Origin of the sequence: Pseudomonas xantholysinigenes (assembly GCF_014268885.2) — a bacterium.
Lineage (GTDB): Bacteria > Pseudomonadota > Gammaproteobacteria > Pseudomonadales > Pseudomonadaceae > Aquipseudomonas > Aquipseudomonas xantholysinigenes.
On sequence record NZ_CP077095.1, the window covers coordinates 5196030 to 5253700 of the forward strand.

Annotated in this window: 43 protein-coding genes (2 of these 43 cut by a window edge); 23 read left to right on the forward strand and 20 right to left on the reverse strand. The window is 63.8% G+C overall.

Annotation, left to right across the window (positions count from 1 at the left end):
* Positions 1–686 carry the 3' portion of a divergent polysaccharide deacetylase family protein gene (locus HU772_RS23140; protein ID WP_186656575.1) on the forward strand. The gene continues 82 nt to the left of window position 1, outside the view, so the window shows 686 of its 768 coding nt (coding positions 83–768); the start codon falls outside the window, past its left edge; its stop codon occupies positions 684–686.
* Positions 687–765: 79 nt separating this feature from the next.
* Positions 766–2172, forward strand: coding sequence for a trypsin-like peptidase domain-containing protein (locus HU772_RS23145; RefSeq protein ID WP_186656579.1), 1407 nt, complete (start codon positions 766–768; stop codon positions 2170–2172).
* An 82-nt stretch (positions 2173–2254) separates the two neighbouring features.
* Here HU772_RS23145 and HU772_RS23150 read toward each other — a convergent pair whose 3' ends face one another.
* Together HU772_RS23150 and HU772_RS23155 are read right to left on the reverse strand one after the other, a co-directional pair.
* The gene (locus HU772_RS23150) at positions 2255–6898 is read right to left on the reverse strand and encodes a hypothetical protein (protein ID WP_186656582.1); all 4644 of its coding nucleotides are present in this window, start codon (positions 6896–6898) and stop codon (positions 2255–2257) included.
* Positions 6899–7036: 138 nt separating this feature from the next.
* Positions 7037–8983 (reverse strand): BCCT family transporter, encoded by a 1947-nt coding sequence (locus HU772_RS23155; RefSeq protein ID WP_437182458.1) that lies wholly within the window; start codon positions 8981–8983, stop codon positions 7037–7039.
* A 535-nt stretch (positions 8984–9518) separates the two neighbouring features.
* Here HU772_RS23155 and betI point away from each other — a divergent pair.
* The 7 genes from betI to trxC all read left to right on the forward strand — a co-directional run bounded on the left by betI (position 9519) and on the right by trxC (position 21047).
* Positions 9519–10175, forward strand: a complete 657-nt coding sequence (gene betI / locus HU772_RS23160; protein ID WP_186656587.1) for a transcriptional regulator BetI — start codon at positions 9519–9521, stop codon at positions 10173–10175.
* A gap of 38 nt (positions 10176–10213) precedes the next feature.
* Positions 10214–11686 carry a betaine-aldehyde dehydrogenase gene (gene betB / locus HU772_RS23165; RefSeq protein ID WP_046853877.1) on the forward strand — a complete coding sequence of 491 codons (1473 nt, stop codon included), beginning with the start codon at positions 10214–10216 and terminating at the stop codon, positions 11684–11686.
* Positions 11687–11844: 158 nt separating this feature from the next.
* Entirely contained in the window at positions 11845–13536 is a 1692-nt protein-coding gene (betA, locus tag HU772_RS23170; protein WP_186656596.1) for a choline dehydrogenase, read from the forward strand.
* A gap of 244 nt (positions 13537–13780) precedes the next feature.
* The gene (locus HU772_RS23175; RefSeq protein ID WP_186656598.1) at positions 13781–15523 is read left to right on the forward strand and encodes a potassium/proton antiporter; all 1743 of its coding nucleotides are present in this window, start codon (positions 13781–13783) and stop codon (positions 15521–15523) included.
* A gap of 35 nt (positions 15524–15558) precedes the next feature.
* Positions 15559–18861, forward strand: coding sequence for a mechanosensitive channel MscK (gene mscK / locus HU772_RS23180; RefSeq protein WP_186656601.1), 3303 nt, complete (start codon positions 15559–15561; stop codon positions 18859–18861).
* A gap of 162 nt (positions 18862–19023) precedes the next feature.
* On the forward strand, positions 19024–20484 hold the full coding sequence (gene selO / locus HU772_RS23185; RefSeq protein ID WP_186656604.1) for a protein adenylyltransferase SelO: 1461 nt from the start codon (positions 19024–19026) through the stop codon (positions 20482–20484).
* A gap of 128 nt (positions 20485–20612) precedes the next feature.
* Entirely contained in the window at positions 20613–21047 is a 435-nt protein-coding gene (trxC, locus tag HU772_RS23190; RefSeq protein ID WP_186656608.1) for a thioredoxin TrxC, read from the forward strand.
* A gap of 346 nt (positions 21048–21393) precedes the next feature.
* Here the strand turns inward: trxC and HU772_RS23195 are convergent, their stop codons facing one another.
* Together HU772_RS23195 and HU772_RS23200 are read right to left on the reverse strand one after the other, a co-directional pair.
* Positions 21394–22167 carry a ParA family protein gene (locus HU772_RS23195; RefSeq protein WP_186656612.1) on the reverse strand — a complete coding sequence of 258 codons (774 nt, stop codon included), beginning with the start codon at positions 22165–22167 and terminating at the stop codon, positions 21394–21396.
* A 52-nt stretch (positions 22168–22219) separates the two neighbouring features.
* A complete protein-coding gene (locus HU772_RS23200) occupies positions 22220–23125 on the reverse strand; it encodes a LysR family transcriptional regulator (protein WP_186656615.1) in 906 nt (301 codons plus the stop codon).
* A 124-nt stretch (positions 23126–23249) separates the two neighbouring features.
* Between HU772_RS23200 and HU772_RS23205 the strand changes: the two genes are divergently transcribed.
* Positions 23250–24491 (forward strand): MFS transporter, encoded by a 1242-nt coding sequence (locus tag HU772_RS23205; protein WP_186656618.1) that lies wholly within the window; start codon positions 23250–23252, stop codon positions 24489–24491.
* A gap of 119 nt (positions 24492–24610) precedes the next feature.
* Here the strand turns inward: HU772_RS23205 and HU772_RS23210 are convergent, their stop codons facing one another.
* From HU772_RS23210 to pilM, 11 genes are all read right to left on the reverse strand, one after another.
* Positions 24611–24958 (reverse strand): YgiW/YdeI family stress tolerance OB fold protein, encoded by a 348-nt coding sequence (locus HU772_RS23210; RefSeq protein ID WP_186656622.1) that lies wholly within the window; start codon positions 24956–24958, stop codon positions 24611–24613.
* 115 nt (positions 24959–25073) lie between these two features.
* Positions 25074–26138, reverse strand: a complete 1065-nt coding sequence (gene hemE, locus HU772_RS23215) for a uroporphyrinogen decarboxylase (RefSeq protein ID WP_186656623.1) — start codon at positions 26136–26138, stop codon at positions 25074–25076.
* A gap of 251 nt (positions 26139–26389) precedes the next feature.
* On the reverse strand, positions 26390–27808 hold the full coding sequence (locus HU772_RS23220) for an FAD-dependent oxidoreductase (RefSeq protein WP_186656626.1): 1419 nt from the start codon (positions 27806–27808) through the stop codon (positions 26390–26392).
* Positions 27809–27931: 123 nt separating this feature from the next.
* Complete coding sequence (gene gltB / locus HU772_RS23225) at positions 27932–32377, reverse strand: glutamate synthase large subunit (RefSeq protein WP_186656628.1); 4446 nt, start codon at positions 32375–32377, stop codon at positions 27932–27934.
* Positions 32378–32751: 374 nt separating this feature from the next.
* Positions 32752–34374 (reverse strand): AAA family ATPase, encoded by a 1623-nt coding sequence (locus tag HU772_RS23230; protein ID WP_186656630.1) that lies wholly within the window; start codon positions 34372–34374, stop codon positions 32752–32754.
* A gap of 15 nt (positions 34375–34389) precedes the next feature.
* Complete coding sequence (gene aroB, locus HU772_RS23235; protein ID WP_186656632.1) at positions 34390–35487, reverse strand: 3-dehydroquinate synthase; 1098 nt, start codon at positions 35485–35487, stop codon at positions 34390–34392.
* A gap of 98 nt (positions 35488–35585) precedes the next feature.
* Positions 35586–36104 (reverse strand): shikimate kinase AroK, encoded by a 519-nt coding sequence (gene aroK, locus HU772_RS23240; protein ID WP_186656639.1) that lies wholly within the window; start codon positions 36102–36104, stop codon positions 35586–35588.
* Between the two features lie 4 nt (positions 36105–36108).
* Positions 36109–37341, reverse strand: a complete 1233-nt coding sequence (locus HU772_RS23245) for a type IV pilus secretin PilQ (protein WP_186656737.1) — start codon at positions 37339–37341, stop codon at positions 36109–36111.
* Entirely contained in the window at positions 37301–38248 is a 948-nt protein-coding gene (locus HU772_RS23250; RefSeq protein ID WP_186656643.1) for a pilus assembly protein PilP, read from the reverse strand. Before HU772_RS23250 ends, HU772_RS23245 begins: the two co-directional genes overlap by 41 nt.
* A 59-nt stretch (positions 38249–38307) precedes the next feature.
* Positions 38308–38847: a PilN domain-containing protein gene (locus HU772_RS23255; protein WP_186656645.1), complete on the reverse strand. Its 540-nt coding sequence runs from the start codon at positions 38845–38847 to the stop codon at positions 38308–38310.
* Positions 38844–39692, reverse strand: coding sequence for a type IV pilus biogenesis protein PilM (gene pilM, locus HU772_RS23260; RefSeq protein WP_186656647.1), 849 nt, complete (start codon positions 39690–39692; stop codon positions 38844–38846). The genes HU772_RS23255 and pilM overlap by 4 nt, the downstream gene beginning before the upstream one ends.
* 172 nt (positions 39693–39864) lie before the next feature.
* On the opposite strand from pilM, the gene HU772_RS23265 reads away from it, so the two are divergent.
* Positions 39865–42315: a penicillin-binding protein 1A gene (locus HU772_RS23265; protein ID WP_437182459.1), complete on the forward strand. Its 2451-nt coding sequence runs from the start codon at positions 39865–39867 to the stop codon at positions 42313–42315.
* Between the two features lie 206 nt (positions 42316–42521).
* Here HU772_RS23265 and HU772_RS23270 read toward each other — a convergent pair whose 3' ends face one another.
* The 3 genes from HU772_RS23270 to rpmE all read right to left on the reverse strand — a co-directional run bounded on the left by HU772_RS23270 (position 42522) and on the right by rpmE (position 44999).
* Positions 42522–43790, reverse strand: coding sequence for a malic enzyme-like NAD(P)-binding protein (locus tag HU772_RS23270; RefSeq protein ID WP_186656651.1), 1269 nt, complete (start codon positions 43788–43790; stop codon positions 42522–42524).
* Between the two features lie 175 nt (positions 43791–43965).
* Complete coding sequence (locus tag HU772_RS23275) at positions 43966–44781, reverse strand: thermonuclease family protein (protein ID WP_186656653.1); 816 nt, start codon at positions 44779–44781, stop codon at positions 43966–43968.
* Positions 44782–44783: 2 nt separating this feature from the next.
* Positions 44784–44999 (reverse strand): 50S ribosomal protein L31, encoded by a 216-nt coding sequence (gene rpmE, locus HU772_RS23280; protein ID WP_011531746.1) that lies wholly within the window; start codon positions 44997–44999, stop codon positions 44784–44786.
* A gap of 168 nt (positions 45000–45167) precedes the next feature.
* Between rpmE and HU772_RS23285 the strand changes: the two genes are divergently transcribed.
* The 3 genes from HU772_RS23285 to HU772_RS23295 all read left to right on the forward strand — a co-directional run bounded on the left by HU772_RS23285 (position 45168) and on the right by HU772_RS23295 (position 50018).
* On the forward strand, positions 45168–47387 hold the full coding sequence (locus HU772_RS23285; RefSeq protein WP_186656656.1) for a primosomal protein N': 2220 nt from the start codon (positions 45168–45170) through the stop codon (positions 47385–47387).
* Between the two features lie 191 nt (positions 47388–47578).
* On the forward strand, positions 47579–49315 hold the full coding sequence (gene argS / locus HU772_RS23290) for an arginine--tRNA ligase (RefSeq protein WP_186656658.1): 1737 nt from the start codon (positions 47579–47581) through the stop codon (positions 49313–49315).
* Between the two features lies 1 nt (position 49316).
* Positions 49317–50018, forward strand: coding sequence for an SPOR domain-containing protein (locus HU772_RS23295; RefSeq protein WP_186656660.1), 702 nt, complete (start codon positions 49317–49319; stop codon positions 50016–50018).
* 86 nt (positions 50019–50104) lie between these two features.
* Here HU772_RS23295 and HU772_RS23300 read toward each other — a convergent pair whose 3' ends face one another.
* Complete coding sequence (locus HU772_RS23300) at positions 50105–50530, reverse strand: NINE protein (RefSeq protein WP_186656663.1); 426 nt, start codon at positions 50528–50530, stop codon at positions 50105–50107.
* A gap of 157 nt (positions 50531–50687) precedes the next feature.
* On the opposite strand from HU772_RS23300, the gene HU772_RS23305 reads away from it, so the two are divergent.
* A complete protein-coding gene (locus tag HU772_RS23305) occupies positions 50688–51338 on the forward strand; it encodes a C40 family peptidase (protein ID WP_186656665.1) in 651 nt (216 codons plus the stop codon).
* A 175-nt stretch (positions 51339–51513) separates the two neighbouring features.
* On the opposite strand, the gene HU772_RS23310 is transcribed toward HU772_RS23305, so the two are convergent.
* A complete protein-coding gene (locus HU772_RS23310) occupies positions 51514–52509 on the reverse strand; it encodes a type IV pilus twitching motility protein PilT (RefSeq protein ID WP_186656667.1) in 996 nt (331 codons plus the stop codon).
* Positions 52510–52573: 64 nt separating this feature from the next.
* Here HU772_RS23310 and HU772_RS23315 point away from each other — a divergent pair, with 64 nt between their 5' ends.
* The 8 genes from HU772_RS23315 to hemW all read left to right on the forward strand — a co-directional run.
* Entirely contained in the window at positions 52574–53260 is a 687-nt protein-coding gene (locus HU772_RS23315; protein WP_186656669.1) for a YggS family pyridoxal phosphate-dependent enzyme, read from the forward strand.
* A 38-nt stretch (positions 53261–53298) separates the two neighbouring features.
* Complete coding sequence (gene proC / locus HU772_RS23320) at positions 53299–54117, forward strand: pyrroline-5-carboxylate reductase (RefSeq protein WP_186656671.1); 819 nt, start codon at positions 53299–53301, stop codon at positions 54115–54117.
* Between the two features lie 10 nt (positions 54118–54127).
* On the forward strand, positions 54128–54718 hold the full coding sequence (locus HU772_RS23325) for a YggT family protein (protein ID WP_138220469.1): 591 nt from the start codon (positions 54128–54130) through the stop codon (positions 54716–54718).
* An 88-nt stretch (positions 54719–54806) separates the two neighbouring features.
* A complete protein-coding gene (metX, locus tag HU772_RS23330; RefSeq protein WP_186656678.1) occupies positions 54807–55946 on the forward strand; it encodes a homoserine O-succinyltransferase MetX in 1140 nt (379 codons plus the stop codon).
* Positions 55947–55953: 7 nt separating this feature from the next.
* Positions 55954–56574: a methionine biosynthesis protein MetW gene (metW, locus tag HU772_RS23335; protein WP_134691337.1), complete on the forward strand. Its 621-nt coding sequence runs from the start codon at positions 55954–55956 to the stop codon at positions 56572–56574.
* A 25-nt stretch (positions 56575–56599) separates the two neighbouring features.
* Positions 56600–57034: a DUF4426 domain-containing protein gene (locus HU772_RS23340; protein ID WP_186656680.1), complete on the forward strand. Its 435-nt coding sequence runs from the start codon at positions 56600–56602 to the stop codon at positions 57032–57034.
* Complete coding sequence (gene rdgB, locus HU772_RS23345) at positions 57031–57627, forward strand: RdgB/HAM1 family non-canonical purine NTP pyrophosphatase (RefSeq protein ID WP_186656686.1); 597 nt, start codon at positions 57031–57033, stop codon at positions 57625–57627. The genes HU772_RS23340 and rdgB overlap by 4 nt, the downstream gene beginning before the upstream one ends.
* Positions 57624–57671 carry the 5' end (the start) of a radical SAM family heme chaperone HemW gene (hemW, locus tag HU772_RS23350; RefSeq protein ID WP_186656688.1) on the forward strand. It continues 1131 nt past the right edge of the window, so the window shows 48 of its 1179 coding nt (coding positions 1–48); it begins with the start codon at positions 57624–57626; its stop codon lies off the right edge, out of view. Before rdgB ends, hemW begins: the two co-directional genes overlap by 4 nt.

Genomic DNA, 57671 nt, shown 5'->3' on the forward strand with positions numbered 1-57671 from the left:
TCATCATCGACGACCTCGGGCAAAGCAGCGAGCGCGACAGCCGCACGCTCGCCCTGCCCGGCCCGGTCACCATGGCGATCATGCCCGACACCCCGCATGCCAGCGAATTCGCCCGCCAGGCCCACAAGGCCGGCAAGACGGTGATCCTGCACATGCCGATGGACCCGGCCAGCGGCCCCTTCGCCTGGCACCCCGACCTGCCCATCGAAGAGCTGGCGCGGCGTCTGGATGCCGCCCTGGGCAAAGTCCCTTACGCCGCCGGCATCAACAACCACATGGGCAGCCGCATGACTGCCCAGCGCGAGCCCATGACCTGGCTGATGGGGGAGCTGCAGCGCCGCCATCTGTTCTTCGTCGACAGCCGCACCAGCGCCGCCACGGTGGCGGCGGCGCAAGCCCAGGCGCAAGGGCTGGCACATGTCTCGCGCGATGTGTTCCTCGATGACGTGCGCACCCCCGAGGCGATTGCCGGCCAGTTGCAACAAGGCGTCGCCCTGGCCCGCAAGCAAGGCTCGGCGGTGCTGATCGGCCACCCCTACCCGCAGACCCTCGAGGTACTGGCCCGTGAACTGCCACGCTTGAGCAGCCAGGGCATCCAGCTCGTCAGCCTGCGGCAGATGATCGCCGAACGAAGCAACCAGGCCATGCCCGCGCATGGCAAGCAGGGCCGCTACTTCAACCGCTGAACGGCCCTTGCACTATGTACCGCAAGGCCGGCAGGCAACAGCCGCAACCTGCGCCCTCCATTTTCTGGAGGAACCACTCATGCAAAAAGTACTGACACTGGCCTTTCTGGGCATGACCCTGCCAAGCTTCACTGCCCTGGCAGCGAGCGATGAAACGCCCCCCTTTGCGCCCCCCATCGTCCTGCACAACAGTAACGGCGAAAACGCGCAATGGACGGGGATCGGCCGCCTGACCTGGCAGAACCGGCGCTGCATCGCCACGTTGCTGGACAGCCGCGACGAGCCGTCCAACAGCAGCGGCCCCGCCTACGTGCTGACTGCAGGTCACTGCGTCGGCGGCATCAACGGCAAGATCATCACCGACCAACCGATTCGCGGCAGCGTTACGTTCAACTACTTCGTCGACACGACGGAGCAACGCCACATCGCCCCGTTGAAGCAGGTCGTCTGGAGCAGCCTGCAAGGCGCCGACCTGGCGCTGCTCGAGCTGGACACGACCCTGAAACATCTCCTGGACCAAGGCATCACGCCCCGAAAACTCGGCCCATCCCCGGCCAGCGGCGCCCAGGTACAACTCATCGGCGAGCCCAGCTCGATCGATCAGGGCTTGCGCCTGTCCACCTGCGTGGAACGTTTCGCGAGCATCTCTCGCGTCGCCAGCTGGGTCTGGCGCAATACCCGACGCAACGATTGCCAAGGGTTCGATGAAGGCGCTTCCGGCAGCCCGATCTTCGACGCCGCAAGCCAGCGACTGGTCAGTGTCGTCAACAGCCTGCACGGCACCGAGATCGGCGCCATTCCGGTTGGTCGGGTCCAGGGGTGTTTTGCCAAGGGCCAGGTAGACCTGGACTCAAGCAACTGCCAACTGCTGCCGGGGTTTCAGTTGCAACCACAAGGGGGTACGTTCAAGTCCGTCGCCAAGGCACGCACCCTTGCCGATGGATCGCTCGAGCAAGCACGCTGGGGCTTCAGCTTCCTGATCGACACGCCACGCTATCGCTACAAGGTCACCCAGGATGCGCTCGCCTGTGAAGACCCCGCAGGTTACAGCGGCACCATCCCAGCCAGCGAAGCGCTGATCAATGACCCGATCGGGCCCGCCCCAGGCACCTACTACCTGTGCCTGGTGGGCGTGCAGAGCGAAGATCAATTGCCCTGGCCGGCACTCATGGCCAACAGCCTCAGCCTCGCCGTCGAACTGCTCCCCTCGGCCAAACCTAGCCCGCAGGTATCCACCGTACGCCTGGACAATGGCGGCATTCGTGTGACCTGGGCCAGGGATCCTGAAATCGTCTTCTACCGGGTGAAACGTGGCGATCCAGCGACTACCGACTGCGCCGATCCATCCGGCTATCGCCTGTTACCTGGTTATAGCCGCGATATCCCGGCCTCCGCACTGCCGCTCAAGCTTTGCACGGTAGCCATCGACCTGGCCAAGCAATCCTCGCCAGCGCGCAGTGATTTGTTGCAGGCAACAGCGTTTTAACCTGACCAAGCGAAAGGCCCTGCTCATTTGAGCAGGGCCTTTTCTGTTCGCCTTGATTGTCTCAACGATGCGGCATCAAGGATCAAGGGTTGAACGGAATGATACCCTGCGCCTGCTCCAGGCTGATCCGGCCGCGATGCAGGATCCGGCCCTGCTCACGCAACGCCTGTTCACTCTCACGACCAAACTTGCGTTCACTCCACAGCTTCAGGTGCCCGACGACGAAATCGGCGGCCAACGCATCATGGCTGGCAAGGTGGAAGTGAGCAGCCCATAGTGCCTGCCCGCGTCGGCCTTTACGCGATTGCGACAGGCTGATCTTGTACTCGTCGAACGCGCTACGATCCTTGGCAACCTCACGCCGCTCATAGGTGATCTCGAGAAGCCCTTGCCGATGCAGGTAGCTCAGGGCCTGCGCACTTGGCTTCTGTGTCTTGCTGAACAGCTCGGTCAACCAGGCATCCTTGCTTTTCGTCCATTCCTGCACCGCATCGCGCAAGCGAGGAAGCAGGTCATCGGTATCCTGAAGCGGTTCCTGCGCATCTTTCAGCGCCTGGATATGACGATCCACTCGCTCAGACAGATCACGATGATCGCCATCACTGGCAATAAGCTCCTGCACATCCTCCCGCACCCCTTCACCATCCTCAAGAACACGCTGGGCTTTCGCTACAGCCTGGCTCGGTGCTGGCTCAGGCAATGGCTTAGGTTCAGATTCTGAATCTGGAACAGGTGCTTGCGGCAGCGTTTCGACCCATGCGTCCCCCTCACGGTGAAACGTGTGAACGACCTCCCCGCCATCGACACTCATTACCTCCAGCACTGAAGTGCCATCCGCCAACAACCGCTCAGTCGCGACGACCAGATCGCCCCGTGCGGTCCGCACTGCCTTTTGCACCCCTTCTTTCACCGCATAGACCAACCGCCGGGATTGCCCCTTTGTATCATCCTCCAGTTCGAAAACGGCTTCGACCAGCAGCGAACGGGCAGACTGCTTGAGCAGTTCCAGTTGCTCCATGTATTTCTGCAGCATGGCCGCATCGACTCCCCCTCCACCGCCCCTGACCTGCTTCGACGCCTGGTAGAGCGCGTTCGAGTAGGCATACCAGGCATTCTGCAGGATCTCGATCCTGTCCGCGGGCGCCAGATTGCTGCTGAGCAAATCACCGTGGGCATGCGCGGCCGTGCGCAGCGACTCTCCTGCCAGCTTTCCGGTCACCTTGTGCCAGCGCGCCTGCTGCTTGGTTTTCGGCGGGGCCAGAGACAATTCGGTAAGCTGCCACACATACTCGATACGGGTATCAATGACATTGAAATAATGCGCGTCAATGAACTGCTCGACCGTCTTCAACTGATTCCCGTGAGGAAACTGCTCCGTCACAGGCAACAGCGCGGCCAACTCGTCGATCGAATCCATTGCCGCCAGCATCCTGGCTATCAATGGCACCGCACCGGTCAGCCGCCGCCTGTAGTCCTTGAGCCCAGTGGTAATTTCAGTGAGCAACCGGCCATTCAAGGTGCCGGCCGTCACACCCAGGCCCTGCCAATCGCACAGGCGCAACAGCATGTCTCGAATATACAGCCCATCGGACAGGCAGGACGCTCTCCACCTGACTTGCTCGGTCAGCAAGCCACTCCTGTCCGCCACAGGGGTGTACTTGAGCAAACGGCCGATCTCATCATCCAGCTGACGCGTTGCGTGCAGGCTTCGTTCGCGAGCCTGAACACCCTCCAGGCTCATTTTGTCTCGTTGAGCCTGCAACTCGACGAGCTTCGCCTGGCTGGCGCTGATGCGTGCCGTAATCATGTCCTCGGTCAACTGGCCATCGGCATTCAGCCGCGTCACTTCTTGCACTGAGCGCTCACGTGCGATGTCGGCGTCGATAGCAGCGATTCTCTTCAAGATTTCCATGAACGCATACTTGGCGGCGCGCACGGTGTCCCTGGACTTGTTCACGGCAACCTGCAGCTTCCCTCGGCTCGCCCCAAGGCCTCTGCCAGGCGCACGGCCCCCCATCCCGCCGAGCAACCCAGGCTTCACATGCCATTCGGTTCCACGCCACAACGCTGGCCCCAAGCGACCATCCCCCGCCAGAACCCTGAGTTCATGATCACGATTAGTGACGCGATAGGACAGCGTGTCGAGTTCGACGAGCGTGTCCTGCCCAATTCGGTAAAGACCACTGGCAACGTCTCTGTGCTCAGTGCTCAAGTCCACTCCGGCCGTATAGGATGCCAGTGCCCTCTGCCGGGCCATTGGTCCCGCCCCCCAGCCCGAAGCAATGTCGACTTGCTGCCCTGGCCGCCTGAGCAATTCACCGGGCAGATAGTCCACACCTTTGCTTACAGCCCGTGCCAGGCCAAAGCGCTGTTCGGGTTCAATGAGCACGCCATCGACGTCAACCCAGGCCGGCGTCTCGACAAGGTCCAACTGAACACGGGTATGGCGAAACAGAAAACCCCAGGCCAGATCCGTGAAAATACCCGACCAGGTCGAGGCCAGGGAGTGCTCGCCAGCATGGGCATGGTCGACCAGCACGGTTTCGATGTCCTTCAGGGCGAACAGGGCTTTCATCGCGTTGCCAATCGGGCCAGGCAACAGGCTCAGCAGACGAAAGAAGCGGATGAAGTACCCGGAAATAAACGACCAACGCGCCTCACTGTTGGATACCGTCGCGTTGTCCGCCACTTTCACGACCATCGCACGCATCGATTGGAACATCCTTGTATCGACATCTGCGAGCCAGGGTAGAAAGCTGATACGCGCCGGCGGCGGTACTTCCACTTCGTCCTGTTCAGCAGGCGACACGCCAACCCCCTGAGTAATGTGGGGTGTCTGGAAACCATTGTTATCATAGGTCGCCTTTGCACCATCCGACATCCAGTCAAGAATTCGCGCCACCAGGGTGGGCGACTGCTTGATCGTGTTCAGCAGTTTTTCGAGGTCATTTTCGACAACCAGACTGTCGTCATCGTAGAGCGGGCTGAACAGCAAGACGAACGCCGGTACCCTGAAACGAATGACGAACATGTAAGTGACTTCATCCCGGGTTCTCAGGTTCTGTACGCTGAATGCCAGCGGAGCTATGTCGACATTGCTTTTCATGTCAGCCGTGCTGTAACAGAACTCCGCGAGTGCCTGCCAGCGCGACTCGCTCAGCTGTCCATCACTCCACATTTTCAGACCGACGAGCAACAACTGCGTGCGCCACTCCTTGGCGAAACGACGAATACGCGCGCTGAGGGCGGCCGGATCGGCCAACTGTGCGGACACATACCCAGGGTAATAGCCCCCAACATCCACAGTTTCCACCAACTGCCGCAATGCCGCCACGCTGACCCACGACAGCAGCTGGATGCTTGCGTCGCGGTGTTGAACTGACAGCGGTGTCCTGCCGTTCAAGGCCAAATGCTGGTAGAGCGCCCACTCCGTCAGCGAGACAGGATCTGGCGAGTCATCGTCATCCTCAGGCTCAAGCGTGATCAGCAGGTCGTCGGGATGGTAGACAAGATAGGCCGGATAGCTCTTGGTCATTTGCTCTTCAAGGCGTTGCACGGCATAAGCCCGCGGGCTCTGGATACCGTCGAGCGATGAGCGCCCCGAAGACTCCGCCTGGCGCAAGGCAATATCGAGTAAAACCCGCCCCACCCTGAAACGCCGATTGTCGGGTAACTCCGCCAGCCAGCCTGGCAACGCCATGCGCATCGGGTCACCGGTGACGATGTCCAGGTCCAGGAGAAGCGACGCCGGGTCGGTTAGGCCATGCAGGCACGACTCGAGCAACGCCACGCTGTCAAACGCCTGGACACTCAAGCTGTCGATCTTGCCCAGGAGGAACTCCAGGATCAGCCCAGCTTGCTGCATGAACATGTCGCCCTCGAGCTCATAACGATTCCAGCGTAAGGCGTCGAAGTCATAGCGCTGGCGCATCATCCGCTCGAAGGCATGGGCGAACGATTCCTCATCGTCAAAGCCATCAGCAAGCCCGGCCGGAGGGCACCACAACCAGACGTTCGCTGTCTCGTCGCGGGTACTGATCAGTAGGTGGGGTTGCAATTCTCTGAACGACGCCTCGCCGCGCTGCATGACCGCTTCGACGGCATAGAGGCCAAACCCCTGGGTGTCACCTACCAGCAACGCTTGCAAACAGCCGCGCTGATTGTCATCCACAGTGTCCGAGTCCAGGCTGGCCGCGAGCCCGATGCGCAGCGTCTCGCACAGCCACTGCTGCCGACTTGTCGCCCCGAGTCGAGAGTCGCCCTCGTCGGCCGCGTTCCAATAGGCGATCTGAGCCCTCTTCAAGTATTCGAGCGCATTGGAGACCAGGTCATTCAGCGTGCTATTCAGGGTGTCGGCTTCGATCTTGAATATGCCCGTGACTTTACCTTCGGCATCGATCTCATCAACGACGAGCGTTCCGTCCTTCTGGCTCTTGAATGTATGTTCTGCCGTGAACAGAATCGACTCCCCGGAACGCACCGCCTCCAGGATGATCTCCATCAGCGGCTTGATGGCCCTGAAGTTGTTTTCATCCGCCGGATACATCACATAAACCTGAGCGGCCGAGTGCAATGAAGGCTGATGAACCGTCAGCGAGGGATATTGCTTCAGGAGCCGTAGGTAAGCCTCACTCTCAAGGGCTTGTCGTAGCGTGGGGCGGGACATGAAATAGCGGGCTACGGCCTGACGGATGGTCAGTACAGCCGTATTGGAGGGGGTCGTCATCGTGGAACCTCAAGGTAGAAATCTGAGGCGTAACAATGCGGCAGCTTCCGGGACGCAGAGGGGTACTTATTACTGCCAGTGCCCAAGCAAAAAGGGCCCTGACCTTGCGGTCAGAGCCCTTTCGACAACGGTGCCCTATCAGCTGTAGACACGTCCCAGCAACTGGCGGTGACTCTCGAACTGGTCGAGCACGTCACGCACCACTTGGTCGCGGGTAAAGCCCATCAGGTCGTATTCTTGGCTACCGTCGTGCAGGTAGACCTCGGCCCGGTAGAAGCGCTGGCGCACTTCCGGTTCACCTTCGACCGGCGCTTCGCTCGGCGCGGCCAGGTAGCCATCCAGGCTCACCTCGTAGACGAAGGGGTTGCCCTCTTCCATCATCACCCGCAGGCCCATCATGTTGCGCGACTGACCGACACGGGTCTCAACTTCGAAGCCCAAAGTGCGCAGTTGTTCGGCGGCTTCTTTCAGCGCCGGGCTGACCTGCTTGTCCATGAAGCGCTGGACCACGGCCTGGGTCGGCTGCAGCTCGAGCTGGCTCAGGCGCTCGCTGAAACCGCGACGGCCACGGGCGGCCAGTTCGGCGCGCTCGTTCTCCACCGCCACGTCCTGCTTCATCGACTTGTACAGGCCGAACATGAACAGCACCAGGACCACCGAGAACGGCAGGCCGGCCAGTACCACCATGGTCTGCATGGCTTCGAAGTTACCGGCGAACAGCAGGCCGATGGTGACCAGGGTGATGACCACCGACCAGAACACCACCATCCAGTGCGGGGCGTCTTCGTCGACATGACCGCCCTTGCACGACAGGTTGGCCATCATCACCGCGCCGGAGTCGGCCGGAGTGAGGAACAGCACGAAGCCGACGAACACCGCCACGCCGATGACGATCTTGGCCGCCGGGAAGTATTCCAGCAGCTGGTAGATCGACATCGACGGCTGCTCCAACGCCGTCTTGCCCAACTCCACCGCGCCGTGGTTGATCACCAGGTCCAGTGCGGTGTTGCCGAAGATCGACAGCCAGGCCAGGGTGAAGCCCAGCGGGATCAGCAGTACGCCGCTGACCAGTTGGCGCACGGTGCGGCCCTTGGAGATACGTGCAATGAACATGCCGACGAATGGGCCCCAGGAGATCCACCAGGCCCAGTAGAACACGGTCCACAGGCCCAGCCAGCGCTCGGACTTGTCGCCATCGCCTTCGTACACGTACAGGTCGAAGGTCTTCAGCACGATGCCGTTGAGGTAGTCGCCGACGTTCTGCACGAAGCCGTTGAACAGGTGCAGGGTGTTGCCGGCCAGCAGCACAAAGATCAGCAAGCCGCTGAACAGCATGATGTTCAGGTTGGACAAGCGACGGATGCCGTTTTCCACGCCCGATACCGCGGCCACGGTGGCCACGCCGGCCATGACCAGGATCACCACCAGCAGGTTGGTCTTGCTGTGGTCCATGCCGAACAGGTATTCCAGGCCCGAGGCCACCTGCATCGAGCCGATGCCCAGGTTGGTCACCAGGCCCAGCAAGGTGACGAACATGCCGAAGATGTCCACGGCATGGCCGGCACCGCCCTTGACCCAACGCTCGCCGACCAGCGGATACAGCGCCGAGCGCAGTGCCAGCGGCTGGTTATGGCGGTAGGCGAAGTAACCCACGGCAAGGCCGACCAGGGCATAGATCGCCCAGCCGTGCAGGCCCCAGTGCAGGAAGGTCAGCTGCAGGCCCTGGCGCGCGGCCTCGAGGCTGGCAGGCGTGCCTTCTGGCGGGTTGAAGTAGTGGTCCAGCGGCTCGGAAGCGCCGAAGTACAACAGCGAGATACCAATGCCGGAAGAGAACAGCATGCCGGCCCAGGCGCCGTAGCTGAAGTCGGGGGTGTCGTCCTTGCCGCCCAGCTTGAGCTTGCCGTAGTCGGAGAAGGCCAGGTAGACGACGAACAGCAGGTAACCGCAGATCACCAGCATGTAGTACCAGCCAAAGGTACGGGTCAGCCATTTCTGGGCGACACCAAGCACCTGGCCGGCGGTTTCAGGTACAGCGATCAGCAAGGCAGTCAGAACGAGGATCATCAACGCCGAGGTGAAGAACACCACGCGATTGACCCGTACCCGCTCGGCGGGAGGCTTTGTCAGGGAGGCAGAACTCATTGCACGAATGCTCCGGGCAGTGCGGCAGTGGAGGCTAAACAGTTATTTCCCACGCAATTGGTGCAATAGCCCTACTGCGACAGGTGTTATAAAAGCACCCTGGAAACCGTGATCCCGAATAGAAACGTTGCAAAAAAACCAGACCGGTCGCCTGTGAAAAACCACGCTCTCCATGTGGAGGTGCGCGCATTCGCCACAGACACCTGGCCCGCTCCAAGGGCCGACCGCGCAGCCTGTGACCGCTCGGCAGAATCTGTATTTTGCATCGCCCATGCCCGTCAACGCCTTGTATTCCGGGGGTTACGCGATTTCCTGGGGTGTCGATTCGTGCTTCTGTGACCGTCCGAAAAACTGTCAATGGCACAAATTGTCGCAGAGCTTATTCTTTATTGATTGAACGTTCAATCAAAACAAAATAGACTGGCCTTCGCCGAGGCAGCCGCTCGTCGTCTGCCCGCAGGCCTGAGGAGATAGCAAGATGCCCAAGGTCGGTATGCAACCCATCCGCCGCCAGCAGTTGATCGAAGCCACCTTGCAGGCGGTCGATCAGGTCGGTCTGGGAGATGCCAGCATTGCGCTGATTGCCCGTTTGGCCGGCGTGTCGAACGGCATCATCAGTCACTACTTTCAGGACAAGAACGGCCTGATCGCAGCGACGATGCGCTACATCATGAACATGCTCAACGAGGGCGTGATCGCGCGTCGCCAAGCCCTCACGGACGACAGCCCGCGTGCCCACCTGAAGGTGATCATCGAAGGCAACTTCGATGCGAGCCAGGTGAATGGCCCGGCAATGAAAACCTGGCTGGCCTTCTGGGCCTCCAGCATGCACCAGCCGTCTTTGCACAGGTTGCAGCGGATCAACGATCACCGCTTGTATTCCAACCTGTGCTGCCAGTTCCGCCGCGTCCTGCCGCTCTACCATGCGCGCAAGGCCGCCCGCGGGCTGGCGGCGTTGATCGACGGCTTGTGGCTGCGTGGCGCCTTGTCGGGAGACGCATTCGACACCGAGCAGGCAATACGCATCGCTTACGAATACATGGATCTACAACTGGCTAAACAGCAGACCCTGGGCACAACCGACCAGGCCGCTGAACAGCCGCGCGCAGCGACCAGCCAAGCGGCAGGAGCGTGACGCGGTAGCCAACCACACACTGCACTTGCGAGGACACTATGGCCCGTTTCGGAACGCAAAAACTCTACATCGATGGCGCTTACGTCGACGCTGGCAGCGATGCCACCTTCGAAGCCATCAACCCAGCCACCGGCGAAGTCCTGGCCCACGTGCAGCGCGCCACCCAGGCTGACGTCGAGAAGGCCGTCGAGAGCGCCGAGCGTGGCCAGAAAGTCTGGGCCGCGATGACCGCCATGCAGCGTTCGCGCATCCTGCGCCGCGCCGTCGACATCCTGCGCGAGCGCAACGACGAGCTGGCCATGCTGGAAACCCTGGACACCGGCAAGTCGTACTCCGAAACCCGTTACGTCGACATCGTCACCGGCGCCGACGTGCTGGAATACTACGCAGGCCTGGTGCCGGCCATCGAAGGCGAGCAGATCCCGCTGCGCGAATCGTCCTTCGTCTACACCCGCCGCGAGCCGCTGGGCGTGACCGTCGGTATCGGCGCCTGGAACTACCCGATCCAGATCGCCCTGTGGAAATCCGCCCCGGCCCTGGCCGCCGGCAACGCGATGATCTTCAAGCCGTCGGAAGTCACCTCGCTGACCACCCTGAAGCTGGCCGAGATCTTCACCGAAGCTGGCCTGCCGAACGGCGTGTTCAACGTCCTGACCGGCAGCGGCCGCGAAGTCGGCACCTGGCTGACCGAGCACCCGCGCATCGAGAAAGTCTCGTTCACCGGCGGCACCACCACCGGCAAGAAAGTCATGGCCAGCGCCTCCAGCTCCTCGCTCAAGGAAGTGACCATGGAACTGGGCGGCAAGTCGCCGCTGATCATCTGCGACGACGCCGACCTGGACAAGGCCGCCGACATCGCCATGATGGCCAACTTCTACAGCTCCGGCCAGGTCTGCACCAACGGCACCCGCGTGTTCATCCCTGCCGCGATGAAAGCCGCCTTCGAAGCCAAGATCGCCGAGCGCGTCGCCCGCATCCGTGCCGGCAACCCGGAAGACGAGAACACCAACTTCGGCCCGCTGGTCAGCTTCCAGCACATGGAAAGCGTGCTGTCGTACATCGCCAAGGGTAAAGAAGAAGGTGCCCGCGTCCTGTGCGGCGGTGAGCGTCTGCTGGATGGCGACTTCGCCAAGGGCGCGTTCGTCGCCCCGACCGTGTTCACCGACTGCACCGACGACATGACCATCGTCAAGGAAGAGATCTTCGGCCCAGTGATGAGCATCCTCAGCTACGAGACCGAGGAAGAAGTCATCCGTCGTGCCAACGATACCGAATACGGCCTGGCCGCCGGCGTCTGCACCAACGACATCAGCCGCGCCCACCGCATCATCCACAAGCTCGAAGCCGGTATCTGCTGGATCAATGCCTGGGGCGAATCGCCGGCCGAAATGCCGGTCGGTGGCTACAAGCAGTCGGGCGTCGGCCGTGAGAACGGTGTCAGCTCGCTGGCTCAATACACCCGCATCAAATCGGTTCAGGTCGAGCTGGGCGGCTACAACTCGGTCTTCTAAGACCGAGAGCTGCAAGCTTCAAGCCTCAAGCTGCAAGAAAGAGCCGGTCGGCGTCATGCCACCGGCCCTTGCAGGCCTAATCCATTCGCAAGCTTCGCACGACTGCTTTCCTTGCAGCTTGTAGCTAGAAGCTTGCCGCTGCATTTCGGAGAAATGCCATGGAATATGACTACATCATCGTCGGTGCCGGTTCGGCCGGTAACACCCTGGCCACTCGCCTGACCGAAGACGCCAGCGTCACCGTCCTGCTGCTGGAAGCCGGCGGCCCCGACTACCGCTTCGACTTCCGCACCCAGATGCCAGCCGCCCTGGCCTTCCCGCTGCAGGGTCGCCGCTACAACTGGGCTTACGAGACCGACCCGGAGCCGTTCATGGACGGCCGCCGTATGGAATGCGGTCGCGGCAAGGGCCTGGGTGGTTCCTCGCTGATCAACGGCATGTGCTACATCCGCGGCAACGCCATGGACTTCGACGGCTGGGCTGAACTGCCAGGCCTGGACGACTGGACCTACCTGGACTGCCTGCCGTACTTCCGCAAGGCCGAAACCCGCGACATCGGCCCGAACGACTACCACGGCGGCGAAGGCCCGGTCAGCGTGGCCACGCCAAAAGCCGGCAACAACCCGCTGTTCCACGCCATGGTCGAAGCCGGCGTGCAGGCCGGCTACCCGCGCACCGAAGACCTCAACGGCTACCAGCAGGAAGGCTTCGGCCCGATGGACCGTTCGGTGACCAAGAAAGGCCGTCGCTCGAGCACCGCTCGCGGCTACCTGGACCAGGCCAAGAAACGCCCGAACCTGACCATCGTCACCCACGCCCTGAGCGACCGCGTGCTGTTCGACGGCAAGCGCGCCATTGGCGTGACCTACCTGGTCGGTGACAGCGAAGAACGCGTCGAAGCCCGCGCGCGCAAGGAAGTCATCGTTTCCTCCGGCGCCATCGCCTCGCCGCAACTGCTGCAGCGCTCCGGCGTCGGCCCGCGCGCCCTGCTGGAAAGCCTCGACATCCCGGTGGTCCACGACCTGCCGGGCGTCGGCGAGAACCTGCAGGACCACCTCGAGTTGTACCTGCAGTACGCCTGCACCCAGCCGGTGTCGCTGTACCCATCGCTGCTGTGGTGGAACCAGCCGGCAATCGGCGCAGAATGGCTGTTCAACGGTACCGGCATCGGCGCCAGCAACCAGTTCGAGGCTGGCGGTTTCATCCGTACCCGCCCTGAATTCAAGTGGCCGAACATCCAGTACCACTTCCTGCCGGTGGCGATTAACTACAACGGTTCCAACGGTGTTAAAGAGCACGGTTTCCAGGCGCACATGGGTTCCATGCGCTCGCCGGCCCGTGGTCGCATCCAGGCCAAGTCGAAAGACCCGCGCCAGCACCCAAGCATCCTGTTCAACTACATGTCCACCGAGCAGGACTGGCAGGAATTCCGCGACGGCATCCGCCTGACCCGCGAAATCATGGCCCAGCCGGCGCTGGACCCGTACCGCGGCCGCGAGATCAGCCCGGGCGCCCACGTGCAAACCGACGAAGAGCTGGACAAGTTCATTCGCGAGCACGCCGAAACCGCCTTCCACCCATCCTGCTCGTGCAAGATGGGCACCGACGACATGGCGGTGGTCGACGGCGAAGGTCGCGTCCACGGCATGCAGGGCCTGCGCGTGGTCGACGCCTCGATCATGCCGCTGATCATCACCGGCAACCTCAACGCCACCACGATCATGATCGCCGAGAAAATCTCGGACAAGATCCGTGGCCGCAAGCCGCTGCCGCGCAGCACCGCCAAGTACTATGTGGCAGGTGATGCACCGGTGAAGGGTAAGCCGATGCGTGAAGTGAAGCAGGCGTAAACCTGCTCCGGCCCCTTCGCGGGTAAACCCGCTCCCACAGGTATTGCACCTCCCTGTAGGAGCGGGTTCACCCGCGAAAGGGCCATCACCGGCAACACCAGAAAAGGCACCCTTCGAGGTGCCTTTTCTACATCTGCAGAAACGCTTTACAGCCTGCCAATTCATCAGGTTAGAATCGATTGGCACGCGACCTGCTAGTTCATCGAACAGGTCCCTTTCTCTGCGATGTCCCGGAGTACCGCCTTTGGATGCGAGCACCATCAACAGCCTGTTCCTGATCGGCGCCCTGCTGGTCGGGGCCAGTATCCTGGTCAGCTCGCTGTCGTCGCGCCTGGGCATCCCTATCCTGGTCATCATCCTCGCCGTCGGCATGGTCGCGGGCGTGGACGGTGGCGGCATCATCTTCAACAACTACCCGACCGCTTATCTCGTGGGCAACCTGGCCCTTGCGGTAATCCTGCTCGACGGCGGCCTGCGCACACGGGTGGCGAGCTTTCGCGTGGCGCTGTGGCCGGCCCTGTCGCTGGCCACCGTCGGTGTGCTGATCACCACCGGCCTGACCGGCATGGTCGCCGCCTGGCTGTTCGACCTGAGCCTGATCCAGGGCCTGCTGATCGGCGCCATCGTCGGCTCCACCGACGCCGCGGCGGTGTTCTCGCTGCTCGGCGGCAAAGGCCTGAACGAACGGGTCACGGCGACCCTGGAAATCGAATCGGGCAGCAACGACCCCATGGCGGTGTTTCTCACCGTCACCCTGATCGACATGATCGCCAGCGGCCAGACCGGCCTGCACTGGAACCTGCTGACCCACCTGCTGCGCGAATTCGGCATCGGCAGCCTGCTCGGCCTGGGCGGCGGCTGGCTGATGCTGCAACTGGTCAACCGCATCAACCTGGCCGGCGGCCTATACCCGATCCTGGTGATTGCCGGCGGCCTGGCCGTGTTCTCGCTGACCAACGCCCTGCACGGCAGCGGCTTCCTCGCCGTCTACCTGTGCGGCCTGGTGCTGGGCAACCGGCCAATCCGCAGCCGCCACGGCATCCTGCATATGCTCGATGGCATGGCCTGGCTGGCGCAGATCGGCATGTTCCTGGTACTGGGGCTGCTGGTCACGCCCCACGACCTGCTGCCCATCGCCCTGCCGGCCCTGGGCCTGGCGCTGTGGATGATCCTGTTCGCCCGACCACTGTCGGTGCTCGCCGCGCTGCTGCCATTCAAGGCCTTCCACGGTCGCGAGAAAGGCTTCATCAGCTGGGTCGGCCTGCGCGGCGCGGTACCGATCATCCTCGCAGTGTTCCCGCTGATGGCCGGCCTACCGGATGCCCAGCTGTTCTTCAACCTGGCATTCTTCATCGTGCTGGTGTCGCTGCTGGTGCAGGGCACCAGCCTGCCGTGGATGGCCAAGCTGCTGAAAGTCACCGTGCCGCCGGATCCGGCGCCCATCTCCCGCTCGGCGCTGGAAGTGCACATCACCAGCGAATGGGAGCTGTTCGTCTACCGCCTGGGCGCGGAAAAATGGTGCATCGGCGCTGCCCTGCGCGAGTTGAAGATGCCCGAAGGCACCCGTATCGCCGCGCTGTTCCGCGGCGAGCAACTGCTGCACCCCTCGGGCAGCACGGTACTGGAAGTCGGCGACATGCTCTGCGTGATCGGCCATGAACACAACCTGCCGGCGCTGGGCAAGCTGTTCAGCCAGGCGCCGCAGCGGGGCCTGGACCTGCGTTTCTTCGGCGACTTCGTGCTCGAGGGCGATGCCGAGCTGGGCGCCGTGGCCGCGCTTTATGGCCTGAAACTCGATGGCCTGGACGCCAAAATGCCGCTGGCGCAGTTCATCCGACAGAAGGTCGGAGGCGCGCCAGTAGTAGGCGACCAGATCGAATGGCACAGCACGATCTGGACCGTCGCGGTCATGGACGGGAACAAGATCCAGAAAGTGGGCGTCAGATTCCCCGAAGGTACTCGACCCGGCCCTGGGTTGTTCCTCTAAACTCCGATTTGCCTCGTTATTCAAGAATGCTGCCTATGTCCCTGCGTGCGTACTGCCGCACCGCCCTGCTGGGGCTGTGCCTGACCCTCCCGTTCACCGCCATGGCGGAAGTCCCGACCACTCCGGGCATCCAGGGCAGCCTGAGCAAGATCACCGAGCGCAAGCTGCCCGAACCCGAGCAAAAAGCGGTGCAGCAGGTGCTGGAGCAGACCCTCGCCCTGCTGGCCGCCCGCGACGACAGCGAGAAGAAACTCGCCGCGCTCAAGCAGCAGCTGGCCACCGCGCCCCAGGAAACCCGCGACAACCAACGCGAACTGATCAAGCTCAAGGCCACCAGCCCGCTGCCGGTGGCCCAGCGCTACGCCAGCCTCACGGTCCCGCAGCTCGAACAGATGCTCAGCGAGCGCAGCACCCAGCAGGGCGATCTGCAAAAGGCGCTGTCCGAGGCCAACAGCCTGATCATCAACTCGCAGACCCGCCCCGAACGCGCCCAGGCCGAAATCAGCAACAACCAGGTCCGTGTCCAGCAGATCAACAACAGCCTCAAGAGCGGCAAGGACAACGGCAAACCGCTCAACGCCGACCAACGCAACCAGCTCAACGCCGAGCTCGCCTCGCTCAATGCCCTGACCCTGCTGCGTCGCCAGGAGCTGGCTGGCAACAGCCTGCTACAAGACCTGGGCAATGCCCGTCACGACCTGCTGCTCGAACGCGCCGCGCGCCTGGAGCAGGAGATCCAGGATTTGCAGACGCTGATCAACCAGAAACGCCTGGCCCAGTCGCAGCAGACCGTCACCCAGCAATCGATCGAGGCGCAGAAGGCCGGCGGCAGCAACCTGCTGGCCGCCGAGAGCGCCGAGAACCTGCAGCTCTCGGACTACCTGCTGCGCGGCACCGACCGCCTCAATGAGGTCACCCAGCAGAACCTGCGCACCAAGCAGCAGCTCGACAGCCTGACCCAGGCCGACCAGGCCCTGGACGAGCAGATCAGCGTGCTCAAGGGCAGCCTGCTGCTGTCGAAGATCCTCTACAAGCAGAAACAGGCCCTGCCACACCTGAAGGTCGACCGCGACCTGGCCGACCAGATCGCCGATATCCGTCTCTATCAGTTCGAGATCAACCAGGAACGCGAGCAGATGAGCAGCCCGTCCAGCTATGTGGACAAGCTGCTGGCCAACCAGCCCCAAGAAGACATCACCCCGCAGCTGCGCAAAGCCCTGTTGGAAGTGGCGATCACCCGCAGCGACCTGCTGGAACGCCTGAACCGCGAACTGTCGGCGCTGCTCAACGAAAGCATCACCCTGCAACTGAACCAGAAGCAGCTGCTGAGCACCGCGCAGAACCTGCGTACCACCCTCGAAGAACAGATGTTCTGGATCCCCAGCAACAAGCCACTGGACTGGCAGTGGCTGCGCGAAGTGCCCGAGCGCCTGGTCGCCCAGGTCGCCAGCCTGCCCTGGGGCGCCGGCGTCAAGGAGCTGGGCGACGGCCTGGTACAGCAGCCGCTGCTGTTCCTGCCACTGATCCTGGTGATCGGTGGCCTGCTGTGGCGGCGCAAGGCACTGTACCGGCGCCTGGGCAAGGTCCACCAGGACATCGGCCACTTCAAGCGCGACAGCCAGTGGCACACGCCCCAGGCGATCCTGATCAACATCCTTCTGGCACTGCCGGTGGCCCTGGCCCTGACCCTGGGCAGCTATGCCCTGCAGCTCGACGCCCGTGGGCAGAACGCCAACCTCGGCGCCGCGCTGTGGCAGATCGCCCAGGCCTGGCTGGTGTTCTACACCGCCTACCGCATCCTGGCGCCGGGCGGCGTGGCCGAGATCCACTTCCGCTGGCACAAGCCGCAGGTCGAGTTCCTGCGCGGCTGGGTGCGTCGCCTCGGTACCGTGGTACTGGCCCTGGTTGGCGTGGTGGCGGTGGCCGAACACCAACCCTCGGCGCTGGCCGACGACGTGCTGGGCATCGGCGTGGTGCTGGCCTGCTACGCGCTGATGGCCTGGCTGCTCAGCCGCCTGCTGCTGAGCAGCCCGGCGCACCGCAACACTTCGCTGTTCCGCAAGGCGGTCGGCGTCGCCTTCACCGCGCTGCCCATCGCCCTGTTCGTGGCGGTGTGCTTCGGTTACTACTACACCGCCCTCAAGCTCACCGACCGGCTGATCTACACCCTGTACCTGCTGCTGTTCTGGCTGGTGATCGAGGCCGCCTTCGTCCGTGGCCTGTCGGTGGCCGCGCGGCGCCTGGCCTACCAGCGCGCCCTGAGCAAGCGCCAAGCGGCCAAGGAAGGCCTGGATGGCGAGGTGGTGGTCGAGGAACCGACCCTGGACATCGAACAGGTCAACCAGCAGTCGCTGCGCCTGATCCGCCTGGCCCTGCTCGGTGGCTTCATCGGCGGCCTGTATTGGGTCTGGGCAGACCTGATCAGCGTCTTCGCCTACCTCAACAACATCACCCTGTACGAATACAGCAGCGGCACCGGCGCCGCGGCCAGCATGGTGCCGATCAGCCTCGGCGACCTGCTCGGCGCCATGGTCATCGCCGGTATCGCCGTGGCCCTGGCCAGCAACTTGCCCGGCCTGCTCGAAGTGCTGGTGCTGTCGCGCCTGAACCTCGCCCAGGGCAGCGCCTACGCGATCACCACGTTGCTGTCCTATGTGATCGCCGGCGTCGGCATCGTCAGCACCCTGGCCACCCTCGGGGTCAGTTGGGACAAGCTGCAATGGCTGGTAGCGGCCCTGTCCCTGGGGCTGGGCTTCGGCATGCAGGAGATCTTCGCCAACTTCATCTCCGGCATCATGATCCTGTTCGAGCGCCCAGTGCGCATCGGCGACACCATCACCATCGGCAACCTGTCAGGCACGGTGAGCCGCATCCGTATCCGCGCCACCACCATCACCGACTTCGACCGCAAGGACATCATCGTCCCCAACAAGACCTTCATCACCGGCCAACTGATCAACTGGTCGCTGACCGACACGGTCACCCGGGTGACGCTGAAGCTGGGCATCGACTACGGCTCGGACCTGGACCTGGTGCGCGACCTGCTGCTCAAGGGCGCCCACGAGAACCCGCGGGTGCTCAAGGATCCGGAACCGCTGGTGTACTTCCTCAATTTCGGTGAAAGCTCGCTGGACCACGAACTGCGCATGCACGTGCGCGACCTGGGCGACCGCAACCCGACCCTCGACGAAATGAACCGCTACATCAACCGCGAGTTCAAGGCGCACAACATCAAGATCTCGGTGCGCCAGGTGGAGGTGTTCCTGATGGACCCGAAGAACGGCAAACAGCAGTTGATCCCGATGGACAACAAAGCGGACAACGCACCGCCCACCTGAGTAGACGTCAAAGGGGTAACCGCCCAGAATGCCGGCGAGGGCTTCGCCCTCGTTCGCGGGCAAGCCCGCTCCCACAGCGCCAGCGCGCCCCCTGTGGGAGCGGGTTCACCCGCGAAGGGCCGCCCAGCGGCCGCAATGGCAGCGAATCCAGGAGCAGGCCCCGTGAAATCCCTCGACCAACTCACCTTCGACAACCGCTTCGCCCGCCTGGGCGACACTTTCTCCACCCAAGTGCTGCCCGAGCCGATCGCCGACCCGCGCCTGGTGGTGGCCAGCACCTCGGCCATGGCCCTGCTCGACCTCGACCCAACCGAGGCCGAGCAACCGGTGTTCGCCGAACTGTTCAGCGGCCACAAGCTCTGGGAAGAGGCCGACCCGCGGGCGATGGTCTACTCCGGGCACCAGTTCGGCTCCTACAACCCACGCCTGGGCGATGGCCGTGGCCTGCTGCTGGGCGAAGTGCGCAACGATGCTGGCGAGCACTGGGACCTGCACCTCAAGGGCGCCGGCCAGACGCCCTATTCGCGCATGGGCGATGGCCGCGCCGTGCTGCGCTCGTCGATCCGCGAATTCCTCGCCTCCGAGGCCCTGCATGCCCTGGGTATCCCCAGCAGCCGCGCGCTGTGCGTGATCGGATCGAGCACCCCGGTCTGGCGTGAAACCCGCGAAAGCGCGGCGATGCTGCTGCGCCTGGCCCAGAGCCATGTGCGCTTCGGCCACTTCGAATATTTCTATTACACCAAACAGCCGGAACAACAGCGCCTGCTGATCGACCATGTGCTGGAGCAGCACTACCCCGAGTGCCACGATGCCGAGCAACCCTATCTGGCCATGTTCCGCAGCATCGTCGAGCGCAACGCCGAGCTGATCGCCCGCTGGCAGGCCTATGGCTTCTGCCACGGGGTGATGAACACCGACAACATGTCGATCCTGGGCATCACCTTCGACTTCGGCCCCTATGCCTTCCTCGACGACTTCGACGCCAACTTCATCTGCAACCATTCCGATGACCGTGGCCGCTACAGCTACGCCAACCAGGTGCCCATCGCCCACTGGAACCTCAGCGCGCTGGCCCAGGCGCTGACCACGGTGATCGAGGTCGAAGCGCTGAAGGAGGCACTGGGGCTGTTCCTGCCGCTGTACCAGGCGCACTACCTGGACCTGATGCGCCGACGCCTGGGCCTGACCACCGCCGAGGATGACGACATGGCGCTGGTCGAGCGCCTGTTGCAGCGCATGCAGAGCGGTGGCGTGGACTACACCCTGTTCTTCCGTCGCCTGGGCGAGCAGCCGGTGGGCGAAGCACTGGAGGTGGTGCGCAATGACTTCGTCGACCTGGCCGGATTCGATGCCTGGGGCGCTGACTACCTGGCACGCTGCCAGCGCGAGCCTGGCAATGCCGAAGGCCGGCGTGCGCGGATGCATGCGGTGAACCCGCTGTACGTGCTGCGCAACTACCTGGCGCAGAAAGCCATCGAGGCCGCCGAGGCGGGCGACTACAGTGAAGTGCGGCGGCTGCATCAGGTGCTGGAAAAGCCGTTCGAGGAACAACCCGGGATGCAAGCCTATGCCGAACGGCCACCGGAGTGGGGCAAGCACCTGGAAATCAGTTGTTCGTCATGAACCCCGGGGCCGCTGCGCGGCCCTTTCGCGACACTAGGCCGCTCCTACAGGAAACGCATACCCATGTAGGAGCGGCCTAGTGTCGCGAAAGGGCTGCACAGCAGCCCCAGCAATATCAAGGAGATAAAATGTCCTCCCCCCTGGTAATCCCCTGCCCCCACTGCAACGGCCTCAACCGCCTGCCCGCCGAGCGCCTGGGCGACAGCCCCAAATGCGGCCGCTGCAAACAGGACGTGCTGCTCGCGCAGCCCTTCGAACTGAACGAAAGCAGCTACGCCGCCCAGATCAAGGGCGACCTGCCGCTGCTGCTGGATGTCTGGGCCGACTGGTGCGGCCCGTGCAAGAGTTTCGCCCCAGTGTTCGAGCAGGCCGCGCGGCAGCTCGCTGGCCGCTGCCGCCTGGCCAAGCTCGACAGCGAGGCCAATCGCAACCTGGCCGGGCAACTGGGCATTCGCTCGATCCCCAGCCTGATCCTGTTCAGGAACGGTCGCGAAGTGGCGCGCCAAGCCGGCGCGTTTCCGCTGCAGTCGTTGTTGGAATGGTTGCGCGGACACGGGGTTTGAGGGGATCGCATCAGGGCTGACAGGTGCTAGGCGAAAGTTTTGTAGCGCCTATCAGATCGAGCGCCGCCCGCGCGGCGCATCGCGACGCAAGGCCGCTCCTACATCTATTTCGGGCCAGTCAATCCTGTGCCATTACCTGATCCGCCTTGTGGGTACGACGGGGTTTCAGTGTGGGCACCACTGGCGCCTCACCTGTCTCAAGACATGCACCAAGGCGGGCAACCATGACCTGACAGGTTCGGCACGTTGCAACAAATGTAGGAGCGGCCTTGCGTCGCGATGCGCCGCGCGGGCGGCGCTCGATCTCACAGGCGCTGAAGAGCTTTCGGCGAACCCCTGCAAGCCCTCAGGCGCTGCGCTCCAGCAGATCATGCAACTCGACAAACTGTTGGGTCAGCTTGTGCCGGGGCTCCAGGTGGATCAGCGGCAGGCTGGCATGGTGCGATTCACGCATCTTCACCGAGCTGCCCAGGTACACCGGCAGCACCGGCAGGCCTTCGGCCAGCAACTCGTCGAGCATCTGCTGGGGCAGGCTGGCGCGGGACTGGAACTGGTTGACCACGATGCCCTCGACCATCAGGTCATCGTTGTGGTCTTCCTTGAGTTCATCGATCTCGGCCAGCAGGCCATACAGGGCCTGGCGCGAGAAACTGTCACAGTCGAAAGGGATCAGCACGCGATCGGCGGCGATCAGCGCGGAAACCGCATAAAAGTTCAAGGCTGGCGGGGTATCGATGTAGATCCGCTCGTAATCCTCGTCCAACTCGTCGAGCAGTTTGCGCAGCTTGTTGATCTTGTGCTTGGCCTCGAGCTTGGGCTGCAGGTCGGCCAGCTCGGCGGTGGCGGTGACCACATGCAGGTTGTCGAAGGGCGTTTCGTAGATATCGACCTGGTTCTTCTTGGCGAACGGCCCGCTGGACAACGACTGCTTGAAGAAATCGGCGATGCCCATGGGGATATCGTCGCCGGTCAACCCGGTCAGGTACTGGGTGGAGTTGGCCTGGGCATCCAGGTCGATCAGCAGGGTCCGGTAGCCCTCGTTGGCGCTGACCGCCGCCAGGTTGCAAGCGATGCTCGACTTGCCCACACCGCCTTTCTGATTGAACACCACGCGCCGCATGTCAGACCTCCGTGTATCAACGAATGCCCGAGTATGTGGCCAGCGCGACGGTTTAGCCAGCACCTTCGGGCTGCTCCAGCCCGGCCAGCAGGGCAACGAAAGCGTTGGCCATGGCCGAGCCGGCCAACGCGCGGCGTACCAGCCAGACCGCAGTCATTGCCTCCTCGTCCAATAAGGTCCGGTACACCACGCCCTCGATGCGCATGCGCTGGAACGACGCCGGCAGCACCGACACGCCAAGCCCCGCCGAGACCAGGCCGATGATAGTCATCGCCTCGCCGGCTTCCTGGGCGAAGTGCGGGGTGAAACCGGCCTTGCGCGCCAGGCTCAGCAACTGAGCATGCAAACCGCTGCCGTAGCTGCGCGGGAAGAACACGAACGGCTCCTGGGCCAACGCCTGCATGTACAGCCCGCGCTCGCTGCCGGCCACCAAGGGATGCGAGGCGTTGAGCACCGCCACCAGCGGCTCGCGGAACAGCTCGGTGCAAACGATACCGTCCGGCAACGGCATCGGGCGCATCAAGCCGACCTCGATGGATTCGTCGAACACCGCCTCCACTACTTCACGACTGCTCATTTCCTTCAGGTTCAGGTGCACCGAGGGGAAACGTTGGCGAAACGCATGGATCGCCTGGGGAATGCGCGACGTGAAGGGAGCCGACGAGGTGAAGCCGACCTTCATTTCGCCCAGCTCGCCCAACTGTGCACGCCGGGCCACATCGGCGGCCTTTTCCACCTGCGCCAGCACCTGCCGGGCTTCCTCCAGGAACAACCGGCCGGCTTCGCTGAGCGCCACCCGACGGTTGGTGCGCTCGAACAGGCGCGCGCCAAGCTCCTGCTCCAGGGCCTGGATCTGCTGGCTTAGCGGCGGTTGGGAAATCCCCAGTTGCTGGGCGGCCCGGCCAAAATGCAGCTCTTCGGCCACAGCAACGAAGTAACGCAGGTGACGCAGCTCCATGACCAAGCTCCAATCAAGTCGTAAAACATCTCAAACAGGTCGAACAATATATTGGATCTAATCATTAGCCAGCTATATGCTTTTTCCATCGCAACACCTGGCCCCGTGCCCGAGGTACCCGTCCGTGAGATCCGCCGTACTCCCCCAGCCCAACGAACCCGCCCCCGTCGTCAACGATATCTGGATCGAGAAAGGCACCCCCGCCTTCCTGCGTACCGTGCTGGCCCTGTTCAGCGGCGGTTTCGCCACCTTTGCCCTGCTGTATTGCGTGCAGCCGATGATGCCGCTGCTGTCGCAGGAGTTCGCCATCAACGCCGCGCAAAGCAGTCTGGTGCTGTCGGTGTCCACCGCCATGCTGGCCATCGGTTTGCTGGTCACCGGCCCCCTTTCCGACCGCATCGGGCGCAAACCGGTGATGGTTTTCGCCTTGCTCTGCGCGGCGTTGTCGACCCTGGCCAGCGCGGTGATGCCGAGCTGGGAGCTGGTGCTGCTCACCCGCGCCTTGGTGGGCCTGTCGCTGAGCGGCCTGGCGGCAGTGGCGATGACCTACCTGAGCGAGGAAATCCACCCGCAGCACATCGGCCTGGCCATGGGGCTGTACATCGGTGGCAATGCCATCGGCGGCATGAGCGGACGGCTGATCACCGGCGTGCTGATCGACTTCGTCAGCTGGCACACGGCAATGCTGGTGATTGGCGGCCTGGCCCTGGTAGCGGCTGTGGTGTTCTGGAAAGTCCTGCCCGAGTCGCGCAACTTCCGCTCGCAGTCGCTGAAACCGCGTCGCCTGCTGGACGGTTTCATCATGCACTTCAAGGACGCCGGGTTACCTTGGTTGTTCCTCGAGGCGTTCCTGCTGATGGGAGCCTTCGTCACCCTGTTCAACTACATCGGCTACCGCCTGCTGGCCGAGCCGTACCATATGAACCAGGCGCTGGTCGGCCTGCTGTCGGTGGTCTACCTGTCGGGGATCTACAGTTCGGCGCAGGTCGGCGCGCTGGCCGACAAGCTGGGGCGGCGCAAAGTGTTCTGGGCCAGCATCGTGGTCATGGCCGGCGGCCTGCTGATGACCCTGGCCAGCCCACTGGCGATGATCATCGTCGGCATGCTGGTGTTCACCTTTGGCTTCTTTGGCGCGCATTCGGTGGCCAGCAGCTGGATCGGGCGACGGGCACTGAAGGCCAAGGGGCAGGCGTCGTCGCTGTACCTGTTCAGCTATTACGCGGGATCGAGCGTCGCCGGGACGGCGGGCGGGGTGTTCTGGCACCAGTGGGGCTGGAACGGCATCGGGCTGTTCATCGGCAGCCTGCTGGCGGTGGCGTTGCTGGTGGCGCTGCACTTGAGCAAATTACCGCCGAAGACTTTCTGATCGCTGGGGCCGCTTTGCGGCCCTTTCGCGACACAAGGCCGCTCCTACAAGGGTACGTGTTTCCCTGTAGGAGCGGCCTTGTGTCGCGATGGGCTGCGCAGCAGCCCCAAAATCTCGGATCAGTTGATGATCTCGACGATATCCACATCCACTTCGCGGCTCATCAGGTGCTTCTCCACCTCGCCGGTCAGCTTGACCTTGGTCTTGTCATTGAACGGCGTCGGCGGCAGGTCTTCGTCGTCGATCTCGACGGTGATGCTGCCGGTGTTGTCCTTGAACTCGTACTTGTCGTCGTTGTTGATCTTCTTGGTCACGTAACCCTGCAGTACCACCGGGGTGTCATCGGCGGCCTCCTTGGCGGCGGCGACCGTGGTCACGGCTTGGGCACCAGGGCCGGTGTAGCCGGCGGCCAGGGCGGCGGTGCTGAACAGCGGGGCGAGGATCAGGGGCAGGTAACGGGCTTTCATGGTGATCGGGTCCTGTTTGCGTTTTGATGGTCCCAGATTACCGACGATCGCTGAATTGAAACTTAATACAACAAAAAGCCCGGCACTTGGCCGGGCTTCTCGTGTTGCACACCGATTACTGGTGGTACTGCGCCGACAACTCGTGCACGGCGTTGATGAACACGCCAGCGTGCTCCGGATCGACCTCGGGGGTGATGCCATGGCCCAGGTTGAACACATGGCCAGTGCCCTTGCCATAGCTGGCAAGGATGCGCGCCACTTCCTTGCGGATCGCCACGGGCTTGGCGTACAGCACGGTCGGGTCCATGTTGCCCTGCAGCGCAACCTTGTCGCCGACGCGGCGGCGGGCGTCGCCGATCTCGCAGGTCCAGTCCAGACCCAGGGCATCGGCACCGGCCTCGGCGATGCTTTCCAGCCACAGGCCGCCGTTCTTGGTGAACAGGATCACCGGAATCTTGCGCCCTTCGTGCTCGCGGATCAGGCCGCTGACGATCTTGCGCATGTAGGCCAGGGAGAACTCCTGATAAGCCGCCGCCGACAGGTTGCCGCCCCAGGTGTCGAAGATCTGCACCGCCTGGGCGCCGGCCAGGATCTGGCCGTTGAGGTAGCTGGTGACCGACTGGGCCAGCTTGTCCAGCAGCAGGTGCAGGGCCTGGGGGTTGTCGTAGGCCATGGCCTTGGTCTTGCGGAAGTCCTTGGACGAACCGCCCTCGACCATGTAGGTAGCCAGGGTCCAAGGGCTGCCGGAGAAACCGATCAACGGCACGCGGCCATTGAGTTCGCGACGGATGGTGCTGACTGCGTCCATCACGTAGCCCAGGTCCTTCTGCGGATCAGGTATCGGCAGCGCTTCGATGTCGGCCAGGGTGCTGATGACCTTCTTGAAGCGCGGGCCTTCGCCGGTTTCAAAGTACAGGCCCTGGCCCATGGCGTCGGGAATGGTGAGGATGTCCGAGAACAGGATCGCCGCGTCCAGCGGGTAGCGGTCCAGCGGCTGCAGGGTGACCTCGCAGGCGAACTGCGGGTTCATGCACAGGCTCATGAAGTCGCCGGCCTTGGCACGGCTGGCACGGTACTCCGGCAGGTAGCGGCCGGCCTGGCGCATCATCCACACCGGGGTGACGTCTACGGGTTGCTTGAGCAGAGCACGCAGGAAACGATCGTTCTTCAGGGCAGTCATGTCGGCATCCGGAAAAAAAGTGCGGGCATTTTCTCAGACGCGGGCGCAAAAGGCACGGCCATGGCCATTCGTTTTGTCTATTGGGTGCCTTGGATCAAACGTTTTTGTATACAAAAATATGTAACCTGCCAGAACTTGGGGCCGCTTTGCGGCCCTTTCGCGACACAAGGCCGCTCCTACAGAGGTAACGCGATTCCCTGTAGGAGCGGCCTTGTGTCGCGAAAGGGCTGCGAAGCAGCCCCAAAGGTTGATCAGACCTCGAGGTAGTCCAGGATTCCCTCGGCAGCCGTACGACCCTCGAAAATAGCCGTCACCACCAGATCCGACCCCCGCACCATGTCGCCACCGGCGAACACTTTCGGGTTGCTGGTCTGGTGCTTGAACTTGCCCTTCTCTGGGGCCACCACACGGCCCTGGCTGTCCAGCTGGATATCATGCTGTTCGAACCACGACGCCGGGCTCGGACGGAAGCCAAAAGCGATCACCACGGCATCGGCCGGCAGGATTTCCTCGGAGCCCGGGATCGGCTCGGGGCTGCGGCGACCACGGGCATCCGGCTCACCGAGACGGGTCTCGACCACCTTCACGCCCTCGACCTTGTCCTCGCCGACAATGGCAATGGGCTGGCGGTTGTAGAGGAATTTCACGCCCTCTTCCTTGGCGTTCTTCACCTCTTTGCGCGAGCCCGGCATGTTGGCTTCGTCACGGCGGTAGGCACAGGTCACCGACTTGGCGCCCTGGCGGATCGAGGTACGGTTGCAGTCCATCGCCGTATCGCCACCACCCAGCACCACGACCTTTTTGCCCTGCATGTCGACGAAGTCTTCCGGCGATTTTTCAAAGCCCAGGTTGCGGTTGACGTTGGCGATCAGGAAGTCCAGCGCGTCGTGCACGCCCGGCAGGTCCTCGCCCGGGAAGCCGCCCTTCATGTAGGTGTAGGTACCCATGCCCATGAACACTGCGTCGTACTCGGCGAGCAACTGCTCCATGCTGATGTCCTTGCCCACCTCGGTGTTCAGGCGGAACTCGATGCCCATGCCGGTGAAGACTTCGCGGCGGTTGCTCAGCACGGTCTTTTCCAGCTTGAACTCGGGGATGCCGAAGGTCAGCAGGCCACCGATTTCCGGATTCTTGTCGAATACCACCGGGGTCACGCCGGCACGCACCAGCACATCGGCGCAGCCAAGACCGGCAGGGCCGGCGCCGATGATGGCGACGCGCTTGCCGGTCGGCTTGACCTTGGACATGTCCGGGCGCCAGCCCATGGCGAAGGCGGTGTCGGTGATGTACTTCTCCACCGAGCCGATGGTCACCGCGCCGAAACCGTCGTTCAGGGTGCAGGCACCTTCGCACAGACGGTCCTGCGGGCACACGCGACCGCACACTTCCGGCAGGGTGTTGGTCTGGTGCGACAGTTCAGCCGCGGCCAGGATGTTGCCTTCGGAGACCAGCTTCAGCCAGTTGGGGATGAAGTTGTGCACCGGGCACTTCCACTCGCAATACGGGTTGCCGCAGCCCAGGCAGCGGTGCGCCTGCTCCACGGATTGCTGCGGTTTGAAGGGCTCGTAGATTTCCACGAACTCCTTCTTGCGCTGACGCAGCAGCTTTTTCTTCGGGTCCTTGCGGCCCACTTCGATGAACTGGAAGTCGTTGCTCAGACGTTCAGCCATTTTTCAAAACCTCTTAACAGCAGCTGCAAGCTACAAGCTGCAAGCCGCAAGACGATCACTTAAGCCGGGCAAACCTCGAACTGCTTCTACTTGCAGCTTGAGGCTTGCCACTTGCAGCTGCTTTTACTGCGGGTTGGCGCGGGTGCTGGACAGCAATTGCTTGAGGTTGGCCGCCTTCGGCTTGACCAGCCAGAAGCGCCGCACGTAGTCGTCCAGGTTCTCGGAGAGCTCACGCCCCCACTCGCTGCCGGTTTCTTCTACGTACTCGCCCAGGACCCGCGCCAGATGGCTGCGGTAAGCCTCCATCGCCTCACCACTGATGCGCTGGATTTCCACCAGCTCGTGGTTGAGCTTGTCGACGAAGCTGTTGTCCATGTCGAGCACGTAGGCAAAACCGCCCGTCATGCCGGAACCGAAGTTGTAACCGGTCTTGCCCAGGACGCAGACAAAGCCGCCGGTCATGTATTCACAGCAGTGATCGCCGGTGCCCTCGACCACAGCGTGGGCGCCGGAGTTACGCACAGCGAAGCGCTCGCCGGCGGTACCGGCGGCGAACAGCTTGCCGCCAGTGGCGCCGTACAGGCAGGTGTTGCCGACAATGGCGCTGTGCTGGGTTTCGAATGGGCTGCCGGCCGGTGGCACGATGGTCAGCTTGCCACCGGTCATGCCCTTGCCGACGTAGTCGTTGGCGTCGCCTTCCAGGTGCAGGTTCAAGCCACCGGCGTTCCAGACGCCGAAGCTCTGGCCAGCGGTGCCCTTGAAGCGGAAGGTGATCGGCTTGTCGGCCATGCCCTGGTTGCCGTGCAGCCTGGCGATTTCGCCAGAAATGCGGGCACCGATGGAGCGGTCGCAGTTGCAGATGTCGAGGCTGAACTCGCCACCGGCCTGGTCACGGATCGCCGGCAGGGCCATGGCGACCATCTTCTCGGCCAGCTCGCCCTTGTCGAACGGAGGGTTCTTGTCCACTTCGCAGAACTGCGGCTTGTCGGCCGGAATGTGTGGGCTACCCAGCAACGGCGAGAGGTCGAGGTACTGCTGACGCTCGGTGTCGCCCGGCAGCACGTCGAGCAGGTCGGTACGGCCGATCAACTCGCCCAGGCTGCGCACGCCCAGCTTGGCCAGCCATTCACGGGTCTCTTCGGCGACGAAGGTGAAGAAGTTGATCACCATGTCGACGGTGCCGATGTAGTGGTCCTTGCGCAGCTTGTCGTTCTGCGTGGCCACGCCGGTGGCGCAGTTGTTCAGGTGGCAGATGCGCAGGTACTTGCAACCCAGGGCGATCATCGGCGCGGTGCCGAAGCCGAAGCTCTCGGCGCCGAGGATGGCGGCCTTGATCACGTCCAGGCCGGTTTTCAGGCCGCCGTCGGTCTGCACCCGCACCTTGCCGCGCAGGTCGTTGCCGCGCAGGGTCTGGTGGGTTTCGGCCAGGCCGAGTTCCCATGGCGCGCCGGCGTACTTGATCGAGGTCAGCGGCGAAGCGCCGGTGCCGCCGTCGTAGCCGGAGATGGTAATCAGGTCGGCATAGGCCTTGGCCACGCCGGCGGCGATGGTGCCAACACCCGCTTCGGCCACCAGCTTGACCGACACCAGGGCCTGCGGGTTGACCTGCTTGAGGTCGTAGATCAGCTGGGCCAGGTCTTCGATCGAGTAGATGTCATGGTGCGGCGGTGGCGAGATCAGGGTCACGCCCGGCACCGCGTAGCGCAGCTTGGCGATCAGGCCGTTGACCTTGCCGCCCGGCAACTGGCCGCCCTCGCCGGGCTTGGCGCCCTGGGCCACCTTGATCTGCAGCACTTCGGCGTTGACCAGGTACTCTGGGGTCACGCCAAACCGGCCAGTGGCCACCTGCTTGATCTTCGAACTCTTGATGGTGCCGTAGCGGGCCGGGTCTTCGCCGCCCTCGCCAGAGTTGGAGCGCGCACCCAAGCGGTTCATGGCCTCGGCCAAGGCCTCATGGGCCTCCGGCGACAACGCGCCCAGGGAAATACCGGCGGAGTCGAAGCGCTTGAGGATCGCCTCCAGCGGCTCGACCTGCTCCAGCGGCAATGGCTGGTCGGCGACCTTGACCTTCAGCAGATCGCGGATCATCGATACCGGGCGCTGGTCGACCAGCGTGGTGTATTCCTTGAACTTGGCATAGTCGCCCTGCTGCACGGCAGCCTGCAGGGTGTTGACCACGTCCGGGTTGTAGGCATGGTACTCGCCACCGTGGACGAACTTGAGCAGGCCGCCTTGCTGGATCGGCTTGCGCGCGCTCCAGGCTTCGGCGGCCAGCAGCTTCTGATCGCCCTCAAGGTCAACGAAACGCGCACCCTTGATGCGGCTCGACACGCCCTTGAAGCTCAGGCCAACCACTTCCTCGGCCAGGCCCACGGCTTCGAACAGCTGGGCGCCACGGTAAGAGGCGATGGTGGAGATACCCATCTTCGACAGGATCTTCAGCAAGCCCTTGGAGATGCCTTTGCGGTAGTACTTGAAGACTTCGTCCAGATCGCCCAGCACTTCGCCGGTGCGAATCAGGTCGGCCAGTACTTCGTAGGCGAGGTATGGGTAGACAGCCGAGGCCCCGAAGCCCAGCAACACGGCAAAGTGATGCGGGTCCCGAGCAGTGGCGGTCTCGACCAGGATGTTGCTGTCGCAACGCAGGCCCTGCTCGGTCAGGCGGTGATGCACCGCACCGACAGCCAGCGAGGCATGCACCGGCAACTTGCCCGGGGCGATGTAGCGGTCGCTCAGCACCAGCTGGGTCTTGCCGCCGCGCACGGCTTCTTCTGCCTGATCGGCGATGTTGCGGATGGCCGCTTCGAGGCCGACGCTTTCTGCGTAGTTGAGGTCGATCAGCTGGCGGTCGAAGCCTTCGCGCTCCAGGTTCATCAGCGAACGCCACTTGGCGGGCGAGATGACCGGCGAGCTGAGGATCACCCGCGAGGCGTGCTCGGGGGACTCCTGGAAGATATTGCGCTCGGCGCCCAGGCAGATCTCCAGCGACATCACGATCGCTTCGCGCAGCGGGTCGATCGGCGGGTTGGTCACCTGGGCGAACTGCTGGCGGAAGAAGTCGTACGGCGAGCGCACGCGCTGGGACAGCACGGCCATCGGCGTGTCGTCGCCCATCGAGCCAACCGCTTCCTGGCCCTGCTCGCCGAGAGGGCGCAGCACCTGGTCACGCTCCTCGAAGGTGACCTGGAACATCTTCATGTATTGCTTGAGCTGGTCGGCGTCGTAGCTGGCCACGCCCTGGTCGTCGGTCAGCGTCGCCTGGATCCGCGTGGCGTGCTGACGCAGCCAGCGCTTGTAGGGGTGGCGCGACTTCAGGCGGTTGTCGATGGCATCGGTGTCGAGGATCTGCCCGGTCTCGGTGTCGACGGCGAAGATCTGGCCCGGGCCGACACGGCCCTTGGCAATGACGTCCTCGGGCTTGTAGTCCCAAACACCGATTTCCGACGCCAGGGTGATGTAGCCGTTGCGGGTGGTGACCCAGCGCGCCGGGCGCAGGCCGTTGCGGTCGAGCAGGCACACCGCGTGACGGCCTTCGGTCATGACGATGCCGGCCGGGCCGTCCCACGGCTCCATGTGCATGGAGTTGTATTCGTAGAAGGCGCGCAGGTCGGCGTCCATGGTCTCGACGTTCTGCCAGGCCGGCGGTACCAGCATGCGTACGCCGCGGAACAGGTCGATGCCGCCGGTGACCATCAGCTCGAGCATGTTGTCCATGCTCGAGGAGTCGGAACCAACACGGTTGACCAGCGGGCCAAGCTCCTCGAGGTCGGGAATCAGGTCATTGGCGAACTTGGTGCGCCGGGCCACGGCCCAGTTGCGGTTGCCAGTGATGGTATTGATCTCGCCGTTGTGGGCGAGGAAGCGGAAGGGCTGGGCCAGCGGCCACTTCGGCAGGGTGTTGGTGGAGAAGCGCTGGTGGAATACGCAGATCGCGGTCTGCAGGCGCTCGTCGCCGAGGTCCGGATAGAACGCCGCGAGATCGCGCGGCATCATCAGGCCTTTGTAGATGATGGTCTTGTGCGAGAAGCTGCAGATGTAGTGGTCGGCGTCGTGGGCGTTGGCCACGGACGAGCGACGACGGGCACTGAACAGCTTGATGGCGAATTCCTGATCGCTCAGGCCTTCGCCGCCGATGAACACCTGCTCGATCTGCGGCAGGCGCTCCAGGGCCAGGCGACCGAGCACGCTGGTGTCGATCGGCACCTTGCGCCAGCCAACCAGCTTCAGGCCGGCGTTGACGATCTCGCGGTCCATGTTGGCGCGGGCGGCCTGGGCTTTGACCGGGTCCTGGTTGAAGAACACCATGCCGACGGCGTACTGCTTGGGCAGCTCGACGGCAAAATGCTCCTGGGCCACGGCACGCAGGAATTGATCGGGCTTCTGCATGAGCAGACCGCAACCGTCACCGGTCTTGCCGTCGGCGTTGATGCCACCGCGGTGGGTCATGCAGGTCAGCGCCTGCATGGCGGTTTGCAGAAGGTGGTGGCTGGGCTCGCCCGACATATGGGCGATCAGGCCGAAACCACAGTTGTCCTTGAATTCTTCGGGATGGTACAGACCTGTTTTCATAGACACTTTCTCACCAGGTTCACCTCTCAACCGGAGGCAAATCTCTTTTTTAACAACCACTTACCATCCACGCCGATCAAACGCCAGCTTTTTTGCGGTGGTCATGGAAAACCATTGTTGCACAGCGACAGTGACGCCCACAAATTTTCATGTCTCACCATTGAAAATTTATGTCGCAATTTTGAATGTTTTTACGACTTGCGCCGTGATAGCGGCTTGACTCGAGTCTGAAGCGTTTCAGCCATGACTGCAAGAGAGGGCTTGTGGCCGGCAGCCTGGGACAGAAAAGCCTGCCGCGCTCGGGCGCAGCAGGCTAGTTGAAAGCTAGAAGTCGCTCAGCAACTGGGCGGCGGGGTGGTGCCGCCCGGAAGGTATCAGCGGGCCGTGGCCAGCTCTTGTTGGACGCTGCCCACGGTACGTGGCCAAGGTTTACCAGCCTGGACCTTGGCTGGCAAGTTCTTGATGGCGGCGGCGGCGGCGTCGCGGTTGGCGAAGTTGCCGTAGGTCACCACGTACAGCGGCTTGCCCTGCAGGTTTTTCTTGAAGTAGCGATAGTCGCCACCCTGGGCCTTGACGAACGACTGGGCCGACGCCTCGGAGCTGGTGCCGAAGATCTGCACCACATAGTTGCCGGGCTTTTGACCGGCATACCAACTGCTGTTGCCGGCGCCACCGGCAGCCGCTTTCTCGACGGGCTTGGGCGCAGGCTTGGCGCTGGCGACCTGGGTCGGAGCCGGCGCCGGCTTGGCTGGTGCAACCGGTTTTGCAGGCTGGGTTGCGACAGGCTTCGGCGCAAGCGCAACCTGCTGTGCCGGAGCGGTGGTCACCGGTTGGGCCGGCGCCGGCGCGGGGCTGGCAGTGGCACCTGGCGGTGGCGCAATGGTGGTCACGGTAGGCGGTACCGCCGCGGATGGCGCGGACGGCTGCAACGCGGTGTTGCCGGCCGGGCCACCTTCCTCGCCCTCGGCCATGCCGGCGGCCTGGGCCAGCGGTTCGCGCATGACCGGCTGCGACTGGCCGACCAGCGGCAGTGGCATCGGCTGCGACGAGCCGGAGAACTCGATGGCGGGAGCGCCGCCATTACCGCCCTGACCCAAAGGCAGCTGGGCCTGCGCGGTCGGTGCTTCGGTCGGGGCCTTGTCGCCTTTCTTGGGCATCAGGACCGCCGCGCCAACGGCGACCACGACCACAGCGGACAACGCGAGCACGTGTTTCTTAGGCATTTTGAACCCCATGGATGGTCGCTTGGCCGTGGTACGGCTGGCGATCATGGCTTCGATCAAGGTATCGCGGGCGACCTGGTTGATGTTGCCAGGCCAACCGTCGGAGTTTTCGTGGATGTCAACGATCTGTTCGCGGGTGAACACCTCGATGCCCCGGCCGGCGCCTTCCAGACGCTGCTCCAGGTACTCGCGGGTCTCTTCCTCGCTATACGGCTCAAGCTCGATGACATGGAAACGCTCGCCATCGGCATTGAGCTCTTCCAACCCGGCGATCAACGACGGCTCACCGAATAGGAACACATGCGGTCGCCCTTCGGCGACACCGGCCGCCAACTCCAGCAAGGCTTGGAGTGCCGACTCGTCGAGTTGTTCCGCGTCGTCCACCAACAGGTAGACTTCCTGGCCGGTCAGCGCCAGTTGCACCACCTGCTTGAGGATCGCCTGTACCTCGGCCTGGGCCACGCCCAAGGACTGAGCCACCTGGCCCAGCACGCTGGCCGCATCGTTGGCGCCACGGGCCGAGACCACCACGCTTTGCACCGACTGCTTGTTGGTGCTGGCCACCAGCGCCTGGCGCAGCAAGGTCTTGCCACTGCCCACGGGGCCGGTGACCGTCAGCATCAACTGGCTGTAGCGCGCCAGGTGATGCAGCTGGCCCAGCACCGGCTTGCGCTGGGCGGGGAAGAACTTGAACCCGGGCACCCGCGGGGCGAACGGATCGTGGGTCAGCTGGTAATGTTCGAGGAACGCCTCATCGGCATGCAGAGTGCTCATTGCGTTGTCACAACCTCAAAGCTGGGCCACGATCGCGCGGTAATCCGCCGCCAGCGTGGCCTGAAGAATCTCTTTCGGATAGTCGTCGGTGACGACGGCTTCACCCAGCTGGCGCAGCAGCACCAGGCGCAGGCGCCCGTCGAGCACTTTCTTGTCGACCGCCATGTGCTCCATGAAGTGCGCCGGGGTCATTTCCTGTGGTGGCACCACCGGCAATCCTGCGTCCTGCAGCAGGCGAATTCCGCGATCCCGCGCTGGCTGGTCGATCCAGCCCAGGCGCATGGACATTTCCAGGGCCATGACCGTGCCTGCCGCCACGGCCTCGCCGTGCAGCCACACACCGTAGCCCATGTGCGTCTCGATGGCATGGCCAAAGGTATGGCCGAGGTTGAGCGTGGCGCGCACGCCTGACTCGCGCTCGTCAGCACCCACCACCGCGGCCTTGGCCGCGCAGGAACGACGAATGGCCTCGGTCAGCGCAACGGGCTCCAGGGCCCGCAGTGCCTGCATATTGTCTTCAAGCCAGCCCAGGAAGGGCTGGTCGCAGATCAGGCCGTACTTGATGACCTCGGCAAGGCCTGCGGACAGCTCGCGTTCGGGCAGCGTTTTCAGGCTGGTGGTATCGATCAATACCGCGTTGGGCTGATAGAAAGCCCCGACCATGTTCTTGCCCAGCGGGTGATTGATGCCGGTCTTGCCGCCGACCGAGGAGTCGACCTGGGACAAGAGGGTGGTCGGCACCTGGATGAAATCGACACCACGCTGGTAGCAGGCGGCGGCGAAGCCGGCCATGTCGCCGATCACCCCGCCACCCAAGGCAACCACGGTGGTGCGGCGGTCATGCCGGGCCGTGAGCAAGGCGTCGAAGATCAGCTGCAGGGTTTCCCAGTTCTTGTGGGCCTCGCCGTCGGGCAACACCACCGGCAGCACCGAATAGGCACCCAGGGTCTTGCCCAGGCGTTCGAGATACAGGGGTGCAACAGTCTCGTTGGAAACGATGGCGACCTGTCGGCCGGCAATGTGTGGCGCCAGCAGCTCAGGCTGGTCCAACAGGCCCTCGCCAATGTAGATCGGGTAGCTACGTTCGCCCAGGTCGACCTTTAGTGTCTGCATGTATCCCCACAATGTGCTAGGGCGCGGCGGCGTCGGAGCGGCCCCGCGCGATGACGTTCAACCCCATCCCGGCGTTGGTCGCCGAGCATAGTCCCCGCTTACCGGGGCGGCAACTTGTGCAAGCGCTCCAGAATGTCCAGCACCACCATGCGCGGTGGCCGTTCGTCGGTTTCCACCACCAGGTCGGCGATCTCGCGGTAGAGCGGATCACGGGTTTCCAGCAGGGCGCGCAGGGTGGCCTCTGGATTGGCGGTGCGCAGCAACGGCCGGTTGCGATCCCGCGAGGTGCGGCCAACCTGCTGCTCCACCGAGGCGTGCAGGTAGATCACCCGCCCGCCGGCGTGCAACGCGGCGCGGTTGGCATCGCGCATCACCGCGCCACCACCGGTGGCCAGCACCACGCCGTCGAGGGCGCAGAGCTCGGCGATCATCGCCTGCTCGCGGTCACGAAAGCCCGGCTCGCCTTCCTTGTCGAAGATCCACGGGATATTGGCGCCGGTCCGCAGTTCGATTTCCTTGTCGGAATCCTTGAACAGCAGACGCAGCTCTTTGGCCAACAGGCGTCCGATGGTGCTTTTTCCAGCGCCCATGGGCCCCACAAGTATCAAATTTCGCACAGAATCAACGACTCACAGCAATCGCCTGGTCACTCATGATACGCGGAGTCAGGAAGACCAGCAGCTCGGATTTTTTCTCTTGTAATGCATCGCGTCGAAACAGCCGTCCAACATACGGCAGATCGCCAAAAAATGGCACCTTGTCGACCACTTTGTTCTGCGACGTCGAGTACACGCCACCAATCACAATGGTTTCGCCATCGGCCACACGCACCTTGGCATTGACCTCGTTCTTGCGAATCGGCGGCACATTGTTCAGGGCATTGACAAAATCCGGCTCGTCCTTGGTCACCCGCACCGCCATCACCACCTTGCCGTCGGGGGTGATCTGCGGGGTCACCTCCAGTGACAGCGAGGCTTCGCGAAAGGAAATCGACGTGGCGCCACTGCGGGTGGTCTCCTGGTACGGCACCTCGGTACCCTTGAGGATCCGCGCGGTCTCCTTGTCGGCAGTGACCACCTTGGGCTGGGAAATGATCTCGCCATTGCCGCTTTTTTCCATGGCGCTGAGCTCCAGGTCGAGCAAAATGTCGCTGCGCAATAGCCCCACGCCGACACCCGACGTCGCCCGCTCAACACCAAGATCGACAAACAGCTCGTTACCCAGGCGGCTGTCCTGGCCGTAAAGCGGCGCGCCCCAACGCACGCCCAGGGCCTTTTCATAATCGACGCCGGCCTCGACGATCCGCGCCTCGATCATGACCTGGCGCACCGGCAGATCCAGTTGTTCGACCAGCCTGCGCAGTTCCGCCAGCCTTTGGGCTGGCAGGGCAACCACCAAGGTATTGGTTCGCGCATCCACGCTCACACTGCCACGTCCGGCAGGGCCGCCCTCTTCGGCAAGACTGGCCGCCAGCAGCTCGGCGAGTTCCGCCGCCTGGGCATGAAACACAGGAATCAACGCGCGCTGCAAAGGCTCCAACTGCGCCTCCAGGGCCTGCTCCTGGCGAGCGCCCAGCGATCGCTCGGCCAGTTCCGCCAGCGGCGCGACCAGCAGCACGTTGCCCTCCTGGCGGCGCCCCAGGCCCCGGCTGCGCAACACCAGGTCAAGCGCCTGCTGCCAGGGCACCTGCTCCAACCGCAAGGTGATGCGCCCCTGCACGGTGTCGCTGGCCACCAGGTTGACACCGGCATAATCGGCCATGACCTGCAACACCGCGCGCACCTCGACGTCCTGGAAATTCAGCGACATCGGCTCACCCTCCACCGCCAGCGCCCCCCGCATCCCCGCCAGCATGACCAGCATCCCGCTCACCCACTGCCTCGGTTTCATCCTTGACCTCCTTTGACGCACGCTTGCCAAGCGCCAGATAGCGCTGACGCTCCTGCCAGACATCGCCGATGTAGATCCGCTCGCGCACGGTCATCTGATCCCTGGTGATGGCCATCACAACCCCATCATCGCGCCCCAGCGGCTCTCCTTCCTTGACCCGATAGATATGACCGCCTGAGCGCAAGAGCGCCTCATGACGCCCTTCTCGCGCCAGACTGCCGACCATTTCCAACTGATCCAGCGGGATACGGGCGAGCCCATTACCAGGCCTACCCAGCGACCAAGCCTGAAAAGGGTCGAACGCGGTCATCGCCCAGGCCTCCTGGGCCGGTTCGTGCGCCAGCGCCATCGGCAGCGGCAATGCTTCACCAGCGCTATAGGTATTGAGTAGCAATTGCCCCACTACCAAATCGGAACCCTCGCTCGCCGCTTCCAGACGAAGCCTGGACACATTCACCAGCCGCAACTGCCGATGCCCTTGTTCCAGCCATGCGCGCAAGGCGGGATAACGCCCTTTCACGCGGACCTCCAGCGGCGTCAGCTGATAGCCAGGTTGGCGGTGCTCCTCGAGCACATCCAGGCGTTCGAACAGAAGTCCGTGTTCGTGGCCTGATATCGCCAAGGCATCGAGCCATTCGCTCATGCCCTCACCAGCGGCCAGTCGCCAGCGCTCGATGCGCAGAAGCTGTTCGGCATCCTCAAGCGCCCGCTGCTCATCCCCCTGACCGGCGAGTTGCGACTCACGCCCCTCGCGCGCCTCTTGCGCCGCGAGCAACTGCGCGGCAGCCGCGACATAAGCAAGATGCGGTTCCCGCAGGCGAACGAAGTACCCGGCAACCAGCACTGCCAGCACGGCCAGGACGACCGCCACTACATTGAATGCCAGGGAGCGGCAAACCCATGCCTGCCAGTCAGGCCATCGTAGGCCATTCATGACGCACCCGGCGACAACCGGGCCGCCAGCTGGAACTCGTCGCCCTGCTCCCGATAACGCAGTTGAACAAGCTCGACCTCCTGCACCACCCCGGTCTGCTGCAAGTCGCGCATGAACCGCGCAACCACGGCCGCCGATGCGGCCAGCCCGGTGAGTTGCAAGCGATCATCCTGCCAATCCAGCGCGGTCAGTTGCGCTCCCTCGGGCATGGCTTGCTCCAACGCTTCCAGCACGCCAGGCAGCAGCGCCTGCCTGGCGCGCAGCGTGGTCAGGACGGTGTACTGCGCCTGCACAGCCAGGCGAGACTCGCGCAGCTGATTAAACTGCGCCAGCGCAGCGTCCAATCGCACCAGCTCCGCCTGGTGCCGGGCGATCCCTTCTGCCTGCCTCGCCAGCCGGGCCCGCACGGCCTGGTCGAGCAGCATCACGCCACACAGGGCCAGAATCAGGCTGCCGACCAACACTTGCTGGAATCGCCGCAGCACCCTGGCCCGGCGCTGCTCTCGCCAGGGCATGAGGTTCAGTCGCGTCATCATGCCCCACCGCCTTGTGCCAACCCATACGCCAGCACCAGCGAAGCACCAGCGTCCTTCAGCCCGCTCAATGCCGGCGGGCACGCCAGCCGGCAATGCACGCCCAATCGCTCAACGATCGCCGATACCCGCTCGGCATTCGCGGCGCCTCCAGTCAACAGGACCTCACCGTCCAGGCCCAGCCCCTGGAGCGCTTCGATCCATTGCCCTGGCGAAAACAGTGCAACCTGCTGGCGCTCGGGCACGCCATCGGTCGGCCAGCGGTGCGCCACCACGTGCGCCTCCTCCATCTGCAGGACGAGGCTGGCGCCAGGTGCAAGCACCCGCCACAACACGATGCTATCCACCTCCAGGGCCACCAGTTCGAGACCGACCTGTGCAAACAGCTGCTCGAAGGGCTCAAGCTGGCTCTGCCGACAAGCCGCGACCAGGACGTCGACCACGCCCGGCGACCGCGCACTCGGCCCCAGCACCTGAAAATCCATGGCCAGGTCGTCCAGCGGGAACGGAAAGAGCTGGTCAGCGAGGGCCAGCAACTGTGCTTCCATGTCCTGGCCGCAGGCGTCAGCCGTCACCTGGCAGACCTTGCAGATCACCTGCGAGGCGGGCAGTGCCAGCGCCACCTTGCGCTGACGCGTCGCACAGCGCTCATGGGCCCTGCGCAAGGCGGCGCGCAGAGGCTCGCCGAACGCGTGTCCATCGACCTGCATCGCCTGGAAAGGCTCAAGCGCCCAGCCCGTCACCTGGCAACGCCCCCGTCGACGACTCAACTGCAACATTCGAACGCAATCGGCGGTAATTTCCACCCCCAGCAGTGAACCGACACTCCTGCCAACCTCTCCAAGCATGGCTGTCACTTCCTTGTCGTGCGCCACCTGCGCCGTTGCGGCACAGGCGGTCGTCGCGCCACCCTGGGCGGTCACCCGGTGGGGCGAAAAATGCTTATAATGCCCAGCGAAATTTCCTGCCCGCTGGCCCCCTGCGCCCTCCACTCCCTAACCAGGACACCCCAAAGCCTTGATACGCCTGCTGAAGTTCTTCTGGTGGTCTTTCGTCGCAGTCATCTGCGCGCTCGTACTCGGTGTGAGCGGTGCGTTTCTGTATCTTAGTCCCAGCCTGCCCTCGGTCGACGCGCTCAGAAGCGTCCAGTTGCAAATCCCCCTGAGGGTCTACAGCAGCGACGGCAAGCTGATTGCCGAGTTCGGCGAAATGCGCCGCTCGCCGATCAAGTTCCAGGAAATTCCCCCACAGTTCATCCAGGCGCTTCTGTCCGCCGAGGACGACAATTTCCTCAATCACTACGGCGTCGACCCCAGCAGCCTGATGCGCGCGGCCTCGCAGCTGCTCAAGTCCGGGCATATCCAGACCGGCGGCAGCACCATCACCATGCAGGTGGCGAAAAACTTCTTCCTGACCAGCGAACGCAGCTTCTCGCGCAAGACCAACGAGATCCTCCTGGCCCTGCAGATCGAACGCGAACTGACCAAGGACGAGATCCTCGAGCTGTACGTCAACAAGATCTACCTGGGTAACCGCGCCTACGGCATCGATGCCGCGGCCCAGGTGTACTACGGCAAGTCGATACGCGACGTCAGCCTGGCGCAGATGGCCATGATTGCCGGCCTGCCGAAGGCACCATCACGCTTCAACCCCTTGGCCAACCCGGTGCGCGCCAAGGAGCGCCGCGACTGGATCCTCGGGCGCATGTACAAACTCGGCAAGATCGACGAGGCCAGCTACCAGGCGGCCCTGGCCGAACCGCTGAATGCCAGCTACCACGTGCCGACGCCGGAAGTCAGCGCCCCCTACGTGGCCGAGATGGCCCGCGCCGAGATGGTCGGCCGCTACGGCAGCGACGCCTATACCGAAGGTTTCCGCGTCACCACCACGGTGCCCAGCGACACCCAGCAGATGGCCAACAACGCCGTGCTCAACGGCCTCAGCGAATACGACGAGCGCCACGGCTATCGTGGCCCTGAATCGCGCTTCCCGGGCAAGACCCGCGCCGCCTGGCTGCAGGAGCTGGGCAAGCAACGCACGCTCGGAGGCCTGGAGCCTGCGATCGTTACCCAGGTCGACAAGACCGACCTGAAGGTGATGACCCGCGCCGGCCTTGAAGAGACCGTGGCCTGGGACACCATGAAGTGGGCCCGCCCCTACCTCAACAGCAACGCCCAGGGCCGCGCACCGCAGTCACCGGCCGACGTCGCCCAGGTCGGCGATTTGGTACGCCTGCAGCGCCTGGAAGACGGCAAGCTGAAGTTCAGCCAGGTGCCGGGAGCGCAGAGCGCGCTGGTCACCCTCGACCCTCGCGACGGCGCGATCCGCGCCTTGGTCGGTGGCTTCTCCTTCGAGCAGAGCAACTACAACCGCGCCATGCAGGCCAAGCGCCAGCCGGGCTCGAGTTTCAAGCCTTTCGTCTACAGCGCCGCTCTGGACAACGGCTACACCGCCGCCAGCCTGGTCAACGACGCGCCGATCGTGTTCGTCGACGAGTACCTGGACAAGGTCTGGCGTCCGAAGAACGACACCAACACCTTCCTCGGCCCGATCCGCATGCGCGAGGCGCTGTACAAGTCGCGCAACCTGGTGTCGATCCGTTTGCTGCAGGCCATGGGCGTGGACCGCACCATCGACTACATCGCCAAGTTCGGCTTCAACAAGCAGGACCTGCCGCGCAACCTGTCCCTGGCGCTGGGCACCGCGACCCTGACGCCGATGGAGATTGCCACCGGCTGGAGCGCCTTCGCCAACGGCGGCTACAAGATCAACCCGTACCTGATCGAGCGTATCGAAAGCCGCAACGGCGAGACCTTGTTCACCGCCAACCCGGCCCGCATCCCCCAGGGTAGCCAGGACCAGGCCGGCCTCGCCGCGCCCGAGCAACCGATCAGCATTGCCCCGGTACCCGGCGAGGCGCCATCGGCCTATGGCCAGGTAGCGGCTGTGGCGCAGACCCCGGTGATCGCAGAACAAATCATCGACGGGCGGACCGCGTACATTCTCACCAGCATGCTGCAGGACGTGATCAAGCGCGGCACCGGCCGCCGGGCACTGGCCCTGGGACGCACCGACCTGGCGGGCAAGACCGGTACCACCAACGAATCCAAGGACGCCTGGTTCTCTGGCTATAACGCTGACTACGTCACCACCGTGTGGGTTGGCTTCGACCAGCCGGAAACCCTGGGCCGCCGTGAATACGGTGGCACCGTGGCGCTGCCGATCTGGATGAGCTTCATGGGCGCGGCGCTCAAGGGCATGCCCGAGCACGCACCCGCCGAACCCGAGGGTATTCTCAGTCTGCGGGTGGACCCTGTCAGTGGTCGCGCTGCCACGCCGAGCACGCCGAATGCGTACTTCGAGCTGTTCAAGGCCGAGGACTCGCCGCCTTCGGTGGACGAACTGGGCAACGGCGCAGCGCCAGGCAGCCCGCTGCCGGCGGATGAAGCGGCACCGATGGATCTGTTCTGATCGGGCGCAATGCAGCTGGTTTATCGGGCGCCGCGGCGCCTGGCACCGGCTATGCCGGTGTTCGCGGGTAAACCCGCTGCCACAGGGATCGAACCAGATCTAGAAATCTCGGCAAGTCAGTTGCGCCCACGATGTCTTCGGGACACCCACAAACAAAAAGCCCCGGCTCTTGCGAGCCGGGGCTTTTTCATGTCGCTACAACGGCATCAGCCGTTGAATACGTCATCCACGCTTTTCAGCGGGTAGTGCTTCGGATACGGCAGGGTGGCCACGCCGGATTCGATGGCGGCCTTGGCCACGGCATCGGAAACCACGGTGATCAGGCGCGCGTCCAGCGGCTTCGGAATGATGTACTCACGGCCGAACTCCAGGGCCTGCACGCCATAAGCCTCGCAAACTTCCTTCGGCACCGGCTGCTTGGCCAGGTCCTTGAGGGCGATGGCGGCGGCGATCTTCATTTCTTCGTTGATGCGCTTGGCGCGGACGTCCAGGGCACCACGGAAGATGAACGGGAAGCCCAGTACGTTGTTGACCTGGTTCGGGTAGTCGGAACGACCGGTGGCCATGATCACGTCGCTACGGGTTTCGTGAGCCAGTTCCGGCTTGATTTCCGGATCTGGGTTCGAGCAGGCGAACACGATCGGGTTGGCAGCCATCGACTTCAGGCCTTCTGGGCTCAGCAGGTTCGGGCCGGACAGGCCAACGAACACGTCAGCGCCATCCAGGGCGTCGGCCAGGGTGCGCTTGTCGGTGGCGTGGGCGAACTGGGCCTTGTACTGGTTCAGGTCGTCACGGCCAGCGTGGATCACGCCGCTGCGGTCGATCATGAAGATGTTCTCGACCTTGGCGCCCATGCTCACCAGCAGCTTCATGCAGGAGATGGCCGCGGCGCCGGCGCCCAGGCAGACGATCTTCGCTTCGTCGAGCTTCTTGCCGGCGATTTCCAGGGCGTTGATCATGCCGGCCGCGGTAACGATCGCGGTGCCGTGCTGGTCATCGTGGAACACCGGGATGTCGCACTGTTCGATCAGGGTGCGCTCGATCTCGAAGCACTCTGGCGCCTTGATGTCTTCGAGGTTGATGCCACCGAAGGTGATGGAGATGCGGCGCACGGTGTCGATGAAGGCCTGCGGGCTCTCGGACTCGACCTCGATGTCGAATACATCGATACCGGCGAAACGCTTGAACAGAACACCCTTGCCTTCCATGACCGGCTTCGAGGCCAGCGGGCCCAGGTCGCCCAGGCCGAGGATCGCGGTACCGTCGGAAATCACCGCGACCAGGTTGCCCTTGCCGGTGTACTTGTAGGCCAGCTCCGGATCGCGGCCGATCTCGCGCACAGGCTCGGCGACACCCGGGCTGTAGGCCAGGGCGAGGTCGCGGGCGGTGGCGGTTGGCTTGGAGAGCTCTACGCTCAGTTTCCCCGGACGAGGCTGAGCGTGGTATTCGAGAGCGGCGGTTTTCAGGTCTGACATGATGGGCATTCCGCTATTTACTGTTCTGACGGACCGCCGAGGATACGCAAAGTGCCGGGGGGCGACAAGACTGCCCGGTCACTATGTGTCAAGGCCTCTGGCCTACGACTTTACGCTATAACCCACGGGGCTTACGGAGCCCAGTGTGTACAATCCAATAGCAAACTGTCTACAACTATTTAGGCTCCACCATGCTCGGATCGGTCAATGGCAACAGCCAGCGTCGCTGCCCCGGCTTGAGCCCGCCCTTGCGGGAACGATCCAGCACCCAGCCGCGCGCCTCGACCTGACGTCCCTTGAGGTTAGCGAAGAAGCTGGCAGGAAAGTCGCGCTGCAGACGAGCGGGTACCTGCAACACCACGCTGTCGTCGAGCTCCAGCCAGGTACCACCACGATTGCGCTCGATACTCGTGATTTTGCCGCTGATGACGGCAAAGCCGGTCTGTCGGATGTCTCCAGCGCGCAACACCGGCGACTGTCGCCAAAGCCCTGCCGCAGCCTTGCGCGCCTGCTGCTCGGCTTGCTGCTGGCAGCTCGACAGGCTCACATTGGGCGCGATGGCCACGCGGTAGCCCAGTCCCTCGCTGAGCAGTTGTGCTTCGAGATTGTTGCCACTACGACCATAGAGGTGCGCCAGGGTGCGCCCGTACTTGTCCTTGGGTTCGCGCCCCGGCACCAGCCCGACGCGCCCATCGCTGGCCTTGACCAAGGCCTGCAGGCGGCGCTTGGCGGCCTCGGCATAAGGCTCGCTGGTGCGTCCCTTGCGGCCGATTTCCGGTGCGTTGATGCCGATCAGCCGCACACTGCGTCCGTCGACCAGCCGCACGGTGTCGCCATCGACCACATTGCGCACCGCTACCTGCTGCGGCTGGCCAGGCAACGGGCAGAACGCCAGGGCCGGGAAGTGCCAGATCGCGCCCACAAAAAAAGCGCCCACAAGGGGCGCTTTTTTTTGCAGCAGCGCGAACCTCGAGAGATTCGCCATGCGCATGATTACTTCTTGGTACCGAACATACCGAAGCGATCGGCGAACTTCTGTACGCGACCACCGGTGTCCAGGACTTTCTGCTTACCGGTGTAGAACGGGTGGCACAGGTTGCAAACGTCGATCGCCAGGACGCTGCCCAGGGTCGAACGGGTTTCGAATTTGTTGCCGCAGCTGCAGGTGACTGCAACTACTTCGTAGTTCGGATGAATATCTGCTTTCATGGTCACTTCCTCGAGCTGCGTGCCGCCACCCAACACCTATTGTTGAATACCGCACGTAATTAGGCGGCGAATAATACCAGAGCACAGGGCCAACGCAAGTTGTCGCTTGCACCGACTGTCGTCTGCTAGGCTCGCCTGATTTGCAAACGCCCTCCAGAGACCTTCCGCGTGTCCGACGTCATCCTGCGCCTTGCCCTGCCCTCGCCCCTGCGTCGCCTGTTCGACTACCGGGCCACCGCAAGCATGGCGCGCCAGGCGCTGATGCCCGGCATGCGCATCCGCGTGCCGTTCGGTCGCCGTGAAATGATCGGCGTGCTGGTGGAGGTCGCCGAGCACAGCGAAGTCCCGGCCGACAAGCTCAAGCCCGCCAGCGCCCTGCTCGACCCCGTCTCCCCCGTACCGCCGGCACTGTTCAAGCTGTGCCTGTGGACAGCCCAGTATTACCAACACAGCCTGGGCGACACCTTGAGCTGGGCCCTGCCAACGCTGCTGCGCCAGGGTGAACCGGCCGAGGCGCGCCAGGAACGCTTTTGGCACGTCGCCCCCGGAGCGCGCCTGGAAGACCCGCGCATCGCCCGCGCGCCACGCCAGCGCGAGGCGCTCAAGACCTTGTCGCAACATCCCCACGGCGTGGCCCACGCCCTGCTGGGCAAGCTGGGCCTGAACAAGGACAGCCTCGACCTGCTGCTGGCCAAGGAACTGGTGCAGGTCGAAGTGCGCCGGCACCTGCCTGCGGCGCGACACGAACACTGGCTGGCACAGCCTGAACTGCCGCTCAACGAGGAACAGCGCGCCGCCTTCGAGGCCGTGCGCTCGGGTTTTGGCGCCTTCCATGCCTACCTGCTGGCCGGGGTCACCGGCAGCGGCAAGACCGAGGTCTACCTGCACCTGATCCGCGAGACCCTGGAGGCGGGCAAGCAGGCGCTGATCCTGATTCCCGAGATCAACCTTGGCCCGCAGACCCTGCAACGCTTCGAGCAGCGCTTCAACGCCCGAATCGCCCTGCTGCACTCGGCGGTGAACGACCGCGAGCGCCTGGACGCCTGGCTGGCAGCCCGCGACGGCGAAGCCGACATCATCATCGGCACCCGCTCGGCGCTGTTCACGCCGATGAAAAACCCCGGGCTGATCATCATCGACGAGGAGCACGACGGCTCTTATAAACAGCAGGAAGGCCTGCGCTACCACGCCCGCGACCTGGCAGTGGTCCGCGCGCATCAGGAGAACATCCCGATCCTGCTGGGCTCGGCCACGCCGTCGCTGGAAAGCCTGCACAACGCCCACAGCGGCCGCTACGGCCTGCTGCGCATGAACCAACGCGCCGGCGGCGCCAAGCCGCCACGTTTCCTGCGCCTGGATGTGCGCAGCCTGCCGCTGGACAGCGGCATCAGTGGCCCGCTGCAACAGGCCATTCGCCAGACCCTGGAGGCCGGCCAGCAGGTGCTGGTGTTCCTCAACCGCCGTGGCTTCGCGCCGACCCTGCTGTGCCACGACTGCGGCTGGCTGTCGGAATGCCCGCGTTGCGACGCGCGCATGACCGTGCACCAGCGTTCGGGCGTGCTGCGCTGCCACCATTGCGGCTACGACGAGCGCCTGCCGCTGCAGTGCCCGCAGTGCGCCCATGTCGACCTGCGCCCGGTGGGCGCCGGCACCGAGCGCGCCGAAGAGCGCCTGAAAGTGCTGTTCCCCGAGTATCCGGTCCTGCGCGTCGACCGCGACAGCACCTCGCGCAAGGACGCCATGCAGCAACTGTTCAGTACCATCCAGCGCGGCCAGCCGAGCATTCTGGTCGGCACCCAGATGCTGGCCAAGGGTCACCACTTCCCCCGGGTGACCCTGGTGGCCATCCTCGATGCCGACGGCGGGCTGTTCTCCGGCGATTTCCGCGCCAGTGAACGCATGGCCCAGCTTATCGTCCAGGTAGCAGGTCGCGCCGGGCGCGCCGAAGAGCCGGGCAAGGTCATCGTGCAGACCCACCTGGCCGACCATCCGTTGCTGGTGCAACTCACCGAGCAAGGCTACTTCGCCTTCGCCGAACAGGCCCTGAGCGAGCGCCGCGCCGCCGGCCTGCCGCCCTTCGCCCACCTGGCCCTGCTGCGGGCCGATGCGCACAAGCCGGGCCAGGCCGAGAGCTTCCTCGACGAAGCCTGCGCCGCCGCCGAGCGGCTGTTGCAGGAACAGGGCCTGCACGGCATCGAGCTATTGGGCCCGGTACCCGCGCCGATGGAGCGACGGGCGGGGCGCTTCCGTGCGCAACTGTTGCTCCAGGCCAATGCCCGGGCGCACCTGCATCGACTGATCAGCGCCTGGTTGCTAGTGTTGGAGCAAATGCCGTCGGGGCGACAGGTGCGCTGGTCGCTGGATGTCGATCCGGTCGACCTTTATTGAGCGACAAGCTGCAAGCCTCAAGCTGCAAGAAACAGCTGCCTTGCGCCGGAGCCTCTACTTGCAGCTTACCGCTTGAAACTTGCAGCTCGCCGCTGAAAGGTTGGCAACCCGCCCCCGGCAACGGATAATGCCCAGTTTTTCCACCTGCGCATCGAAGCGCTCACCGCGCTTGCGGTCGAAAAGAGAATCCCATGAAAGACACCATTCGCCAGCTGATCCAGCAAGCCCTCACCCAACTCGTCACCGAAGGTGTGTTGCCTGAAGGGCTGACGCCGGCGATCCAGGTGGAAAACGCCCGTGACAAGACCCACGGCGACTTCGCCAGCAACATCGCCATGATGCTGGCCAAGCCGGCCGGCATGAAACCGCGCGACCTGGCCGAAAAGCTGATCGCCACCCTGCCCGCCAGCAGCGACATCAGCAAGGTCGAGATTGCCGGCCCCGGTTTCCTGAACTTCTTCCAGAACACCGATGCCCTGGCCCAGCGCCTGGACGCCGCCCTGGCCGATGAGCACCTGGGTGTGCGCAAGGCCGGCCCGGCAGAGAAGGTGGTGATCGACATGTCGGCGCCGAACCTGGCCAAGGAGATGCATGTCGGCCACCTGCGCTCGACCATCATCGGCGACAGCGTCGCCCGGGTGCTGGAGTTCCTCGGCGACGACGTCATTCGCCAGAACCACGTGGGCGACTGGGGCACCCAGTTCGGCATGCTACTGGCGTACCTGGAAGAAAACCCGATCACCAGCGACGAGCTGTCGGACCTGGAAAACTTCTACCGCGCGGCGAAGAAGCGCTTCGACGAGTCCGAGGACTTTGCCACCCGCGCCCGTGGCCTGGTGGTCAAGCTGCAAGCCGGCGACCCTGAATGCATGGCCCTGTGGACCCGCTTCAAGGACATCTCGCTGTCGCACTGCCAGAAGACCTACGAGCTGCTCAACGTCAAGCTGACCATGGCCGACGTGATGGGCGAGAGCGCCTACAACGCCGACCTGGCCAACGTGGTCGCCGACCTCAAGGCCAAGGGCCTGCTGGTCGAGGACCAGGGTGCCCAGTGCGTGTTCCTCGAAGAATTCAAGAACGCCGAGGGCGAGCCACTGCCGGTGATCGTGCAGAAGGCCGACGGCGGCTACCTGTACGCCACCACCGACCTGGCCGCCGTGCGCTACCGCAGCAACAAGCTGCAGGCCGACCGCGCCCTGTACTTCGTCGACCAGCGCCAGGCCCTGCACTTCAACCAGGTGTTCGAAGTCGCGCGCCGCGCCGGTTTCGTCGGCCATCCGATGAAGATGGAGCACATGGGCTTCGGCACCATGAACGGCGCCGACGGCCGCCCGTTCAAGACCCGCGATGGCGGTACCGTCAAGCTGATCGACCTGCTCACCGAGGCCAAGGAGCGTGCCTACGCTCTGGTCAAGGAGAAGAACCCGGCGCTGGCCGAGGACGAACTGCGTCACATCGGCGAGGTGGTCGGCATTGGCGCGGTCAAGTACGCCGACCTGTCCAAGCACCGCACCAGCGACTACAGCTTCAACTTCGAACTGATGCTCAACTTCGAAGGCAACACCGCACCATACTTGCTATACGCCTACACCCGCGTGTCCGGTGTGTTCCGCAAGCTCGGCAAGGGCTTCGACGAGGTCGACGGCAACATCGTGCTGCAGGCCGCCCATGAACAAGACCTGGCCGCGCGCCTGGCGCAGTTCGGCGAGATCCTCAACAACGTCGCTGAAAAAGGCACGCCGCACGTGCTGTGCAGCTACCTGTATGACCTCGCCGGCCTGTTCTCCAGCTTCTACGAGAACTGCCCGATCCTCTCCGCCGACAGCGCCGAACAGCAGCAGAGCCGTCTGCGCCTGGCCGCGCTGACCGGTCGCACCCTCAAGCAGGGCCTGGAGCTGCTCGGCCTGGAAACCCTGGAGCGCATGTAAGGTGGCTGCAAAGAAAAAGCCCGCACCCAAGCGCGGCGCCAGCCGCCACCAGCCACCCGCCAAGCAGCCGATCCCCGGCTGGGTATGGCTGGCGGTCGGCCTGACCGTTGGCGCCTTCATCGTCTTCCTGATGAAGCTCGAGCCCGGTGGTGGCGATATCAAGCGCGCCAAGCCCGAGCAGCAAAAGCCGGAGAAGGTGATCGAGACCAGCAAGACCACCGCGCCGACACCCCAGCAGCCGGTAAAGCCGAAGTACGACTTCTATACCCTGCTGCCGGAGTCGGAGGTGATCGTGCCGCCAGAGGCCGTGCCGGAGAAGACTCCGCCGGTACCGGCGCAACCGCCCGTGCCGAGCACGCCAGTTACTCCGGCGGAAGCGGCGAAGATCGACACCGCCCGCGCCCAGGCGGCGTTGCTGGGGCAGACACCTCCACCGGCGCCACCAGTGATCAAACCGGCGGCCACCACCCAGTTCTTCCTGCAGGCCGGCTCGTTCCGCAAGCAGGCGGACGCCGACAAGGTCCGCGCGCAGATCATCCTGCTCGGCCAGGCGGTCAAGGTGGAGTCGGGGACGGTCAAGGAAGAGACCTGGTATCGCGTGATGGTCGGGCCGTTCAGTAACCGCGAACAGCTGACCGTGGCGCAGAAGCAACTGGCCGGGGCCGGCTTCAGCAACCTGCTGTTGCAACAGCGCCGCCAGTAAGCGCCAAGCTACGAGCCTCAAGCGTCAAGAAAAAGCAGGATCGACCTGCCCCCTTCTTGCAGCTTGTGGCTCGCAGCTTGCCGCCATCAAACCCGGCGCCGCTCAGCGTTGACCTGAGAAATTTGGCTGTTGAGTGTCCAGAAGTCATACAGCACGCCGAGCAGGAACAAACCGCCGGTGAACAGGTAGATCAACGCACTGATCCACTTGCCCTGATACAGCCGGTGCACGCCGAAAATACCCAGGAAGGTCAGCAGGATCCACGCCAGGTTGTAATCCACGCCGCCCGATTCGAAGCGCGTGTCCGCCTCACGATCCATCGATGGGATCAGGAACAGGTCGATCAACCAGCCGATACCCAGCAATCCGAGAGTGAAGAACCAGATAGTCCCGGTGATCGGCTTGCCGTAGTAGAACCGGTGCGAACCGGTGAAACCGAAGATCCACAGCAGGTAGCCGAGGACCTTGCTGTGGGTGTCATGCGAAGGGGCACCCTGTTGATAACCATTCATTCGAAGCCCTCATGGGTTAGCCGAAAATTTTCTAACGAAAAATGTGACTTTTTCGTTTTGACCCGACATATGGTACGTGCCTGAGCGACCAACGGATCAGAATCTGATCAAAAAGCTGTTATAAAGTTGCGCGCCAACACTTATAAGAGCTTCATCTATGCCACCTTTCTTCAAGACATGGCTGACCCTCTGCCTTTTGTTACCCCTGGCCGCCCACGCCACCAACCGTGAGCAACGACTTCCCAGCGGCTTCACCGGCTACACGGCCAACGCCGACGCCACGGTGAAACGCGCCCCGGTTCAATACCGCAGCACCACGACCACGCTGCGCACCCGCCCCGGCAACGCCGCCAAGCAACATGCCGTGGGCATGCAAGCCGTCGCGATGTCGCCAAAGCAGAGCAGCGAAGTGCTCAGCCGCGCGGTGAATGTGCTCGGCACGCCCTATCGCTGGGGCGGCAGCAGCCCGAAAAAAGGCTTCGACTGCAGCGGCCTGGTCAAGTACGCCTTCAATGACGTGGCCGATGTCGACCTGCCGCGCACCTCCAATGCCATGGCCCAGGGCCAAGGCGTGAAGGTGGCCAAGGGCGACCTCAAGCCAGGCGACCTGATCTTCTTCAACATCAAGAGCCGGCGGGTCAACCATGTTGCCATCTACCTGGGCAACGACCGCTTCATCCACGCGCCGCGCACCGGCAAGCGGGTAAGCATCGACAGCCTGGAAAAGCCTTACTGGCAGAAGCACTACGTGGTGGCCAAGCGCGTGCTGCCGAAAGATCAACAGGCACTGCGCCTGGCCAAACGCTGAAACGCGGCCAACGCGTATCCTGTGGGAGCGGCTTTAGCCGCGAAGCAAGCGACACGGTGGATGGCACCGGCTTTGCCGGTGTTCGCGGCTAAAGCCGCTCCCACAGCGACCGCGCTAGCTTTAGCAGTTGAGCAAGACAGTTGCTCCCACAGTGACTGAGGTGTACTTCCAGTCTCTAGCCCACTATCAAGCCCCGCGCCGCCAGCGCCTGCATCGCCCCCTCCATCGTGCGCATTCCCACCCCCGCGCCGGTCTGCATCAACGAATAGATCTGCGTCATCCGTCCTTCGCGGATCAAGTTGCGCACCGCAGGCGTCGCCACCAGCACCTCACGCGCCGCCACACGCCCGCCATCCCGGCGCTGGACCAGCACCTGCGCGACCACCAGCCGCAGCGACTCGGCAAGCATCGTACGCACCAACGGCTTTTCCTCCGGCGCGAACACCTCCACCAACCGGTCGATGCTGTTCAGCGCCGAGCGCGTATGCACGGTAGCCAGCACCAGGTGCCCGGTTTCCGCCGCCCGCAGCGCCAGGCGGATGCTCTCCAGGTCACGTAGCTCACCGACCACGATCACATCCGGGTCCTGACGCAGGGCACTGCACAAGCCCTGGACAAAGTCACGGCTGTGGCTGCCCATTTCACGTTGATTGACCAGGCTGCGTTGACCGCTGTGGATAACTTCGATCGGGTCTTCGAGGGTGACGATGTGCAACGCATAGTCGCGGTTCAGCCGATCGACCAGTGCGGCCAGGGTGCTGGACTTGCCGCTGCCGGTCGGGCCACCCACCAGCACCAGGCCATCCCGGCAGCGGCCAATGTGCTCAAACACCTCCACCAAATCAAGCGCCTCGATATTCGGCACCTGCGCCGGGATCAAGCGCACGCTGGCGCCCAGCCCAGCGCGCTGGCGGAACAGGTTCAAGCGAAAACGCCCCAAATCCGGCAGGCTCAACGCCAGGTCCAGTTCATCCGCGGCCAGCCACTGCTGACGCTGCCCGCCATTGAGCAATGCAGTCATCCCGCGCTCCAGTGCCACCGCCGTCACCACCGGAAAGTCCAGGCGCTGCAACACACCATCGACACGCAGCAGCGGCCGCTCGCCCACGGCCAGATGCAGGTCGCTGGCCCCTGCGGCCAATGCCCGCTCCAACAGCTCAGTCACATCCATGAGACTCCCCAACGACGATCAAGCAGGTAGAATGCCGCAGACCCCAAACCGCCGGCGACGAACCATGTCCACCCTAGCAGACAACATTTCCGTCATTGCCCGCCGTATCGACAGCGCGGCCAGGGCCGCCGGACGCGATCCGGCCAGCGTCCAGCTGCTGGCGGTGAGCAAGACCAAGCCCGCCAGCGCCATCCGCGAGGCCTACACCGCCGGCCTGCGCGATGTGGGTGAGAATTACCTTCAGGAAGCCCTGACCAAACAACAGGCACTTTCCGACCTGCCCTTGATCTGGCACTTCATCGGCCCCATTCAGTCGAACAAGACCAAGTCCATCGCCGAGCACTTCGACTGGGTACATTCCGTGGATCGCCTGAAGATCGCCCAACGCCTCTCCGAGCAGCGCCCCGCCGGCCTGGCGCCGCTGAACATCTGCCTGCAGGTGAATGTCAGTGGCGAGGACAGCAAGTCCGGTTGCGCGCCCACCGAGCTACCAGCCCTGGCCCAGGCGGTGAACGCCCTGCCCGGCCTGCGCCTGCGCGGGCTGATGGCGATTCCGGAGCCGACCGAGGACCGCGCCGAGCAAGAGGCCGCCTTCGCCACCCTGCGCCAGCTCCAGGCGCAGCTGGACCTTGGCCTGGATACCCTGTCGATGGGCATGAGCCACGACCTGGAAGCCGCCATCGCCCAAGGCGCAACCTGGGTCCGCATCGGCACCGCCCTGTTCGGTGCCCGCGACTACGGCCAGCCCTGATTCCATGCTTAACTCACTCTTTCCCTCAAGGACCTGACATGAGCAAGACTCGTATTGCCTTTATCGGCGCCGGCAACATGGCCGCCAGCCTGATCGGCGGCCTGCGCGCCCAGGGCCTGGACGCCGCGCAGATCCGCGCCAGCGACCCGGGTGCCGAAACCCGCGCACGGATCCAGGCCGAGCACGGCATCGAAACCTTCGAAAACAATGCCCAGGCCATCGATGGCGTGGACGTGATCGTGCTGGCGGTCAAGCCGCAGGTCATGAAGGCAGTCTGCGAGACGCTGAAGCCGAACCTGAAACCCGGCCAGCTGGTGGTCTCCATCGCTGCCGGCATCACCTGCGCCAGCCTGCAGGCCTGGCTGGGCGCCATCCCGGTGGTGCGCTGCATGCCCAACACCCCGGCGCTGCTGCGCCAAGGTGTCAGCGGCCTGTACGCCACCCAGCAGGTCTCTGCCGAGCAACGCCAACAGGCCGAACAACTGCTGTCGGCCGTCGGCACTGCCCTGTGGCTGGCCGAAGAACAGCAACTGGATGCCGTCACCGCCGTTTCCGGCAGCGGCCCGGCGTACTTCTTCCTGCTGATCGAGGCCATGACCGCCGCCGGCGAAAAACTCGGCCTGCCGCGTGAAACCGCCTCGCAACTCACCCTGCAGACCGCCCTGGGCGCCGCGCGCATGGCGGTTGCCAGCGATGTCGACGCCGCTGAGCTGCGCCGTCGCGTCACGTCGCCGGCCGGCACCACGGAAGCGGCGATCAAATCGTTCCAGGCCAACGCTTTCGAGGCGATCGTCGAGCAGGCACTGCAAGCCGCGGCGACCCGCTCCGCCGAACTGGCCGAACAACTGGGCAAATAAGGAGCCTTTGATGAATGCACTGTCCGGCGCCGCGATCTTCGTGGTGCAAACCCTGGTCAGCCTGTACCTGGTGATCGTCCTGCTGCGCTTCGTTCTGCAGCTGGTCAAGGCCGACTTCTACAACCCGCTCAGCCAGTTTGCCGTGCGGGCCACCCAGCCACTGCTCAAGCCCCTGCGCCGGGTGATCCCCAGCATCGCCGGCCTGGACACTTCGTCGCTGCTGCTGTCGATCATCATCCAGGCGCTGCTGATGGCCTTCGTGCTGATGGTCACCTACGGCACCTTCGGTGACATCCTGCACCTGCTGATGTGGGCGATCCTGGGCATCACCTCGCTGTTCCTGAAGATCTTCTGGGTAGCGATGATCGTCATGGTCATCGTTTCGTGGGTCGCGCCGAACAGCCACAACCCGGCCGCCGAACTGGCCTACCAGATCAGCGAGCCAGTGCTGGCGCCGTTCCGCCGCCTGGTGCCGAACCTCGGTGGCATGGACATCTCGCCGATCTTCGCCTTCATCGCCATCCAGGTGATCCAGTCGTTCCTGATGCCCCAGCTGGCGGCCTACGCCGGCATGCCGCAAGAGCTGTGGCGGATGATCTGACCCCGTGCGCGTCCAGCGGCAAGCCTTTGCTTGCCGCTGGGGATAGCGCTCTTTAGACTTACGCCTCCGTCAAGCGTGAGCAGGGTCGATGTCCACTGTCCTTCCCGAAGATTCCGTCGGTCTGGTAACACCGCAAATCGCCCGGTTCGATGAACCGCTGGCCCTGGCCTGCGGCCGCTCCCTGGCCTCGTACGAACTCATCTACGAAACCTACGGCCAGCTCAACGCCAGCGCCAGCAACGCCGTGCTGATCTGCCATGCGTTGTCCGGCCACCACCATGCCGCTGGCTACCATGCCGCCACCGACCGCAAGCCGGGCTGGTGGGACAGCTGCATCGGCCCCGGCAAGCCCATCGATACCAACCGTTTCTTCGTGGTCAGCCTGAACAACCTCGGCGGTTGCAACGGCAGCACCGGGCCCAGCAGCATCAACCCGGCCACCGGCAAGCCCTACGGCGCCGATTTCCCGGTACTGACCGTGGAAGACTGGGTGCACAGCCAGGCGCGCCTGGCCGATCGCCTGGGCGTCCAGACCTGGGCCGCCATCGTCGGCGGCAGCCTCGGCGGCATGCAGGCGCTGCAATGGACCATCACCTACCCGGACCGTGTGCGCCACTGCGTGGACATCGCCTCGGCGCCCAAGCTGTCGGCGCAGAACATCGCCTTCAACGAAGTGGCGCGCCAGGCAATCCTCACTGACCCCGAATTCCATGGCGGCTCGTTCCAGGACCAGGGCGTGATCCCTAAGCGCGGCCTGATGCTGGCACGTATGGTCGGTCACATCACCTACCTGTCCGACGACTCGATGGGCGAAAAATTCGGCCGCGAACTCAAGAGTGACAAGCTCAACTACGACTTCCACAGCGTCGAGTTCCAGGTCGAGAGCTACCTGCGCTACCAGGGCGAGGAGTTCTCCGGGCGTTTCGACGCCAACACCTACCTGCTGATGACCAAGGCGCTGGACTACTTCGACCCGGCCGCGGCCCACGCTGGCGACCTGGCGGCGACCCTGGCGCATGTCACGGCGGACTACTGCATCATGTCGTTCACCACCGACTGGCGCTTCTCGCCGGCCCGCTCGCGGGAGATCGTCGATGCGCTGATGGCGGCGCGCAAGAACGTCTGCTACCTGGACATCGACTCGCCCTACGGCCACGACGCCTTCCTCATCCCGACACCCCGCTACATGCAGGGCTTCGCCAACTACATGAACCGCATCGCTGTCTGAGGACCCCATGAGAGCCGACCTGGAAATCATCCAAGACTGGATCCCCGCCGGCAGCCGGGTACTCGACCTCGGTTGCGGCAACGGCGAACTGCTGGCCTCGCTGCGCGAGCGCAAGAACGTCACCGGCTATGGCCTGGAGATCGACGCCGACAACATCGCCGCCTGCGTGGCCAAGGGCGTCAACGTCATCGAGCAGGACCTCGACAAGGGCCTGGGCAACTTCGCCAGCAACAGTTTCGACGTGGTGGTCATGACCCAGGCCTTGCAGGCCGTGGAATACCCCGACCGGATCCTCGACGAGATGCTGCGGGTGGGCCGCCAGTGCATCATCACCTTCCCCAACTTCGGCCACTGGCGCTGCCGCTGGTACCTGGCGACCAAAGGCCGCATGCCGGTATCGGACTTCATGCCGTATACCTGGTACAACACGCCGAACATCCACTTCTGCACCTTCGAAGACTTCGAGAACCTGTGCCACGAACGCAGTGCCAAGGTCCTCGATCGCCTGGCCGTCGACCGCCTGCACCGTAATGGGTTGGGTGGCCGGCTTTGGCCTAATCTTCTAGGTGAAATCGGTATCTATCGGGTCAGCAGCCCGGGCCTGCAGGAGCACCAGCTCGCGGTCTGACCCTCGCGAACGGAGGAATGCGATCATGCGTCGACTAGCACTGTTTCTGATCAGCCTGTGCCTGGCCTGGCCGGTACTGGCCGCCGATGCCGCCAGGCCCGAACGCAAGCAGGACTTCGGCGACGTGACGGTGCACTACAGCGCCTTCACCTCGAGCATGCTGCAGCCCGACATCGCCGCCGCCACGGGCCTGACCCGCAGCAAGAACCAGGGCGTACTCAACATCGCCGTGCTCAAGGCCGGCAAGCCGGCCATGGCGGTGGTCAGCGGCACCGTGAAAGACCTGACCGGGCGCGGCAACCCCCTGTCGTTCAAACAGATCACCGACCAGGGCGCGGTTTACTATATCGCCCAGTTCAAGATCGAACAGGCCGAGACCGTCACCTTCGACCTCAACATCGAGTCCGGCGGCGTCAGCCACACTCTCAGCTTCAACCAGGAAGTGTTCCCAGGCGAATGATGAATTTCCAGCAACTCGTATTGGCCAGCCACAACGCCGGCAAACTCAAGGAACTGCAGGCCATGCTCGGTGACTCCGTGCAGCTGCGTTCGATCGGCGAATTCAGCCAGGTAGAGCCGGAAGAGACCGGCCTGTCGTTCGTCGAGAACGCCATCCTCAAGGCGCGCAACGCCGCACGCATCTCCGGCCTGCCGGCCCTGGCCGACGATTCGGGCCTGGCGGTGGACTTCCTCGGCGGCGCGCCGGGCATCTACTCGGCGCGCTATGCCGACGGCAAGGGCGACGCGGCGAACAACGCCAAGTTGCTCGAAGCCCTGAAAGACCTGCCACCGGAACAACGCGGCGCGCAGTTCGTCTGTGTCCTGGCCCTGGTGCGCCATGCCGACGACCCGCTGCCAATCCTCTGCGAAGGCCTGTGGCACGGCAGCATCCTGTTCGAGGCCAGCGGTGAGCATGGGTTCGGCTATGACCCGCTGTTCTGGGTCCCTGAGCGCAACTGCTCCAGCGCCGACCTCGCCCCGGCCGACAAAAACCTGCTCAGCCACCGCGCCCGCGCCATGGCCCTTTTGCGTCAACGTCTGGGCCTGGCATGACCGAAAAGCTGTCCTTGCAGCCGGCGGGGTTGATCCTTCCCGAG

Coding starts and splice junctions, on each gene's coding strand:
- HU772_RS23145 (WP_186656579.1), top strand. CDS start 766: ATGCAAAAAGTACTGACACTGGCCTTTCTGGGCATGACCCTGCCAAGC.
- HU772_RS23150 (WP_186656582.1), bottom strand. CDS start 6,898: ATGACGACCCCCTCCAATACGGCTGTACTGACCATCCGTCAGGCCGTA.
- betI (WP_186656587.1), top strand. CDS start 9,519: ATGCCCAAGGTCGGTATGCAACCCATCCGCCGCCAGCAGTTGATCGAA.
- betB (WP_046853877.1), top strand. CDS start 10,214: ATGGCCCGTTTCGGAACGCAAAAACTCTACATCGATGGCGCTTACGTC.
- betA (WP_186656596.1), top strand. CDS start 11,845: ATGGAATATGACTACATCATCGTCGGTGCCGGTTCGGCCGGTAACACC.
- mscK (WP_186656601.1), top strand. CDS start 15,559: ATGTCCCTGCGTGCGTACTGCCGCACCGCCCTGCTGGGGCTGTGCCTG.
- trxC (WP_186656608.1), top strand. CDS start 20,613: ATGTCCTCCCCCCTGGTAATCCCCTGCCCCCACTGCAACGGCCTCAAC.
- HU772_RS23195 (WP_186656612.1), bottom strand. CDS start 22,167: ATGCGGCGCGTGGTGTTCAATCAGAAAGGCGGTGTGGGCAAGTCGAGC.
- HU772_RS23200 (WP_186656615.1), bottom strand. CDS start 23,125: ATGGAGCTGCGTCACCTGCGTTACTTCGTTGCTGTGGCCGAAGAGCTG.
- HU772_RS23210 (WP_186656622.1), bottom strand. CDS start 24,958: ATGAAAGCCCGTTACCTGCCCCTGATCCTCGCCCCGCTGTTCAGCACC.
- hemE (WP_186656623.1), bottom strand. CDS start 26,138: ATGACTGCCCTGAAGAACGATCGTTTCCTGCGTGCTCTGCTCAAGCAA.
- HU772_RS23220 (WP_186656626.1), bottom strand. CDS start 27,808: ATGGCTGAACGTCTGAGCAACGACTTCCAGTTCATCGAAGTGGGCCGC.
- gltB (WP_186656628.1), bottom strand. CDS start 32,377: ATGAAAACAGGTCTGTACCATCCCGAAGAATTCAAGGACAACTGTGGT.
- HU772_RS23230 (WP_186656630.1), bottom strand. CDS start 34,374: ATGAGCACTCTGCATGCCGATGAGGCGTTCCTCGAACATTACCAGCTG.
- aroB (WP_186656632.1), bottom strand. CDS start 35,487: ATGCAGACACTAAAGGTCGACCTGGGCGAACGTAGCTACCCGATCTAC.
- HU772_RS23245 (WP_186656737.1), bottom strand. CDS start 37,341: ATGCTGGCGGGGATGCGGGGGGCGCTGGCGGTGGAGGGTGAGCCGATG.
- HU772_RS23255 (WP_186656645.1), bottom strand. CDS start 38,847: ATGATGACGCGACTGAACCTCATGCCCTGGCGAGAGCAGCGCCGGGCC.
- pilM (WP_186656647.1), bottom strand. CDS start 39,692: ATGCTTGGAGAGGTTGGCAGGAGTGTCGGTTCACTGCTGGGGGTGGAA.
- HU772_RS23270 (WP_186656651.1), bottom strand. CDS start 43,790: ATGTCAGACCTGAAAACCGCCGCTCTCGAATACCACGCTCAGCCTCGT.
- HU772_RS23275 (WP_186656653.1), bottom strand. CDS start 44,781: ATGCGCATGGCGAATCTCTCGAGGTTCGCGCTGCTGCAAAAAAAAGCG.
- rpmE (WP_011531746.1), bottom strand. CDS start 44,999: ATGAAAGCAGATATTCATCCGAACTACGAAGTAGTTGCAGTCACCTGC.
- argS (WP_186656658.1), top strand. CDS start 47,579: ATGAAAGACACCATTCGCCAGCTGATCCAGCAAGCCCTCACCCAACTC.
- HU772_RS23300 (WP_186656663.1), bottom strand. CDS start 50,530: ATGAATGGTTATCAACAGGGTGCCCCTTCGCATGACACCCACAGCAAG.
- HU772_RS23305 (WP_186656665.1), top strand. CDS start 50,688: ATGCCACCTTTCTTCAAGACATGGCTGACCCTCTGCCTTTTGTTACCC.
- HU772_RS23310 (WP_186656667.1), bottom strand. CDS start 52,509: ATGGATGTGACTGAGCTGTTGGAGCGGGCATTGGCCGCAGGGGCCAGC.
- HU772_RS23315 (WP_186656669.1), top strand. CDS start 52,574: ATGTCCACCCTAGCAGACAACATTTCCGTCATTGCCCGCCGTATCGAC.
- proC (WP_186656671.1), top strand. CDS start 53,299: ATGAGCAAGACTCGTATTGCCTTTATCGGCGCCGGCAACATGGCCGCC.
- HU772_RS23325 (WP_138220469.1), top strand. CDS start 54,128: ATGAATGCACTGTCCGGCGCCGCGATCTTCGTGGTGCAAACCCTGGTC.
- metX (WP_186656678.1), top strand. CDS start 54,807: ATGTCCACTGTCCTTCCCGAAGATTCCGTCGGTCTGGTAACACCGCAA.
- metW (WP_134691337.1), top strand. CDS start 55,954: ATGAGAGCCGACCTGGAAATCATCCAAGACTGGATCCCCGCCGGCAGC.
- HU772_RS23340 (WP_186656680.1), top strand. CDS start 56,600: ATGCGTCGACTAGCACTGTTTCTGATCAGCCTGTGCCTGGCCTGGCCG.
- rdgB (WP_186656686.1), top strand. CDS start 57,031: ATGATGAATTTCCAGCAACTCGTATTGGCCAGCCACAACGCCGGCAAA.